Consider the following 57671-nt stretch of genomic DNA (forward strand, 5'->3'; position numbering starts at 1 on the left):
CAGGAGCGGAGGATCAGCTGGCGCGGTCCACCACGGCCAGTGCGAAGTTGCTCAGCGAGGTCTTCACGACACCCTCGGGCAGCGGCGCCAGCGCGGCGATGGCCTCGTTGGCCCAGGCCCGGGCCACCACCCACGATTCGGCGGTCACGGGGTGTTCCCGCAGGCCGGCGACGGCGGCGGCGAGGGCCTCGTCGGAGCTGAGGTCGCCGTCAATGAGCTTCAGGAGTTCAACGGCGGACTGGTCGCCGTCACGGGCGGCGTTGCGTAGCAGCAGCACCGGCAGTGTCGGCACCCCTTCGCGCAGGTCGGTGCCCGGGGACTTGCCGGACTTGACCTTGACGCCGGTGACGTCGATGACGTCGTCGGCGAGCTGGAAGGCCACGCCCACCTTTTCGCCGTACTCGACCAGCATCGGCTCGTAGCTTTCATCGGCGCCGGAGAAGATGGCGCCGAGCTGCCCGGAGGCCGCCACCAGCGAGCCGGTCTTGTCCGCGATGACCGAGAGGTAGTGCTCCACCGGGTCCTCGTCCGGGCGGGGGCCCACGGTCTCGTGCAGCTGGCCCAGGCAGAGCCGCTCAAAGGTCCGGGCCTGGATGCCGAGCGCGCGGGAACCGAGTTCCGAGACCAGGATGGAGGCCCGGGCAAAGATCAGGTCACCAGTCAGGACGGCGACGGAGTTGCCCCAGATCTCGTGTGCCGTGGGTGCGCCGCGGCGGAACGGCGCGGAGTCCATCACGTCGTCGTGGTACAGCGTCGCCAGGTGCGTCAGTTCAACGACGACGGCGGCCTGCACCACGGCGGGCCGGGAGGCGTCGCCAAGGTGGGCGCAGAGCAGCGTCAGCAGCGGCCGGATGCGCTTGCCGCCGGCCTCCACGAGGTGGCGCGACGTCGCGTCAGCCAGCGGATCCGAGTTGGCGATAGCCTCGCGCAGTTTCTTCTCCACGCGGGCCAGGTTGGTGGTGATCGCGGGACCCAGTTCGGGGTCCCCGGCGATCGCGGCGAAGCCGGCCGGCAGCTGCAATCCGGTGGCGATCGCGGTGGTGTTGAGGCTGGGCTCAGAGCTCGGCAGGCCGTGTCCGGCGTGCGTCCAGCTGTGGTCTGCAGAGTTGGTCACGGGTTAACCCTAACTTCTGATGCGGAAACCGCGGAGTTGGTGCCGGTTTGCGGAGAGCCGCCGGTGTTGGAGGTCGCCGGGACCAGCGATTCCAGCAGCCGGATGACGCGGTCCTCGAAGCCCCTGGCCGACGGATCGGTCAGGTTGGCCAGCAGCCGCACCACGAACCGCATCAGCACGGGAATGGGCATGCCCGTCCGGAGCGCAAGTTTCATCACGGCCGGCTTGCCGATCAGGGCGGCGAAGGCACGGCCCAGGGTGAAGTGCGACCCCCACTGGTCCCGCACGTAGTCCGCGTACCGCGAAAGGTGCGCATCGGCGTCGTCCGCGGTCCATCCGGCCGACGCCGAGCGGGCGGCGCCGTCGATGATGAACTCGGCCGCGAACCGGGCGGACTCCATCGCATAGGAGATGCCCTCGCCGTTGAACGGGGAGACCATGCCGCCGGCGTCGCCCAGCAGCAGCAGCCCCGGCGAGTAGTGCGGGGTGCGGTTGAAGCCCATCGGCAGCGCGGCGCCGCGGATCTCGCCGACCTGGTTTTCCGGGGTGAATCCCCACTCGGCGGGCATGCCCGCGGTCCATTCGCGCAGGACCTGCTTGTAGTCCAGCTTGCCGAATTCCTTGGACGAGTTCAGGATGCCGAGGCCCACGTTGGAGGTGCCGTCGCCGACGCCGAACACCCAGCCGTAGCCGGGCAGCAGCTTCCCGTCGCGGCCGGGGAGCTCCAGCCAGCCTTCCATCCAGTCGTCGTCGTGCCGCGGCGAGGTGAAATAGGTGCGGACGGCGACGCCGAGCGGACGGTCGTCGCGCTTCCGGATGCCCAGCGACACGGCGGTGCGGCTGGAGTTTCCGTCCGCGGCGAGCACGACGTCGGCGCTGAAGTCCCGGGTTTCGCCGGTCTTGCGGCCGGATTCGTCGAGCAGCGCGGCGCGGACCCCGGCGACCCGGCCGTCGTCGTCGCGCAGTGCCTCGGTGACGCTGTGGCGTTCCAGCACGACGGCGCCCGCGGACTGGGCGTGGCGGGCCAGTTCCTCGTCGAAGCCGAGCCGCGTGCGGATCAGCCCGTACTGCGGGAAGTCGGAGACCTCCGGCCAGGGAAGTTCGATGCTGCGGCCGCCGGCCAGCAGGCGCAGGCCCTTGTTGCGGCGCCAGCCGTCACTTTCGGGGTGCGGCAGGCCAAGCTTCTGGATCTCGCGGACGGCGCGGGGCGTGAGGCCGTCGCCGCAGACCTTTTCACGCGGGAAGCTGGTCTTTTCCAGCACCGTCACGTCGATGCCGGCCTGCGCCAGGTAGTACGCGGCAGTGGACCCGGCCGGACCGGCCCCGACGATCAGTACTTTCACGGTGGCTAACGCGCGGGCCGGGTGATGTTGCGGCGCAGCTTCGCCACCGGTCCGGTGTGGGCGGCCAGCGCCGCAGCGCCCGCGGCGGGGCCGGCGGCGCCGCCCGGCTTGACCGCGCGGTGCACGGCGACGATTCCGCCGCTGAGGTTGCGGTAGGACACGCCGTCCCAGCCGGCTTCCTGCAGCCAGGCCGCGAGGTGGTCCTGGTCCGGCCAGGCGCGGATGGACTCGGCGAGGTAGACGTAGGCGTCCGGGTTGGAGGAGACCTTGACGGCGATCGCGGGCAGCGCGCGCATCAGGTATTCGGTGTACATGGTGCGCCACAGCGGCACCACGGGCTGGGAGAACTCGGCGATGACGAGCTTGCCGCCGGGCTTGGTGACGCGCAGCATCTCGGCCAGGGCCTTCTTCGGCTCGTTGACGTTGCGCAGGCCGAAGGAGATGGTGCTGGCATCAAAGGTGTTGTCCGCGAACGGCAGGCGGGTGGCGTCACCGGCGATGAAGTCGATGTCGGGGCGGCGGCGTTTGCCGACCTTGAGCATGCCCAGCGAGAAGTCGCAGGCGATCACGTCGATGCCGGCGTCGGCATACGGCTCGCTGGACGTGCCGGTGCCGGCGGCGAGATCCAGGACCCGCTGGCCCGCCGTCACATCCATGGCTTCGACCACAACCTTGCGCCAGCGGCGGGTCTGCCCCATCGACAGGACATCGTTGACGACGTCGTATTTAGGGGCGACGTCGTCAAACATCGTGGCTACTTCGTCCGGACGCTTATCCAAGGATGCTCGGTTCACCCTGACATTGTCTCAAATGATCAGCACACACCCTAACCGCGCCCCAAACCCGCTCAAACACGCCTGAACAGGGCCTCAGCCGCGCCTGAGCAGGGCCTCCGGCGGCGCGGGAGTAGTGTTGTCTCACTATGACGAGCGCGTTCCGTACCCTGACAGTCCCCCTCGATGAAGAATCATTCCCCGGGGGGCTGCCGTCGTTTCTGGTGCGGGACGACCTGCTCTGCTGGACCCGCCGCGAGGCCGGCCTGGTCGGCTTCGGCGAGGTGGCCCGCTTCACCGCCACCGGGCCCGACCGTTTCCTCGAAGCGGACATCTGGTGGCGCCACCTCGTCCTCGAGGCCGAGATCGAGGACGCCGTGGACTGGCCGGGCACTGGCCCCGTCGCCTTCGGCTCCTTCGCCTTCTCCAAAGCCTCCACGCACGAGTCGCGGCTGATCGTGCCCGAAATCGTGGTGGGACTCCGCGACGGCAGGGGCTGGCTCACCCAGTTGACGTTCGACGACGGCGAACTCACCGAAGCGGGCGCCCGCGCCGCGCTGGACCGCTGGCTCGGGACACCCGGCGTCGTGCCCGCTGGAGAAGACCTTGCCGCAGACCCGGCCGTCGTTGAACAGCGCGGCGCGACGCTGCACACCGGTTCGCTGAGCGAGGCGGACTGGATGGCGGCCGTGGCCGCGGGGGTGGCGGAGATCCGCACCGGTGCGCTCGAGAAGCTCGTGCTGGCCCGCGACATCGTCGCCACCGTCCCGGCCGGGGTGAACGCCGCCGAGATCCTGCGCCAGCTCGCCCTCCGCTACCGCGAATGCTGGACCTACGGCGTCGACGGGCTGGTGGGCGCCACGCCCGAGATGCTGATCCAGGTGGAGGGCCGCACCGCGCAGGCCCGCGTCCTGGCCGGCACGCTGGACCGCCGCGACGCCGACGGCATGGCCGGCTCGCCGCTCGAGTTCGCCGAGCGTGTGCTGGCCGGATCCGAAAAGCAGCGGCACGAACACGACATCGCCATCCAGTCGCTCACCACGCAGCTGGCGCCGTTCTCGGAAGCGATGAACGCACACAGCGAACCCTTCATCCTGGAACTGCCCAACGTCTGGCACCTCGCGTCGGACGTGAAGGCCGAGCTGACCGAGGTGGAGGGACATGTCCCCACCTGCCTCGCCCTGATCAACGCCCTGCATCCCACGGCGGCGGTCTGCGGCACGCCCACCACCGTCGCGGGCGCCCTGATCCGCAAGCTGGAGCACCTGGACCGCGGCCCCTACGCCGGACCGGTCGGCTGGCTCGACGCTGCCGGCAACGGGGAATGGGGCATCGCGCTGCGCGGCGCCGTCATCGAGTCCCCCGAAACGGTGCGGCTCTACGCGGGCTGCGGCGTCGTCGAGGGCTCCGTGCCGGAAGCCGAGCTCGCGGAAACCTGGGCGAAGTTCCGGCCGATGCTGGAGTCCCTGGGCATCAGCAGCTAGAGTCCGGCATAGGAGACACCGCGTACGTGAAGGGGCTTGCGCTAATGTCGTCCATAGTTATCCAATGGTAAAACTTAGTTTCCTGTGATGCACATCTCGTTTTCGGCGTTACACTATAAGCCGATTAAGTCACGTCTCTCCTGCAACAAGAGGTAAAAAACCATGCAGCTCAAGTCCCTCGCCACGGCAAAGGTGGCCGCCAAGGCAGCCGCCCTCCTCGCCGTCGGCGCCCTCACCCTCACGGCCTGCGGCGGCAGCTCCACCCCCGCAGCTTCCTCCGAAGGCGGCGTGCAGCTCATCAACCCCGGCAAGCTGACCGTCTGCTCGGACGTGCCCTACGAGCCGTTCGAATTCCAGAAGGACGGCAAGATCGTCGGCTTCGACATGGACATCGCAGCGGAGGTGGCAAAGGACGCGAAGGCCGAGCTCAGCGTCGTGGACAGCTCCTTCGAGGCCATCGAGACCGGAACCGCCCTGACCCAGTGCGACGTCTCCATCTCCTCCGTCTCCATCACGGACACCCGCAAGGCGGTCATGGACTTCTCCGAGCCGTACCTGAACGACGACCTGACCCTCGTGGCCTCCGGCGCTTCCGGCATCACCAACCTCGACGGCGCCAAGGGCAAGAAGGTCGGCGTGCAGCAGGCCACCACCGGCGCCCAGTACGCGAAGGACCAGGGCCTCGACGCGCAGCAGTTCGAGGACACGGGACTCCTGGTCCAGGCGCTCAAGGCCGGCACCATCGACGCCGCCCTGGGCAACCAGTCCGTCCTCGGCTACGCCATCAAGGATGACGCCAACTTCAAGCGCGTGGAGAACTACGCCACCGGTGAAAAGCTGGGCATCGCCATCAAGAAGGGCAACACCGCGATGGCCACCCAGGTCAACGGCACGCTCAAGCGCCTGACCGACGATGGCACCCTGGCGAAGTTCGAGACCACCTGGTTCGGCGAACCTTCCAAGTAGCCAGCACCCGGCCTGAGACCTACGCAGTTGAGGCCCCGTACCGCTGTACAACAGTCCGTACGGGGCCTCAACTGCGCGAAACGAATGTGAGAGCACCATGGCAATGACCGCACGTCAACGAGCCAGAGTCAGCCTGTACGTCCAGGCGGGAATCTTTGTGGTGGCCGTGGTCGCCCTGATCCTCGCCACGGACTGGGAGACCATCAGCAACAGCGTCTTCAACTTCGCCAAGATTGGCCCGATGTTCCCGGACATCATCCTGGTGGGCCTCAAGAACACCCTGATCTACACGACCCTGGGCTTCATCGTGGGCCTGACCGGCGGTCTGCTGCTGGCCCTGATGAAGCTCTCCTCGTTCCCGCTGTACCGCTGGCTGGCCACGGGCTACATCGAGTTCTTCCGCGGCATCCCGGCCCTGCTGGTGTTCATCGCCTTCGGCTACGGCGTGCCGCTGGCCTTCGGTGTCTCCTGGAACGTGACCGTGGTGGCCATGGTCTCGCTCGGCATGGTGGCGGCGGCCTACATTGCCGAAACGCTGCGCGCCGGCCTGCAGGCCGTGCCCAAGGGCCAAATGGAAGCCGCCCGTTCACTCGGCATGCCGCAGTGGCGGTCCATGATCTCCATCGTCATTCCGCAGGCCTTCCGGATTGTGCTGCCGCCGCTGACCAACGAGGTCATCCTGCTGACCAAGGACTCCTCGCTCATCTATGTGCTGGGCCTGACCGCGTCGCAGTACGAGCTCACGAAGTTCGGCCGCGACGGCATCTCCAGCCTGGGTGCGGGCCTGACCCCGCTTCTCGTGGCCGGCGCCTTCTACCTGGTGATCACCATCCCGCTGAGCCTCTTGGCCCGGAAGTTTGAAAGCCGCTCCGCGCGGACGAAGCGATAGGCAGGACAGTCATGAACGACGTCGTACAGAACGCCCCCGGTGCCGTCCACGCCGCCGGGGTCTCCATCAAGGACCTGCGGAAGTCCTACGGCTCCAACGAGGTCCTCAAGGGGATCGACCTGGTGGTTGCCCCCGGCGAGGTGGTGTGCCTGATCGGGCCCTCGGGTTCGGGCAAGTCCACCCTGCTGCGCTGCGTGAACCTCCTGGAACAGCCGAACCAGGGCACCATCCACGTCGGCGGTTTCGAATCGACCGACCCGGATGTGGACATCGACAAGATGCGCCGCAAGGTGGGCATGGTCTTCCAGCAGTTCAATCTCTTCCCGCACCTCAGCGCACTGCAGAACTGCACGATCGCGCAGACCAAGGTGCTCAAGCGCAGCCAGGCCGATGCCTCGGCCGCGGCGATGAAAAACCTTGAGCGTGTCGGCCTGGGACACCTCGCGGACCGTTTCCCGGACCAGCTCTCCGGCGGGCAGCAGCAGCGCGTGGCCATTGCCCGGGCACTGAGCATGGACCCCGAGCTGATGCTCTTCGATGAGCCCACCTCGGCCCTTGACCCGGAAACCGTGGGCGATGTCCTGTCCGTCATGCGGAACCTGGCCCGCGAGGGTATGACCATGCTGGTGGTGACCCACGAGATGGGCTTCGCCCGCGAAGTCGCCGACCGCGTGGTCTTCATGGACGGCGGCGTCGTCGTGGAGGAAGGGGTGGCCGAACGCGTCATCAGCGCCCCCGCGCACGCCCGCACCAAGGAATTCCTCCGCCGGGTGCTCGACCCGACCCACATCGACATCGCGGAGTAGCTCCCCGCGCGCGGATGCGGGTGCTCGCCGCGTCGCGTCGGGGTTTCCGCGCCGATTTCAGACAGCCGCTACGTGGATCCGCGTGGCGGCTGTCCGTTTCCGCAGCGGATTCCCGGCGGACCCCTCCAGGCTCGCGGGCGGGGCGCACCCGCGGCCGGGGACTGCGCGCCGCTGTCACCGAGCCGAACGTGCACGACGGCGGGGCTCACCCGCGGCCTCAGCGCCCCGTACCAAGGAACTCCTGCGCCGGGTGCTCGACCCGTCCCGCATCGACATCGCGGAGTGGCTCCCCGCGCGCGGATTCCGCGCCGCATCGCGATTTCCGCGCCGATGTCAGACAGCCGCTACGTGGATCCGCGTGGCGGCTGTCCGTTTCCGCAGCGGATTCCCGGCGGACGCCTCCAGGCTCGCGGGCGGGCACGACGGCGGGGCTCACCCGCGGCCTCAGCGCCCCGTACCAAGGAACTCCTGCGCCGGGTGCTCGACCCGACCCGACCCGACCCGCATCGACATCGCGGAGTAGCTCCCCGCGCGCGGATTCCGCGCCGCATCGCGATTTCCGCGCCGATTTCAGACAGCCGCTACGTGGATCCGCGTGGCGGCTGTCCGTTTCCGCAGCGGATTCCCGGCTGACGCCTCCAGGTTCGTGGGCGGGCACGACGGCGGGGCTCACCCGCGGCCGGGACTGCGCGCCGCTGTCACCGAGCCGAACGTGCACAACGACCGCGAGACCAACCGGATCCTCGGCGCCGCCCTGCTGCTCGGCACCCAAGCTAGCGAAAGCATCGCGGTCATCCAGATGGCGATGCTCGCCGGGTTGGAGTACACCGCCGTCCGCGACGCCATCATCACGCACCCGACCATGGCCGAGGGCCTGACGCTGCTGTTCACACCCGCCTACCCCGAAGACTGAGCGGCGCCCGCGCCACGGCCCCGCGCACCCGCATGCCCGCCCGAAGGTTGACAAGTCAACCAATCGTTGTCAGACTTATATGCATATGCATGAACATTCCAGCTTGCTTACCTAGACCCAGGAGAAAAAACCCATGACGATCGAACTCACCCCCGGCACCTGGACCCTCGACCAGGCCCACACCGAAGTCGGTTTCTCGGTCCGGCACGCCGGCATCAGCAAGGTCCGCGGCCAGTTCACCGAGGCGTACGCCACCCTGGTGGTCGGCGAAACCCTGGAGACCTCCTCGGTCGAGGCCACCGTGCAGACCGCCTCCTTTGATTCCAATGACGACAACCGCGACGCTCACGTCAAGGGGGCGGACTTCTTCAACGTCGAGGAATACCCCCACATGAAGTTCAACGCCACCCAGGCCCAGGGCAACCCGGAAAACTTCAAGCTCACCGGTGACCTGACCATCAAGGACACCACCCTGCCGGTGGCCTTCGACGTCGAATTCGGCGGCATGGCCGTGGACCCCTTCGGCGCCACCCGCGCCGGGTTCTCCGCCACGGCGCAGATCTCCCGCAAGGCCTTCGGCATCACCTGGAACACCGCCCTCGAAGCCGGCGGCGTGCTGGTCGGCGACAAGGTCACCATCACCATCGACTCAGCCTTCGTGCTTCCCGCCAGCTAATCCAAACACCCCGGACCCCCGGCCCCGCGTCTCAGCCCGGGGTTCCAGTAGCGGTCCACAGCCTGCACCATCACCAGCCGCGGGTCACCCGCGGCGCGACACCCAGGAGTACCCATGTCCAAGAACACCGTCCTCGCCCTGGTCGGCAGCCTCCGCGCCGACTCCACCAACCAGAAGCTCGCCGAAGCCATCGCGCTGAACGCTCCCGAGCACGTTGACGTCCTCATCCACGAAACCCTCGGCAACATCCCGTTCTACAACGAGGACATCGACGTCGAGGGCCAGGTCCCCGCCGCTGCAGCCGCCCTGCGCGCCGCTGCCAACGACGCCGACACCCTCCTGCTGGTCACCCCGGAGCACAACGGCACCGTCCCGGCCTCGCTGAAGAACGCCATCGACTGGCTGTCCCGCCCCTACGGCGCCGGCGCCCTGACCGGCAAGCCGACCGCCGTCGTGGGCACCGCCTTCGGCCAGTTCGGCGGAGTCTGGGCCCAGGACGAGGCCCGCAAGGCTGTCGGCATCGCCGGCGCCACGGTCCTCGAGGACGTCAAGCTCGCCGTCCCCGGCTCCATGGTCCGCTTCGCCGAGGTCCACCCGAAGGACGACGCCGAGGTTGTCGAGCAGATCAAGGGCGTTTTCGTCGCACTGGAAGAATCCCGCACGGCCGCCGCGGCCTAATCCCCCCGGCACACCGCCCGCGCCGCGATTTCCGCGCCGAGTTCAGACAGCCGCTACGTGGATCCACGTAGCGGCTGTCCGTTTCCGTTGCGGATTCGCGGTACCCGCGAGCTCCGACCAGGCCCACCTGATGACCCTTCGCCCACTGGCCCGAATCCGGAACCGCGGACGCCGCCCCCGCACGCCGGCACCGCGCCCCGACGTCCCGCACGCCCGCACCGTGCACGCCGGCACCGCGCCCGTCCCGATGTCCCCTGCCGGCCCCGCGCGCATCGCGATTCCCGCGCCGCTTTCAGACAGCCGCTACGCGGATCCAAGTGGCGGCTGTCCGTTTCCGCCGCGGATTCCCGGCGCACGCCGCGGTACGCCTTTCGCATCGAGGAAAGCCGCGAATCTCTCCAGGCTGGCGAGCTCCGACCAGGTCCACCGGATGACCCGCCGCCCGGTGGCCCGGATCCGGTCCTCACGGCGTTTCTCCTCAATCACGACATCGGCGGCCGTCCGCCCGTTGAGATAGGACGAATCCCGGTATTTCGCCAGCCCATCGAATTCGCCGGACAGACCATCCTCCGGCCACTCAAAGTCCGTGAAGCCGACGAGTCCCCGGGCATCCCGAATCTCGTGCTGGAGCAGGGGCGCCTTGAATCCCAGCCGATGCATCATCGCCCGGCTCAAAGATTCCCCCGGAGAACCCGACGCCGGGTCGCCGAACTCAAGCGCTGTGAGGATCCTGCGGGTTGCGGCGGCCGTGTAGTTTCCGGTGATGCCAGCTTCGAGCAACTCAAGGTTCAGCACCGGCGGCCCATTCCGTGCGGGCCTTATTACGTGGTCGACGGCTGCCACGGCCTGCTCAAAGGATCCGAAGGCGGCCAAGTCCAGCACGGTCCGGGCCCGGGACGTGACCAGCAGACCCTGGCGTTCCTCGATCTGGAGGGATTCGGGATCGACGAAGTGCCGCCGCACCCCCGCCCTTGAGCGGCCCCCGCCGGCGTCGGACGTGCACGCGTGAACAGGGTGCCTCTTTCCGAGGACCGGGATGTCCGATAGCGCGGCCGCTGACTGCCGGCAGAATACTGTCCGGCTTCGCAGGGTGGATGCCGCGGCATGGATCAGCAGGGTATACCGTTCCCAGTGCTGCAGTGCATCCCATGCCTCGGCCCGGACATACACGCCCTGGCGGAGGCGTCTGAGTTCGCCGGCTTCGGCCTGCCGGGCAAGCCTGCGTGAGTCCCGGCCGAGACGCGCCAGGTCGCTGCTGAGAATCAGGGCAGGCAGGTCCATACACCGATACTGGCCCCCGCATCGGAGCCACAACAACAGCCCGGCGCCCGGATGTGGAAAACACTGGCAGCGCATTCGCGGCGCTTTCAGACAAGCGCTACGTTTTCGGACGAGGGCACCGCGGATCCGCGCCGCCGTCGTCCGAAACCGTAGCGGAAACACGCCGGCAAGCCCTACCCCGTGCCTATCCGCGCCGCCGTCGTCCGAAACCGCAGCGGAAACGCGCCGGCGGCCCTACTCTGCGGCGAGCACGCCGGCCACGGCGGCGCCGACGGCGGCCCTGATGCGCGTGTGCAGATCCCGCAGCCCGCGCCGGTCCGTGTGCACCTCGATGATGCTGCGGCCGTCCCATGGCTCCGCCAGCACCGCGGCGAGCTCCGCAGTCGTGCTGACCGAGCGGTGCGCGACGCCGTAGGCCGCCGCGAGTGCCGCAATGTCCACAGTGTGCGGGGTGCCGAAGAGGCGTTCGACGGCGGTTCCGTAGCGGCCCGCGGCTTCGACGGCGCCGTGTTCCAGCAGCCCGAAGATGGCCCCGCCGGCGTCGTTGAGGACCACGATCCGCAGGGCGGGCTCCTCTTCCCCGGCGCCGAGCAGCAGGCCGCCGGCGTCGTGCAGGAAGGTGACGTCGCCCAGCAGCACCGTGGTTTCCTGCCGGCCGCCCAGGGCGATGCCGGTGGCCGTGGCGAGGGTCCCGTCGATCCCGGAGAGGCCGCGGTTGGCGAAGACCGTGGTGGCCGGCTCAGGGGCGGGCGCACCGGCGAGGTCGACATCGCGGATGCCGTTGGAGGAACCGAGCACCAGCTGTCCGCGCGAATGCTCCCAGACCAGGGCGCCGACGGCGGGCCCGGTCAACGCTGCGGGCCCGGAGGCAGCGGTCCCCGTAGCAGCGGCACTCCCGGTTACAGCGGCGGGCCCGGACAGGGCGAGGTCGACGGCGTGCTGCGCGGCGGCCCCGGCCAGGAGCCAGGCATCCAGCCAGGCCGCCGAGCCCCGGCCGGCAAAGTCCGCGAGGTCCGCGAGGTTGTCGAGCGGGAGTTCGGTGCGGCGGCCCGGCTCGTACCAGGCCACGGGGACCGGCTGGTACAGGGCGGCGGGGACGTCGGCGCGGGCCAGCAGGTTGCTCACCGGCCGGGAGAGCGTGGGCCGGCCAAAGAGCACGACGCGCTCGATCGGCTGGGCGGAGTCCGGGCCGAAGGCGTCCAGGACAATCCGGTACGGTCCCACCGCGTTCGGCCCGAACCGCGCGTTGGAGGACGGTTCGGCCAGCAGCGGCAGGCCGTGGGCGCGGGCGAAGGCTTCGGCGACCGGGCCGGCGTCGTGTCCGGCCAGCACCACGGTGCGCCGTTCCGGCAGGCTCCCGGAGGCCGGCGGGAAATCGAGGGCCAGCGGGCCGCGGGGGGCGCGGTACACGCGGCGGCCGGACTCGGGCGGGAGCCTGTCGCCGGGGGCGGGAACGAGCGGGTCGCGGAAGGCCAGGTTGAGCTGCACCGGCCCGGGCGGGGTGTCCTCGAAGGCGCCGGTGGCGGCGCTGAGCGCGGTCTCGACGGCGCGCCGCGGGTCGCTGCCGGCGGGCACATCGGCGGCGAATCGGACATGCTCACCGAACAGGTCCAGCTGCAGCGTGGTCTGGTTTGCGCCGGTCCCGCGGAGTTCCTCCGGGCGGTCGGCCGAGATCACCACGAGCGGGACGGCGGCGTGGTTGGCCTCCATCACCGCCGGCAGGAGATTGCCGACGGCGGTCCCGGAGGTGGTGAGGACGGCCGCGGGGGCGCCGGTGGCGAGGGCCAGGCCGAGGGCGGTGAAGCCGGCGTCGCGCTCATCGATCCGGACCAGCAGTTCGACCCGTCCCATGGCGTCGGCCTCGGCCAGGGCGTAGGCCATCGGGGCGGAGCGCGAGCCGGGGGCCACCACGACGTAGCGCACCCCTTCCAGCAGCAGTGCGGTGACGGCGATCCGTGCGGCGTCGACCGCGGTCAGTTCCTCCGGGCTCACATGTTCTCCGGCGTCTCGATGCCGAGCAGGTCCAGGCCCTCGGACAGCCGGCGCAGCACGAGCGAGCACAGGGCGAGTCGCGACTCCCGGACCGAATCCTCGGACTTCAGCACCGGGCACTGGTCGTAGAAGGACGTGAAGAGCTGGGCCAGTTCGAACAGGTAGGTGCACAGCCGGTGCGGCTCCAGCACCTCGCGCACCTTGTGCAGCGTCGCGCCGTACTCGAGCAGGTGCAGGGCCAGCGCGCGTTCGGCGGGTTCGACGACGGCGATCAGCGTCGCCGGCGTGCCGCCGTCGATGCCGGTCCCAGCAGTTTCGGTCCCCCCTGTCGTCGCTGGCGTGCCGCCGTCGATCCTGGTCCCGTCGGTTGTCCCCGGCGTGCCGCCGTCGACCCCGGTCCCGGTCGCTTCAACGGCCGTGTGCCGCTCCAGCACGCCGGCCTTCCGCAGGATCGAGCGGATCCGCGCGGCGGCGTACTGCACGTAGGGCCCGGTGTTGCCGCTCAGGGCCAGCATCCGGTCGAAGTCAAAGACGTATTCGGTGTCGTGCCCCACGGAGAGGTCGGCGTACTTGACCGCGCCGATGCCCACCTGCCGGGCGGTCACGGCGCGTTCCGCCTCGGTCAGCTCGGGCCGGCTGGCGTCGATGACGGCGCGGGCGCGGTCCACGGCCTCCTCCAGCAGGGCCATCAGCTTGACCGGGGCGCCGGAGCGGGACTTCAGGATCTTCCCGTCCTCCCCCAGCACGTTGCCGATCTGTACGTGCACGGCCTCCACCGTGTCCGGCAGCCACCCGGCGTCGCGGGCTGTGGCCATGACCATCCGCAGGTGCATGTTCTGCGGCGCGCCCACAACATACAGGACGCGGTTCGCCTCGAGCTCGCGGACCCGGTACCGGATCGTGGCGAGGTCCGTGGTGCCGTAACCGTAGCCGCCGTCGGACTTGCGGATGATCAACGGCATGGGCTGGCCGTCGCGGCCGCTGAAGCCGGCCGGGAAGGTGCACAGGGCGCCGTCGCTGATCCGGGCGAGGCCGCGCTCCTCGAGTTCCTGGCACAGCTGTGCCAAATGCGCGTCGTAGGAGCTTTCGCCGGCGATGTGGTCGTCGGTGAGGCTGATGCCCAGCGTCGAGTAGATGGCGTTGAAGTAGCGTTTGGACTGGGCCACGAGCCGCTGCCAGACTGCGAACGTTTCCTCGTCGCCGCCCTGCAGCGCCACGACCCGGAGCCGCGCGCGGGTCGCGAAGCCGTCCTCGTCGGTGGCGGAGGCGTCGAACTTCGCGCGGGCCGCCTGGTAGAAGGCGCTGGGGTCATCGACCAGCAGCGCCGCCTCCGGGGAGTCCTCGCCGATCTCCAGCCAGTGCTCGATCAGCATGCCGAACGGCGTGCCCCAGTCGCCGATGTGGTTCTGCCGGATGACGGTGTCGCCGAGGGCCTCGAAGACCTTCACGAGGCTGTCGCCCACCACCGTGGTCCGCAGGTGGCCGACGTGCATTTCCTTGGCGACGTTTGGGGAGGAATAGTCGACGACGACGCGCTGGGCTTCCGCCGCCGGCACACCGGGGGCGCCGGGAGACTCGGCGTTGAGCAGTTCCTCGATCCAGGTCCCGTCGAAGGTGAGGTTGATGAAGCCGGGCCCGGAGATCTCCGCCGCGGTGCAGATCCCGTCCAGGTCCAGGGCCTCGACGATCCGGGCGGCGGCGTCCCGCGGCGGCATGCCGACCTTCTTCGCCAGCGCCATGGCGGCGTTGATCTGGATGTCCGCGAACTGCGAGGGCCGGACCACGGGATCCGTGCCGCGGTACTCTTCGCCGAACGCGCTGGCAATTGCTGCCTGGACTCTGGGGACAACCATTTCGGCGGGATTATTCACACTGTTCAAATTATCAGTTCCGCCACACCCCGGCGCTCCCCCCACCCCCAGGGGAGCATCAGCCAACGCTCCCGCGCATCGGCTCGGCAGCGGGCAGGGAGCCCCGCGGCCCTCAGATCTTCGTGGCGCGCAGCCGCAGCGCGTTGGTGATCACGCTGACGGAGGACAGCGCCATCGCGGCGGCGGCGACGATCGGGGACAGCAGCAGGCCGAACGCGGGGTAGAGAATGCCGGCGGCGAGCGGGATCCCGGCCGCGTTGTAGATGAACGCGAACACGAGGTTCTGGCGGATGTTGGCCATGGTGGCCTCGGAGAGTTTCCTGGCCCGCACGATTCCGGTCAGGTCCCCCTTCGGCAGCGTGATGCCGGCGCTTTCGATCGCCACGTCGGTTCCGGAACCCATGGCGATGCCGACGTCGGCCGCGGCCAGGGCGGGCGCGTCGTTGACGCCGTCGCCGGCCATGGCCACGACCCGGCCTTCGGCGCGCAGCCGCTCGACGACGTCGCTCTTGTGATCGGGCAGCACCTCCGCCTCGACCTCCGTGATCCCCAGCCGCCGGGCGACTGCTTCGGCCGTGGTGCGGTTGTCGCCGGTGAGCATAACGACGCGGATGCCTTCCTGCCGCAGCGCGTCCAGCGCGGCGGGTGTGCTTTCCTTGATCGGGTCCGCGATGGCGAACACCGCGGCGGGCAGTCCGTCGATCGCGGCGAAGATGGCGGTCGCGCCGTCGGCCCGCAGCTCTTCGGCACGGGCAGCCAGGGCATCGGTCTGCACGCCCTCGGAGGCCAGGAACTTTGCACTGCCCAGCAGCACGCGCCGTCCCTCCACCGTTCCGGAGACACCCTTGCCCAGCGGCGAGTCGAAGTCCTCCACCGGCGGAATGGTGATGCCGGCGCGCTGGGCGGCTTCGATGATGGCCAGGCCCAGCGGGTGCTCGGAGGCCTGCTCGACGGCGGCGGCCAGCCGCAGCACGTCGTGTTCCGCGATGCCGTCGGCCGGAACGATCCCGGTGACCGAGGGACGCCCCTCGGTCAGGGTTCCGGTCTTGTCGACGACGAGCGTGTCGACCTTTTCCATCCGTTCGAGGGCTTCGGCGTTCTTGATGAGCACGCCCATTCCCGCACCGCGCCCGACGCCGACCATGATCGACATCGGCGTGGCCAGGCCGAGGGCACACGGGCAGGCGATGATCAGCACGGACACGGCCACGATCAGGCCGTGCGCCATCCGCGGTTCCGGGCCAACCAGTGACCAGATGATGAAGGACGCCACGGCGATGGCGATGACAATGGGAACGAACCAGGCGGCAACCTTGTCGGCCAGGCCCTGGATCGGCGCCCGGGACCGCTGGGCGGCGGCTACCATGGCCACGATGCGTGCCAACATGGAGTCGCTGCCCAGTTTCTGTGCGCTGATGACGAGCGCGCCCGTCTGGTTGAGCGTGCCGCCAACGACGTGGTCCCCGGTTTGTTTGGTCACGGGCATCGATTCGCCGGTGACAAGGGATTCATCGAGCGTGGATCGCCCGTCCACAACCTCGCCGTCGACCGGGACCTTCTCCCCGGGACGGACCCGGACCCGGTCGCCGACCTGGAGCTCGCCGAGCGGGACTTCCAGCTCGACGCCGTCGGCCCCGATCCGCCGCGCGGTCTTGGGCGTCAGGTCCAGCAGGGCCTTGATGGCGCCGGAGGTCTGCTCCCGGGCGCGCAGCTCGAGCACCTGGCCGAGCAGGACCAGGACCACAATGACCGCGGCGGCCTCGAAGTAGACATCGACGCTGCCGTCCATGGCCCGGAACGCCTCGGGAAAGGCGGAGGGCACGAAGACGGCGGCCACACTGTAGAGCCAGGCGACCCCGGTGCCGATGGCGATCAGCGTGAACATGTTCAGTTGCATGGTCCGGAGCGAGGCCCAGCCGCGGACGAAGAATGGCCAGCCGGCCCACAGGACGACCGGCGTGGCCAGGAAGAACTGGATCCAGGCGGAGAGCGTGGGCGGCACGATGTGGTGCAGCTCGGGGAACAGGTGCCCGCCCATTTCGAGGATGACAACCGGGATGGTCAGGGCCAGGCCCACCCAGAAGCGCCGGCTCATGTAGGCCAGCTCGGGGTTCGGTCCGCTGTCGGCCGTGATGACCACCGGCTCCAGGGCCATGCCGCAGATCGGGCAGGAACCGGGCCCCGCCTGCCGGATTTCAGGGTGCATCGGGCAGGTGTACTCGAGCTCCTCATCCATTGCCGGCGCGACGGCGGCGGGTGCGACGGCGGCTGACTCACCGGTGCCGGGCAGATACCGGGCCGGATCCGCCACGAACTTGGCCAGGCATCCGGCCGAACAGAAGTAGTACTGCTGGCCCTGGTGTTCGGTGTGGTGTCCGGTGGCGTGCGGGTCGACGGTCATCCCGCAGACGGGGTCCTTGACCTGTTCGGCCGTTCCGGCGCCATGGTGGTGGTGTGCATGCTCGGTCATGATTAAGCGGGTCTCCTCAACACGGATATGGGAATTCCGTGGAGTCCGGAAGCGTCAGGTCACCCGAGATGGCGCTCCGCTGAACCGCGGAGGAAGACCTTCAACGCGTTCGGGCCTTCCCTGGGCGGGGGCCGTGACGACTCTTTCCGGTACTCATGAAAATATACCCCTAGGGGGTATCAGTCAAGTCCGGGCAGACTTGTGCGGTCACAGTGCCCGGCAGACGCTCCTCCCATCCCGGCCCCTAAACGCAGACGCTCCCCCACGTCCCGCCGTCGAACGGCGGAACGTGAGGGAGCGTCTGTCCTCACCCCGACAAAGCGGAGGACCTAGTCGTCGGTGCGGAAGACCTGGATGACGGACGGGCGGGGGGCGCGGGCCTGGCCCCGGGCCGGGGCGGTGCCGGCCGGGACGTAGTCCGGGAAGAAGGACAGCGGCGCGTCGAACGTGCCGTCCTCGCCCGGGTGCTGCACGGCGACGAACACGGTGCGTTCCTCGTCGTGGATGATCGGCCCGCAGGTTTCGCCGTCGCGCGGGACGGCGAGGAACTGCTCCACCCGGCCGCGCTCGGCGCCCTCGAGGGTGACCTTGAACAGCCCGTCGGCCTTCTTGATGCCGGAGGGGGCGCCGTCGGTGGAGATCCAGAGGTTGCCGACCGAGTCGAACGCCAGGTTGTCCGGGCAGGAGATCGGCGAGACTTTGTCCACCGGGTAGCCGGAGAAGTAGGTGACGTCGCCCTGCGCGGGATCGCCGCAGACCATCAGCAGGTTCCAGGTGAACTTCGTGGAGGTCTGGTCGCCGGTCTCGATGATTTCCACGATGTGGCCGTCGCGGTTTTCGTTGCGCGGGTTGATCTCGGTGGCGCCTTCCTTGCCGGCCTTGCCGCGGTCCGAGTTGTTGGTGCAGGCGACGTAGACCTTGCCGGTGTGCAGGCTGGGCTCGACATCCTCGCAGCGGTCCATCTTGGTCGGGCCGACCTTGTCCGCGGCGACGCGGGTGTAGACGAGAACCTCCTCCACCGACATGTCACGCACCTGTGAGACTCCACCGACCACCAGCGGCAGCCATTCGCCGGTGCCGTCGAAGCCGCCGTCGGACGGTACGGCACCGGTGCCGGTGATCTCGGCGGCCGGGGCGCTGCCGGTGAACCGGGCCACGTAGAGGTCGCCCGCGGAGAGCAGGGTCATGTTGTGCTTGCGGTCGCCCTCAATGTACTTGTCCTTCGAGACGAACTTGTAGAGGTAATCGAAGCGCTCGTCGTCGCCCGAGTAAGCCACCACGTGCCCGGACTCGGCCACGATCACGTTGGCGCCCTCGTGCTTGAAGCGGCCCAGCGCGGAGTGCTTCTTCGGGGTGGAGGTGGGGTCGAAGGGGTCGACTTCCACAATCCAGCCGAAGCGGTTGGCCTCGTTGGCGGAGTCGGCGTTGCGGGTGTCAAAGCGGGGATCGTCGAGTTCCCACTGCCGCGCCGTCGGCTTGCTGGTCAGCCCGTAGCGCTTGTCCTTATCCGACGTGCCGGGCGCGACGAAGTACCCGTTGAAGTTTTCCTCGCCCGAGAGGATGGTGCCCCAGGGGGTGGTGCCGCCGGCGCAGTTGCCCAGCGTGCCGAGAATGGTGCGGCCGGCCGGGTCCGCCTTCGTCTGGACCAGCGGCGAGCCGGCCACCGGACCGGTGAGCTCGTACGGAGTGTCGTTCAGGAAGCGGCGGTTCAGCCCGGCACCCTTGACGTAGGACCACGGCGTGTTCTTGTTGCGGCGCTCCAGCTCGACGACGGTGAGCCCGTGCGCGGCGGCGCCGATCTTCCGGACGTCGGCGGCGGGCATCGCCGTCGGGAACATGATGCCCTCGTTGGTGTATTCGTGGTTGGCGAAGAGCACCGCGCGGCGGCCCTTGCTGCCGGGGATCTCGAGGATGTCCGTGTAGTCGTTGTTGTAGCCGAACTGGCGCTCCTGCGCGGCCGCGGTCTGCTTGCCCAGGTCAAACTCCGGCGCGTCGTTGAAGATCGGGTCACCCCAGCGGATCACGGGCTGCCAGGTGAAGCCTTCCGGCACGGTGAAAGCGTCGACGGCGGCGTCCACCGGAGCGATGGCCGTGAACTTGAGCTTGGAGGTGCCGTAGCCGTTCTTGGCTGCCGCGGACAGCCCGGGGCCGCCGGCCACTGCGGACTCCGGCGAGGTCAGGGCACTGCCGAACGCGACGGCGAGGGCACCGGCGGCGCCGAAGCCCAGGGCGGCGCGGCGGGACATCGTGGCGGAGGCGATGTCGCGGAAGTAGCTGTTCGAGCTGGTGTTGCAGACCTCGCCCGTGCAGGCGTTGTCGCACTTGAGCGCGCAGGTGACGGGGCTCCGCTTGCCTTTGGTGTGGCCAAGCATGGGGAGCAGGGAGAATTTGCGTCCGGAGGAGACAGACATGAAGAGACCTTCCACGGGGTGGGTTGGGGGCCTCCCCACCGTTCCAGCCGCGGACAACGCGAAGTCGACTCTCAGATGAAGTCCGGGTGAACTCCCGGCGCCGGCCCGGCTTAGCTGTCCGCGTCCTCCGGGGCATTGGCGGCGGCCATCAGCCGCTGGCCGATGCCTTCGAGGAATTCGGCGATGTCCGTGAGGCTTTCCTCGGAGGAATCCTTGAGCAGCGCGACGGCCGCGGCGGCGAAGTGGTCGTTGGCCCACTGCATCGCGTCGGTCCCCTCCGGGCTCAGGTGCAGCAGCACGCTGCGGCGGTCCGTGGGGTTGGGCTTCCGGACCATAAAGCCCTTGGTTTCCAGCCGGTCCACCATGGCCGTGACCGAACCAGTGGTGATGTTGAGCGCCTTGCCGAGATCCTTCGGGGTGAGGCCGTCCACCTCGCCCACGAACGCCATCGCGTTGATGTCGATGGTGCCGATCCCCAGCTTCTCGGCCAGCCGGATGCGGAGCGCGTAGGTCCCGGTATCGACCCGCCGCAGGCCCTGCACAATGCGGAGCAGCCCGTCCTTGTGGGTCATATCCATGCCCTTCTCCAGCTCTGCAAGAGCCGCGTCGTCAACTTCCCGGGACTTCTGGATGTACATGTAGTAATTTTCCGATCCGAAACTATTTTCCACGGCCACGTCGCCGCGCAACGATTCACATTACTCGCAACCCGTATCACCGGCCTGCAGAGAGCACGGCGTGGACCCGGCGCAGGCGCTCCAGCCACCAGTCGCGGCGCTCCGGCGCGGCCGCGTATTCCCCCAGCAGGCCGGGATCGGCGGCGACATCGCGGACCCGGATGGCGCCGTCGTCGGGCACCAAAGAGTCCCGGGTAACATCGGCGGCAAGCAGCGACACAGTCCCCAGCCCGCAGGCGTACGGCAGTTCGGGCAGCGCGGCGGCGAGCGCCAGCCCGGCGCGGATCCCCACCGACGTATCCAGCGCGGAGCTGACGACGGCGGGGAGCCCGGCCTGCGCGACGATGTCCAGGGCGCGCCGCACTCCCCCGAGCGGCGCCACCTTCACCACGATCAGGTCAGCGGCGCCGGCGCGGGCGACCTTGAGCGGGTCGTCCTCCTTGCGCACGCTTTCGTCCGCGGCGATCAGCACCGGGACGCCGGCGGCGCGCAGCCGGCGTCGGACCTCGGCGAGCCCGGCGATGTCCGGCACCGGCTGTTCGGCGTATTCGAGCCCGACGCCGGACAGCCGGGTCAGTGCCTCGACGGCGGCGGGGACGTTCCAGCCGCCGTTCGCGTCGACCCGCACCGCGGCGTCCGGGAGCGCCGCGCGGACCGCGGCGACCCGGGCGGCGTCGTCGTCGAGCGTCTGCCCGGGCTCGGCCACCTTGATCTTGACGGCGTCCACCCGGCCGAAGCGGGCCAGGATCTCCGGGACCCGGTCCGCGGCGATCGCGGGAACCGTGGCGTTGACCGGGATCAGCGAACGGAGCGGCGCCGGGAATCCGTGCCAGCCGGCCTCGACGGCGGCGGCGAGCCAGCGGGAGGCTTCCGGGTCGCCGTACTCCGGGAAGGGGCAGAATTCGCCCCAGCCCAGCGGGCCCTCCAGCAGCAGGGCTTCGCGCTGCAGGATGCCGCGGAACTTAACCCGCATCGGCAGGCTCACCACGTGCGCGACGGCGAGAAGCTCCTCCAGCGGCGGCAGGCGCGGGCTTGTGGGCACCGGTCAGCCCACCGTCGCGTCGGTCAGATTGGTGACGTCGGCAAGCCACGGAAACACCACGTCGGCCAGCAGGAACAGTACGCCCGCGAGGATCACCGCCGAGAGCAGGATCCTGAGCCAGAGCGGTCCGGGAAGCTGACGAAAAAGCCAAAGGTACATGGTCTAGTCCTTCCCCTGCAGCGCGGCGAGCTGCTGCGCGATCGGTGCCGGGGGCCCGGCGCTGAGCGGCTGCCAGGACTCGAACACCGAGTAGGCGATGATGCGCTCCTCGGACCCGAACCGCGGATTGCAGCTGGTCATGGTCAGGAGCCGCTGGTCCGGCGCAACACCGGGCTGGGCCGGCACCGGCAGGATGACGTCCGTCCGGTCCGGCAGGACGATCTCCTGGTTCCGGAAGACGTAGGTGTAGAAGCCGTCGGCGGTCTGGACGTAGATTTTGTCGCCCGGCACGAGCGTGTGGATGTTGTCCAGCACCGCGCCGTGGGTCTGGCGGTGGCCGGCGACCACAAAGTTCCCGACGGCGCCCGGCATCGCCGTGCCCGCGTAGCGGCCGAGGCCGAGCGTGTCGATGACGTCGCTGCTGGTGCCCTCGATGAGCGGCCTGCTGTAATTGGCGCCGAAGCGGGGAATGTAGATGACGCCGATCGCCTCGCCGTGGGCCGGCGCGGTGCCGACCGGTGTGGCCGCGGGGTCCGCTGGGACCGCCGGCGCGGGCGCTGTGCCGGACGGGTCGTTCGGAATGGGCGCCTGGTGCTCCTGGACGAACTGCTTCACGGCAGCCCCCTGGGCCGCGTCCGCTTCGACGTTTGTCCACCACAACTGCCAGGCGACGAAGAGGCCGGCAATCACGCCGAGGGTGATGAGCAGCTCGCCGACCACCTGGACAGCCATCAGCGAGCGCCCCCGGCGGGCGCGGTGGTTTTCCCGCGCAACGACGGCGCGGCGGTTCAGTACGTTCGACATGCCACTCCTGTTGCCTACCGCTGGACGCTGCCGACGAAGCATCGACCGTTCGGAAGAACCGGCAAGACCGACGTTGCCACGGTTCCGGACCGGAGCTGCGCCATCACACACTCGTTGTCGTCCAGCACGCCTACCTCGACGGCGTCGGCGGCCAGTCCAGTGGGGGTGCGCGACGCCGAAACCTCGACGGCGGCCGGGGCGAACCCCGCCGCGGCAAGGCTCTCGCGGACTTGCGCCGTGCTGGGCTGCGGCGAGGACACCACCAGCGCCTGCAGGGCAGCGGTTACGGACTGGGAAACGGCGGACGGAGCGGCCGTGACGGCCGCGGGGGCGGCGGGAATTGCCTGTCCCTCCGGCGCCGGCGTTTCGCTGGCCGCGCCGGCTGAACCGGCTGCGCTGGGGGAAACCCTGGGGGCAGGGGTCGAACACGCCGCCATCCCGAGCACGAGGGGCAGGACCAGAGCGGCCAGCCCCGCGCGTCGTCGGCCGCTTGGGCGGCGGAGCGGGGCGGGGGCAGGGGCAGTCACCGGAACATCCTCCCATACCGGGACCGGCTCCCCGGCGCGGATGACGTGCTTCGGCTCCGCTCACGGACGTGCCCCGCAGTAGAATACAAGCGGCTGTACTGCGGGTCTGAGCGCCAACGGCCTGGCCCTCAGGATGGGACGCATTATGCTCACGACGCTGCTTTGCAAGGTGAACCTGGGGCATCACTGGTTGGCCGAGGCGGATCCGGACGGTAGTTTCCGCCGGCACTGCATGAGATGCGGAAAGTATGATGGCCGCGGCCCCAACCGGTTTCGACGCCTGGCCAAGAGCGACCGTCCGACCGACGGCGGCATTGACGGTGTTCCACGTCAATCCGTTTCCGTAGATGAAGGCCTTTGGGCTCGAGGCCGGTCTGTTACGGAGTCCGATGGCAGGCGATCGGTTCATCCCGTTCGGGTGATGTCTTCCTGGGCCGTATCGGGTTACCTTGCAGGCGGGTGGGGTTCCCCGCTCGCGCCGCCCCGCTCGGCACACAACCCCGCAACCAGATGGAGACATGACCATGGCCGAAGAAGAAACTCCCGTCCTCGACGCCCTCGCCGACATCACCGCCGTGTCGCTCGAACGCTCCACCCTCGAGCCCCGCGAACTGATGCTGGCCCGGATCGCGGCCCTCGCAGCCGTCGACGCCCCGGCCGGCTCCTACCTGCTCAACGCCGGTACGGCAATGGACGTCGGCATCACCCTGGAGGACGTCCAGGGCATCCTCATCGCCGTTGCTCCGGTCGTCGGGACTCCCCGGATCGTGGCGGCAGCCGGCAACCTCGCCAGCGCACTAGGTTTCGCCATCGCAGTGGCCGAGGCAGAGCTTGAAGCAGAGGCCGAGGGCTGAGCCCGACCTCGCCGAAAAAGGAAGCGCCGGGCTGGTCCTCGACCGCAGCGCATCTACTCAAGTTGGGGGCCGGACCATTAGACGATGCTTCGGGGTCGCCACGAGTCGTGGCTTCCGGCCTTACACCGCATGGATGGCACCTATCAGATCCTTTTCGCGTGGTTTTGGCTAGAAGTCTCTGTCGATTGTGCCGGTTTCGGTTGCGGGGGCGAGGGAGCTCGCGGCGCCGGCTGTGCCGGTGACGGACGACGTCGGCGTCCACACCATCGCGGCAGCCGTGCTGGAGGTGCGGATACTGCCGCTGCCGCTCGCCACGCTGCCCAGCGTCACGGTGACCACAGTGCTGGGCACACCAGCCACGGTCACCGTGGCGGCTGTCATGGTGGCGTTGTAAGTGACGGTCTTCCGGTTCTTGGCGAAGTTGGCTTTGGTGTTGACCGCCCCCAGATTCACGGTGCTGCCCGGCCGCTGGACATCCAAGGCGTCTCCGTTGTTGCCCGTGCCCAGAATGTTGCCGTCGCGCAGCCGAAGGGTCACGGGCAGCGCGGCTCCGGTCCACCCCGGAGTGACGGAGGCAAGGTTGACCTGCTGGCTGTAGGTGAAGCTCAGGGTGTCGGCGGCGTCGAGCCTGCCCTGGATGCCGGTGCCGTTGGCGGCCTGAACGTCTGCCCCGCGCAGGGGGCTGTTGTCCACCCGCCGCCCGGCGACGATGGCGGAGATGGTTTCCTTGCCAGCGCCGTCGATCAGGATGGCACGGAGATCATACTGCCAGTCGGCCACGGTCCGCGTGTCCCACGCACAGGAGTAAGGCGACGCGGCCAGGGTGCAGCGCGTGGTCCAGCTGCCGGTTCCGGCCAGTGCCGTCTGGATCCGCACATTGCCCACGCCCGCCGTTGAGTTCGCAACTGCGCTGAGCGTGGTGTTACCGGTCAGGTAGGCGCCGGGATCCTCTAGGGACACTGAGGACACTGTGTTGTCCACCACCCTGTTGGTGACCGCGGACGACGTCGTGCTGTTACCTGCCTCATCGGTGGCGAGGGCGCGGAAACTGTAGGAGACGTTGGCGAGGGCGGTGGTGTCGAACCGGCAGGAATACGGCTCCTCGGTCACGGTGCAAAGCGGCAACCACGTGGTGGTGCCGGAGCGGGTGTACTGGATCTGCACCTGGGCCACGCCGGAATGCGCGTCCGAAGCGGCGGCCGCAAAGGTGGCGACGCCCTGCAGCGGGGTGCCGGGGTCGCTCATGGTCACCGTGGGCGCGCGGTTGTCCACCAGCACGTCGGTGATGGTTTCCGAGTAGGTGGGCGTCCCGGAGGTGGCCACGGCACGGAGGTCGTAGTATCCGTCGGCGAACGTGCCCGTGGACCAGGTGCAGTTGTACGGGGCCGCCAGGTTCTGGCACAGCGTGTTCCACTTGTTGGTTCCGGCCAGGGAGTATTCCACCCGTACGGTGTATTGGGTGCTGCCCGGGCTGTAGAGCGTGGCGCTGAGGTTGACGGTGCCGCGCTGAAATTCGCCGGGATCGTTGAGGACCACCGCGAAGCTGTTGGCCACTGTGGTCTGTACCGCGGCGGAGGTGCTGGTGAGGCCCGAGTTGTCTGTGGCCGCGGCCCGGAGGCTGTACGCACCGTCCGGCATTCCCTGGGTGTTCCACACGCACGAATAGGGCGCGACCACTACCGTGCACAGCGTGGTCCAGGCACCGTTGGGCGCCTGGTACTGGATGGCGACGTTGCGGATGCCCGTTTCGGCGTCGCTCGCTTCCGCAATCAGCGTCACGTTGGCCCGTACCGTGGTCCCGGGACTGGCCAAGGTGACCGACGGCGGCGCCCAGTCCGCTGCCGTACTGAACGTGTTGGCGGCGTTCGCTGTAGCGGCCGTGAACGCGGCTGAGGAGAACGCGGTGGACGTCGCAATGACCAGGACCGCCAGGGCTGCCACGATGCCGACGGCGGCGCTGGCCTGCAGGCGCCGAGAGCCCGTGCCGGGGGGAACCGGGGGCGGGCCGCCGTCGTCCTCTTCTTTGTCCTCTTCTTCGGTGGGTTTGGCGCCGAACACGGCCACGACGACGGTGAGCAGCGTCAGCACGCTCCACCAGGCCAGCGCGGGGAGGTTACCGCTGTTCAGCCAGAGGCCGGGGAGCCCGACCGTGGGGACCAGGAGCCTGGCCTGGCCGGTGATCTGCCCGCGCTCCAGCGGGGTGCTGTCCACCTCGGCGTTGGCGTCCCCGGCTGTCACGAAGGTGCCGTCCGGGTTTTCGCCAACGATCCGGTGAAGCCGGGTCTTTTCCACCCCGCCCGGCTCTGCTTCGGCCGGGCTGGTGAACTCCACGACGCCGCCCACCGGGACCTTCTGGGCGGCGTCGAAACCGGCGGCGAGCACCACGTCGCCGGCGCTGATGTGCGGCTCCATGGATCCGCTCTGCACCACGGTGCCGTGCCAGCCCAGCAGCGCGGGCAGCACCGCAATCAGGGCAAGGCTCAACAGCACGCCCAGATACAGCCGCGACGCGAGCGATGCCAGAAACAGCGCCCAGCCGTCGGCGGAAAACAGCGGGCCTAGCCGGGAGGACACCCGGGCGGACCAGGGTTCCTCCCGGTTCACGGTTGTGCTTTTGCCGAATCCTCCGGGCTACGGGATTACGGGGGATTCGTCCGACTGGAGCTCCCACACCAGGTCGATGCCCACGCGGGCTCCCTGCAGGGCATTGACCTCGTCCTGGCTCAGACCCGTCGTGTCGAAGCGCCAGATACCGCGGTAGCTCTGCGTTTCGCCCGGTGTGCCCGCGGTGTGCCAGGAGGCGCCGCCGGTGGCGAAATCTCGGTTGGCCGCGGACAGTGCGGCGATGGTCATTTCCGGGACTGTGTTGGCGGTGGGCTCGAATCCGTCGCAGTTATTGAAGGAGCCGCCCGTGCCCTGCTCCAGGTCGAAGTAGATCCGGTTCTCCAGGCCCTTGGCAGAGATCAGGTTCTGCGTGTAGGCCCGCACTTCCCCCGGAACATTGGACCCGGAGGTGACGACGATGCACTTCTCGCTGGTCTGGCCCGGGACGATGTTCTCCACGGTGAACGCGGCTGCACCCAGGTCGTCGTCGGTGAGGACCACGTTTCCGGTGCTCCATGAGCTGCCGGCGTTGCGGGTGGATGCCGTGAAGGCGGCTTGGGAGCCCTGCCAGACCATGCCCCCGGCGATCAGGACAGCCAGTGGGGCAGCGGCAAAGGTGGCGATCTTACGGGTACGCGCAGAAGGAGTTTTCATTACTGAGACCTTGTCTTAGAACCGATGAAGTGGAATTACTTGCCCGGTTCACCCAGCGGACCCTCCCAGGTATCCGCAAGCCCCCCAAGCGCTGACACTCCCCAACTTACGGGACTGTCGTCTTAGTTGACAGTTGGAGTCACGCTCTCGACACACCAGTGAACGGCAGGCCACAAGCCATGTCGGCTGCCGTTCGTTTTCCGTCGGAGGACGATGGATCGCGCTCAGCCTGGCCAATGCTAACTAGTGGACTATTCTCATCTCGTGCGAGGTCTGATTGAGTCGCCGTCCGCCGTCGGGAACCACCGTCACGATGTCCTCGATCCGTACGCCGAACCTGCCCGGCAGGTAGATTCCGGGTTCGATCGAGAAACACATGCCGGGGTGGAGGATCTGGGTTTCGCCCTCGACCATGTACGGCGGCTCATGAGTCGTCAGTCCGATTCCGTGCCCGACGCGGTGAATGAAGTAGTCGCCGTAGCCGGCTTCAGTGATCACCGCCCGGGACACGCGATCGATCTCCTGGCACTCGACGCCTGGCCGCACGGCCTCGAACCCGGCCTGCTGTGCGTGTCTGACGACGTCGTGAACCTCGCGCTCCTCGGCGGTGGGTTCGCCGACGTGCACGGTCCGCGTTGTGTCCGATCCGTAGCCGTGTTTGAGGCCGCCGAAGTCGAGCACCACCATGTCTCCGTCCTCGATGATCCGCGGGCCGATCTCGTGGTGAGGGTTGGCTCCATTCGGACCCGAACCGACGACGGTGAAGTCCACCTGCGAATGACCGAATTGGCGAAGCAGGTCGGCGAGATCAGCGCCGACGTCGGTCTCGCTGCGCCCGGCGAAGCGCACGGTGACGATCTCCTCGTACACCTGGTCGGCGGCCGCGCCGGCCGCCGCCAGCCGCTCGATCTCGTCGTCATCCTTGATCGCCCGAAGCATCGGCAGGGCGGTCGTCATCGAGACGTAGGACGACTTGGGCAGTCGATCCTGCAGGCCGAGGAGGTGCATGGCCCAGGCCGAGTCAGAAACGGCATAACGTCCGGTGCCGGCCATCAGCGTCGCAGACTCCGTGTAGGGGTCGCTCCCGTCGGTCCAGTCGGTGATCCGCAGAATCGAGGCGCCGGCGGCCGCTTCCGCGTCGGGCCTCTCGAGCCTCGGAACGATCATGGCGGGCTCCGCGTCGACGGGGATCACGAGCATGGTGATGCGTTCAGTGATGGCCACGGGTGCATACCCGGTGAGGTACAGCAGGTCCGGTCCGGGAGTGACCAGGATGCCGTCGAGCCCGGCGTCCTGGGCGGCGTGGGCTGCTCGCCGCAACCGCTCGGCGAAGTCATCGGCGGTGAACGGAGCCGGCTCGGAAAGGCTGCGATGATCACTCATGGTTCGCATTCTCGTGCGCGGGGCATCACGGGTCAACCCATCGCCAATCAAAGTCACGAGGACGTAGTTGGCGGTCTTCTGGATCGAAGTCGATAATCCTGAAGTCCCCCGCCCTAGGGTCCACTTCGCCATCCACGAGCCGCATTCCGGACCACACGCCCATCATGCAGAGTCCCGGATGCTGGCGGGCGTGACCGACTTCATTGCGCGTGACGATGACCGAGTCCCCTTTGCTCTGGGTGCCTTTCGCTTCAAGGTAGATCCGCTCGGTATCCCTGACCGCGACGGCGTCGTAGGGACGATTTTGCCGGGTGTCTGTAACGGTCCAGCCACGGTCTCGGTAGTGGCGCATCAAACGATCCTGTGCAGCGTTCTCAATCGCTCTGCGGACGTCGGCGTCCATTTGCAGCCCTTGGCCCCCTGCACCGGCTAGATCCCGCGCCTCAGCTGGGCCGGCGTTTGCCGCGACGGCAGTCTCAGGGTCCGGGCGATACAGGATTGAGTTCCTGCTGCCGGGCGGGTATTCGACCTGCGTTCCCATCAGGACTTGGTGAATGGAATGTCCGTCTGCCAGGACGCGGCCGATGAGAGCCTTCTTTGGTCTCCCTGTGTCAGTACCTGTCACGATCTCGTGAGCCGGGTCGTTGAGTTCAGCGACCAGCACGATCTCGCCTAGGTAGTTGAGTGCTGCCCAACGCTCACTCGCGATGCGCTTCTTGTCCAGGAACCAGTCTCCGCGATTGTTAGCCCAGAGCTGCTCCGGTGTTGCCCCAGGGTCATAGCCGTACCAATCACGTCCAAGCGGATCATCGCTGGTGGCAGTCGTTCGGTCGCTGAGCCTGATGTTGATAACCATGAATCGAGTATCGCCGAACGATGTCAGCGAACCGCGCACGACGGCGGGTGGGACCTGGTGAAGACCTTGTCTACAGGTTTGTTTCCGACCAATCCGGGTGCCGGAGTTCCCAGACGTCGGCCGCAGCGCCGTGCGGCAGTTCGAGCTGCCACTCCTCGCCGGGTCCGGGGTAGGCGCGCAGGGTGGTGGGCACGGAGCCGTGGCGGTAGACCTCCACGATGGAGGCGTCGATGAAGATCCGCAGCTCATCGCCGCCGGCCACGGTGTCGGCGAACACGGTCCGGCGCTGCCCCGCCGCGACGAGGACCAGCCGGAGGGTGCCCTCCCCCCGGGCGACCCGGACCTCCGCCTCCGGCGGCAGCGTCAGGGTGCCGGCGGCGCCGTGGTGCAGCCGGTCGCCGCGGTAGGCACCGAGTTCGGGGGCGGGCTCGACGGCGAGGACCCCGCCGTGCACGGACAGCTGGCGCGGGAAGGTCAGGATCCCGGCCCAGCCCGCGTCGTCGATCTCGTCCTGGCTGCGGCCGGGGCGGCCCTCAGCGTCCTCCGCTTCACCGGACCAGCCCCAGAGCAGCGCCCGGTCCGGCAGCGCGAGGAGCTGCGGGGCGTAGAACTCCCGTCCCAGGTCGGCCTTCCCGCCCGACGCCGGCGTGAACACCGGCAGCCCGAAAGCGTTCGGCACCAGCGTGCCCAGGACGTAGCCGACGCCGTTGGGGTGGTCGTGCTGGTCCGCCGCGAGCCACAGCGAGGCCATCAGCACCCAGGTGTCCGCGCCGGAGGAATCCGGGACCCGGACCAGCTGCGGGCACTCCCAGATCTCGGCGGGCAGGTGCCGGGCGGCGTGCGGGTCCTCCGTGCTGAACCAGATCCCCTCGTACCGCCACGTCCGCAGCTCCTCCACGCTGTAGAGCAGCACGGCGGCGTGGCCCGAGGCGAGCCCGGCACCCTGGAGGGCGAAGCGGCGGCCCTGGAAGTGAAAGAGGAACGGGTCGCGGACGGCGGTGACCTGCGGATCCGGGGGCACCTCGGCCGCAACGTGCCCCTCCTGGGCCCAGCTGCGCAGCGCCTTATCCGCCCGGGCCAGGACCACCCGGGAGTGGCCGCCCACGGTGTCGACGCCGGAGTACGCGGCGGTGGGGACGCCGCCGTCGTCGGTCACGACGCCAGACCAGCAGCCGAGCGCGTCCGGCCCGCCGGGCTGGGGCCGGAGCGCCACCGGTTCCTCGTCCCAGTGCACCAGGTCCGGGGAACTCAGGTGCCCCCAGCAGATGCCCCGGTGCCGGGCCGACTCCGGGTTGAACTGGAAGAACACGTGGTAGCGGCCGCCGGCGTAGCTCAGGCCGTTGGGATCGTTGATCCAGCCGTTCGCGGGCCGCGGGTGGAAGCGGGGAAAGGCTCGGTCCGGATGTCGCGCCGCGGTGTCCATGGCCAAAACACTACCCGCGCGGCGGCGGGACGCCCTCAGAAACTTCGCAGGGTTCTGTGGGAACCTGAGATCGATGATTTTTCGGCAGGAGCACCCCACCATGCAGCCGGCTTCGGAGTACCCGCAGCCGCCGTCCCGCGCGCCTGAAGCCCGCCAGGGCCGCGGCACCGGGATCCTGTTCCTGCTGGCCACCCTCGTCAGCATGGCGGCGCTGGCCGGAACCTACTTCTTCTTCGTCCGCACCACCACAGGCCAGTTCATTGACGAATCCGCCCTCGTGGAGGCGGTTGAAATCCACGGCGCCGCCGGCAAGGCCGCCAACAAGCTGCTCGACTGGCTGCCCGCGGTGTCCCTGCTGATCGCCACCGTGGTGGTCCTCTTCGTCACCGTGCTGAAGCGGCGCTGGGCCGCGGCGGGGATCGCCGTGGCGGCCTGCGTGGGCGCCAACGTGGCCACCCAGATCCTCAAGGACATCGTCCCGGTCCGGCCCTACCGCGGGATCGAGACCCTCGAGCTGAACTCGCTCCCCTCCGGCCACACCACCCTCGCGGCCTCGGCCGCGGCGGCGGTGTTCCTGATGGTCTCCCCGCGCTGGCGTCCGCTCGCCGGGTTCCTGGGCGGCAGCTTCGCCGTCGCCACCGGGGTGTCCACGCTGATCAACCAGTGGCACCGGCCCGCCGACGTCGTCGCGGCGTTCCTGGTCGTGGCGGTGTTTATGCTCCCCGCGGGCTGGCTGATCAACCGCAAGGGGGCGCGCTGGAACGTCTGGGACGGCTACGGGGCCCACTGGGCCTCCGCCCGGCTGTGGCTGGCGCTGCCGCTGCTGGCAGCACTCGCCGCCGCGGCGGTGGCCGCGTTTTCGCTGCTGGGTGCCGCCGCCGGCATGGGCCAGGCGGGCAACACCACCTACTACTTCTGGGCCGGGACCTCGCTGATCGTCATCGCCGGCTACCTCGCCACGGCCGCCGGAGTGTGGCTGTTCGGGCATGCGGCACGACGGCGGAGCGCGCCCCGCCGCTGACCGGCACTGCCCAAGCCCGTTTACATCCGGCCCGCCGAGGGCCAGAATTAGTCCCGCCCAGCCACTGGCTCAGCAGCGCGTTGGCCCCATCCGTCCATACGGTCAAGCTGCCACCTGTCGAGGGACTGTCATGAGAGCTGATTTTTCTCCGGTTTCACGGCGCGCCACCACACTCGCGTCGGTCCCGTCGCAACAGCGGATCAACACCTTCCTCCGCGATTCCGTCTACGCCCGGCGCCAGCACGAGCCGGGGATCTGCGACCTGGCCCTCGGCAACCCGCACCAGATGCCGACGGCCGCCTACGTCGAGGCCCTGGCGGATGCGCTGACGCCCCGGAACGAGCTCTGGTTTGCGTACAAAACCAACGAACCGGAGGCGCAGGCCGCTGCGGCCGCATCGCTGCAGCGCCTGATCGGGCTGCCCTTCGAACCGGCGGACATCCACCTCACCACGGGCGGCTTCACGGCGATCCCGCTGGCGCTGAAGGCGGTCGCCGACCCGGGCGACGAGGTCATTTTCACCCTGCCGCCCTGGTTCTTCTATGAGCCGCTGGTGATCGAGGCCGGGCTGGTGCCGGTGAAGATCCGCTGCGACGCAGAGACGTTCGACGTCGACCTGGCGGCGCTGGGCGCGGCCATCACGCCGCGCACCCGGGTGGTGATCGTGAACACGCCCAACAACCCGACCGGCCGGATCTACCCGCCCAAGCTGCTGAAGGACCTGGCCGATATGCTCGAAGGGGCCTCGCGCAGCAACGGCCGGCGCGTGTACCTGCTCTCCGACGAGGCCTACAACCGGATCGTCTACGACGGCGCCCGGTTCCACAGCCCGGCCGAATACTATCCGTACACGCTGCTGGCATACTCGTACGGCAAGACCCATCTGGCGCCCGGGCAGCGGATCGGCTACCTCGCGCTGCCGCCCGGCATGCCGGACCGTGTTCCACTGCGGGAGGCGATCACCGCGCTGCAGATGGCGCTGGGCTGGATCTACCCCAATGCCCTGCTGCAACATGCGCTGCCGCGGCTGGAGGAGTTCTCGGTCGACGTCGGGGAGCTGCAGCGCAAACGCGACCTGATGGTGGCGGCGCTGACCGGGATGGGCTACCGGCTGACGCGGCCGGAGGGGTCGTTCTACCTGTTTGTCCGCACCCCGGCCGGCGACGACGAGCAGTTCACCGCCGCCCTCGCGGACCAGGGCGTCTTTGTGCTGCCGGGCACCCTGTTCGAGACGCCGGGCTATTTCCGGATCTCCCTCACGGCGTCCGAGGAGATGATCCAGCGCGCCCTGCCGGTCCTCGCCGCCGCGATCCAGCCCACGGGCGGCGGCGTGCCGCGGCACTGACACGCCGCGCCGGCCCGCCACCCGGCGCCGGGTGGGGAGTGAGTCCGGTTGTGTGATACTCGGCCCATGGGTACTTGGGGACCGGCGATTTTCAGCAACGACACTGCTCCGGACGGGCGCGAGGACTTCCGCGATCTGGTGGCCAAGGGGGCTACACCAGCTGAAGCCACGGAGAAGATCCTGGCCGAATACGGCGTCGGAATACTCGGGGACCCGGACAACAATGACTTGTGGCTGGGTCTGGCGGCAACACAGCACAAGACCGGCCACATCGTGCCGGAGGTGATTGATCGGGCCCTGGCCATCGCCGAATCGCCCCAGGAGCTTGAACGGTGGGCGCCCGGGGACAGAAAGGGCCGGCTCAGGGCCCTGACCAGGCTGAGGGAGACGTTGCGGACGGCGCCTCCCCCACCCCGCAAGCTTCGACCCCGACCGGTCGCGACGACTGCTCTTGAGATCGGCCAGCATCAGCTCTTCAGCCATATCGAATCAGGGTCGCAGTTTCTCCTGCGCGTTGTCGGCTTCCATGAGGACCAGGGTGGCCGGTCTGCCGTTTACACCTTGCTCGCTTGGGATGGCAGCGACGATGGCCTGCGTCACCCGCAAGACCTGCTTCCGCTACGACGGAGACCCGCCGCGCACCGCTACGCACCCCAGGTGCACTGCTTCGGGCTGATGCTGTGCGCGCCCAGGCCCCGCAAGGAGCATCTGCGCGATCTCGAACCAAGGTTCAGCGGCGAAGGATTGCCAATCCGCGAAAGAGGACTGCTCGTCACAGCCTGGGCTTCCCTGCCGAAGGTGGTGATCGACTGCGCCGTTTCAGTCCCTCGTACCGTTCATGAAACGAATACCTAGCCGTTTCCTCCACGGCGGGGGCAGTGATCGTCGGGATGCGACCCCGGCGCACGCCCTTGCGGACGGAATTGTTAGGCGAGCGCCGCGGCCAAGGCCCCGGCGATCCACTCCCGGTAAGCCGCCACGGACCAGCCGGCGTCCTGCACCAGGGCCCGGTAGACCTGGGGATGGCCCAGCGACCAGATGGCGGCGGCCCCCTCCGCGTCGGACATCCCGGAGCTGAGGCCGCCGCGGGCCCGGGCTGCGGCGGCGGCCTCCTCGTAGCGCCGGAGCCGCTGCTGCCCGCGGTCCCGTTCCAGCTGGGAGGCGGTGTCGTCCACGGCCGCGGCCCGGGCGATGACGGCGTTGATCCCGGCGGTGCGCGGATGCACTTCGACAAACCAGTCCGCCAGCACGGTGATCAGGGCGTCGAAGTCGGCGGCCTGCCGGGTGCGTTCCCGCATGAAGTCCAGCACCCCGGCATGCGCGCCGGGTCCGGCGGCGGCACGGTCCAGCACAGCCGAGAGCAGTGCGGCCTTGTTCCCCACCGAGTTATAGACCGTCTGGACGGCCACCCCGCTCTCCGCGGCGATCTGGTCGATGGTGGTGCGGACGTACCCGTCGGCGGCGAACAGCCGGCCGGCCGCCTCGACGATGACGTCGCGGGTGCCGGCCGCCTGGATCTCGCGCCTCGTCAGTCTGGACATGAATTTAGACTACCGCTCCAGTCACTAGAACGATATTCTAATTATGAAACAGGGAACGCTCTAACTAAGGAGCCCGCCATGAATCAGAACAGTCAGCTTGACGTCGTCGTGATTGGCGCGGGGCAGGCCGGCCTGGCCTCCGGCTACCACCTCGCCCGGACGAACCTGCGGTTCGAGATCCTGGAGGGCGCCCCGCGGGTGGGCGATTGCTGGCGCGGCCGCTGGGACTCGCTGCAGCTGTTCACCCCCGCCCAGCACGACGGCCTCCCCGGCCTGCCCTTCCCCGCGGCACGGAACACCTTCCCGGGCAAGGAGGAATTCGCCGCCTACCTCGAGCGTTACGCGGCGCGTTTCCGCCTGCCGGTGCGGACGGGCGTCCGTGTCGAGGGCGTCCGCCCGGCCGGCGGGGGCTTCGCCGTCGACACCCCCGCCGGCGCCGTGCGGACGCGCAACGTCATCGTGGCCACCGGGGCAAACGCCCTCCCCCGCATCCCGGACGCCGCCGCCGGGCTGGACGCCGGCATCCAGCAGCTGCACAGCTCCCGGTACCGCAGCCCGGCGGACATCCCCGACGGCGACGTCCTCGTGGTGGGCGCCGGAACGTCCGGCGCCGAAATTGCCCTGGAACTCTCCGCCGGCCACCGGGTGCTCCTGTCCGGCCGGCCCACCCCGCACATTCCCGACCCCGTGCTCCGCTACGCCGGCGGGGCCTACTGGCGGTTCGTTCACTCGGTCCTGACGCTGCGCACCCCGGTCGGGCGCAAGGTCGCGGCGGGCTTCCACGAGCGCGGCGCACCCCTGATCCGGATCTCCATGCAGGACCTCGACCGCGCCGGCGTCGCCCGGGTGCCCCGGCTGACCGGCACCACGGACGGCCAGCCGGCCTTCGACGGCGGCAGCTCCGCCACCGTGGGGACCGTCATCTGGGCCACCGGCTACCGCCCGGACCTGGACTGGATCGATGGGCTGACACCGGCACCGTCGGGCTGGCCGGAAACCCGGCGCGGCGCCGTCCCCGGCACGCCGGGACTGTACTTCGTCGGTATGCCGTTCCAGTACGCCCTCACCTCGGGCCTGATCGGCGGCGTGGGCCGGGACGCGGCGTACGTCGTCCAACAAATAGCAAAGCGCGTGCCGGGACCCTCAGTAGTTGCGCCGGTGCTTCAGCCTGGGAATGGTGACGGCGAAGACCGCGGCGGCCGCGAAGCCGAGCACTCCGGTGGCGGCCACCCCGGCCCCGAGCGAGGCCGCGGCGGTCACGGCTGAGAGCAATACCGGCCCGCCGGTGGCCCCTGCGTCGGCCAGGAACCGCCAGAGCCCTAAGAACTGGCTGCGGCCGTTGTCGGGTGAGAAGTCGGCGCCCAGGGTCATGTTCAGGCCGGAGCTGATGCCGTTGCCGAAGCCGATCAGCAGCGCCCCGAGCAGCAGACCCACAAATCCGGCGCTGAGCGGGATCAGCAGCATGGCCGTGCCCATGATGAGGGTCGACGGGATGGCCACCCACTGCCGGCCTTTGCGGTCCATCAGCTTGCCGGCCGGGTAGAAGACCAGCATGTCGATGGCGCCGGAGAGCCCGTAGATCAGCGAGGCCTGCGTCGCGTCCATCCCGAGGTGCTCGGCCCAGAGCGGGATCACCACCTGCCGGGACGCGCGCAGCGCGCTGAGCAGCAGCACCCCCATGCCCACACTCAGGAAGACCCCGGCGTGGGAGGCGGCGACGCTGCGCAGGGTCGCCTGCCGGACCGGGGCGCCGTCGTCCGCCGCGGGCTTCGCCATGAGGTCCGGGATGGTCACGGACAGGGCCGCGGCGGCCACCATGGCGGCCACGCCCACCCAGTAGGCGCCGGTGATGCCGGCGGACTGCATCACGGCGGCGCCGATGAAGGGGCCGATGAAGATGCCGATCCGGGTGACGCCGCCGAGTGTGGACAGCGCCCGGGCCCGGAGGATCACCGGCACGGCCTCGGTCAGGTACTTCTGCCGGGCCAGGCTGAAGACGCTCGCGGCCATCCCGACGACGAGCATCGCCGCGGCGAGCAGCCAGAGTCCCCCGGGCAGCAGCGGTGCCAGGGCCACGGCGGCGAGGGCGAGGGCACTGGCCGCCGCGGCGCCGACCATGGCCCAGCGTTCGCCGAACTTCAGGGTGATGAGCGAGGCGGGCAGGTTGAAGAACCAGGAGCCGAGGCCGATCACGGTGACCACCAGGGCGGCGACGGCGACCGAGGCGCCGAGGTCGCGGGCGGTAAGGGCCACCACGGGCAGGATGGCGCCCTCGCCGATGCTGAACAGCAGGGCCGGGCCGAAGGCGGGGACGGCGATGCTGCGGAGGCTGAAGGGGGCTTGGTGTGTGGTGGTCATCCCCTTCATCCTAGGACGGGCGAGGCGACGGGCCTCTCAGGGCACTCGTGGTCAGCGAAAAACTCGGGTCATCCAGGAGCTGGATAACCCGAGTTGTCGGACCTAGAACTGACGGGTTAGAGCGAGGTAAACAACCGTGAACGTTACGGCAGCGAGGACAGCCAGCCCAGAAAGCTGCGCCAATCTCCGAGCACGTCGCTTCGAGGAGCCCAGTTCCTCACGTGCATACAAGTCGTTGCTAGTGCTCATTTGGTCTCCCCAGACTCAGCGTCACAGCCGTCTTCGGCTGCGCAGGCTTCTCACCCACGCGACTAAGCCTGCGAGATTGGGAAGGGGCTGAGACAGAGTGGAGAGTACTTGTCTTCGCACCGCCGACTACTTGTTGCTTCGTTCAGTGGACCAGCCGAGCGGACTGCCCGCATCCGAGTCCGACCGTTGCATCGATACTCCGACGCGGGTCTCGGGCCTTACATATCGCGCGGAGCCCAGGTTCTCGATCGCGTCGCGCTCAAGCCTCGAAGTGCGTCCGGACGGCCCCGTCGCTGAGATTCCGCAGGACGTCGGCGGCGACGTCGCGGAGCTTCTGGTTCCGGTTGCTGGACACGCGGGTGAGGATGCGCATGGCCTCCTCCTGGGAGCAGCGGTTCTGCGCCATCACAATGCCGCAGGCCAAGTCGATCGAAGTGCGGTGCTCCATGGCGGCCTGGAGGTCCTCGGCCCGGGACTGTTCCGTGCCGATCCGGACGGCCAGACGGAGGGAGCGGCCTGCCAGGTCGGCGAAGCCGGCGGCCTCGGCGATGATGTCCTGGGTGAAGATCCCGGTGCCGGGGGCGAAGAAGTTCAGGGCGGCGGCCGCGTTCTCGCCGATTTCCAGGGGCACGCCGAGGGTGCTGCGGACCCCCTGCGCCGCGAGCTGCTGCTGGTACGCCGGCCAGCGCGGATCGGTGCCGACGTCAGCCAGCAGGATGACGGACTTGGTCCGCAGCGCCTCGATGCACGGGCCTTCGCCGAGGCTTTGCTCGATGCGGTCCAGGATGACGGCCCGCGGGCTGCTCCCCGCCACGGTCATGGTCTTCCTCCGGCGCTGCAGCGTCACGCCGCATTCGATCTCGCCGCCGGCGGCGTGGCTGAGCGTGGCCGCCGAGAATTCCGAGAGCTGGCCGAGGAAGTCCTCGACGTTCTCGGTTCCCATCAGGAGGTCCTGCAGTTGCAGGGCGGCTTCGTCCCCGGCGTTGTTGGTCATGCCTAAATCTAAGTCGGTCCCCGGCGCGAAACAACTTGCCGGCCGCGCGGTAGCATAAGCCTTGCGAAGGCCCCGCACGATGCTGTACGGCCTCTCTAGTATCGGTGGAGGTCTTATGACGGAACGGGTGTGGCGCGTCAGTGCCGACGTCGCCTGTGTCCGGAGTCCCGACGGCGGCCGTGTCGCCGCGCTGCACCTTGAGCAGGACGTGCCGTTCATCCTTGTGGGAACAGCAGCGTCCGTCTGGAATTCGTTGGACGGAACCAGGACCGAGACCGAGCTCATCGAAGAGCTTGCCCGCGACTACGGCACTGATGCCAGCGCCATCAACGCGGACGTAAAGGGCCTGATCCACTCTCTGAGCACCAGCGGACTGATTACTTCGTCTCCCCATGACAGGGTTGCCAGCTGATGGACGCCATAGAGCCCCTGCACCAAAATGAAGCCGTCCTCCTGGCCACTGCCCTCGTGGACTACGTGGCAGCGTCAGCCGGTCTCCCGGCGCTGTTCATCAAAGGTCCCGCGGCCACCATGATGGGGCTGCGTGAAAACCATGTTTCCGCCGATGTGGATGTCCTGATCCGCCCGGAACAGCTGGACAAAATGGTCGACCTCCTAGTCGGAAGAGGCTGGATCGAACGGCCGTCCGGCGTTTCGATCGTTCGCCGTTACTCGCACTCCCGGACGCTGTACCACCCGCGATGGAACTGCGATATCGATGTCCATGACAGGTTTCCCGGGATGGAGGCCTCCCCCGGCAGTGCCTTCGAAACCCTCTGGCGTGACAGGCAGTACCTGGTCATGGCGAGTAGAAGTGTGCCCGTTCCTTCCGTACCTGCGGCGGTATTATTCCAGGCACTGCACAGCCTTCGGGCCATGGATGAACCGCGGCATCAGCGGGAGTACTCAGGCCTGCTGCAGCGGGTCGATAACAGCATGCACCAGGACATCGTGAATCTCAGCGTGGAGCTAGAAGCGACGGCGGCACTGAAGCCGCTCTTGGAGGACCTGGGCCTCTCAGATCTGGCGGCCCCGCAGGGAACCGTCAGCGAGGAGTGGCTCCACCGTACTTCTGTACAGGGCACGGGGACGGCCTATCTGGTCGAGTTCATGGAAAGTCCGTGGCGAGCCAAGCCTAGGGTGCTCGCTCGCGCGATCTTTCCGTCGCGGAGCACGCTGCGGGAGCGCGATCTCCATCTGGACGACTCGGCGAGGGGGCTTCTCAGGGCGCACCTTGCGCGCTGGCGCCGCGGAGCGGCTGGCATTCCAACAGCAGCCCGGAAGATCCGGGCTAGACGCTGCCGATAGATATCCGCACGTAAGGCATGTCTCCTAACTTCAGAGCGTGATGGCTGGACTGCTTGTGTGGTGCCTCGTACATCTTGGCTGAGTAATGATCAGTGCCGGATCGAGACTTGGCTACCAAGTTAGGGTGGGCGGCGAGGCGTCCGCTCCGCGGCTCCGCCAAGGTGATGGGGGAATCATTTGCCGGTACCGGTGCCGGTCCGCGATTAGCTGGCGTGACTCGCCGGGGGAAAACGTACTAGTCGACGGTCGTCGCGGTGTCCAGAGAAGCATGGCAAGGTTGTTTGAACACCTGCGCGTGTCCATGGCTTGGCCTCCTTGTGGGAGCTGGGTCAGGACTGAAACAGTCACACGTCTCGCCGTAGAGGGCGAGTGCCGCCACCAAAATCGGACGCAACAGGGCCCCGCCCTCCGAGATGAGCACGGGGCTGTCTCGGTAGGGTTACTATCCGGTCACATGGGCCGTAAGTATTAGAGATGGCGACACCAAAATAAATCAGGTAGTCACTACTGTTCCATACCTTCTGGCGACAGGAGGAGCATGTCGTCATGGCCACGTATATTACTGAAGCTAAAGCACTCGAACACCGATGCCAATGCTGCGGGGAACTCGCGGAGTCCGTGTTTTGCGACGACTGCACCACGGACTCGCACAACGAATGCCTCTAGGGCATCCCCTAAAAGGACACAAGTCGTCGGTGTCGGCTAGGCCGATATCGGAGATGATGTGTGGATCGTCCGCGGTCCTTGCTGGCGTGACTTCCGACGCTGGCATTTGCACCCGCGCCCAACGCCGTGGCTAAGCTGGACGTACCGGCACGATCCGTAGTTACGGGCGTCGCGGCAAGGGCCGTTCGTTACAGGGCTGCGGTTTCCAACCCGAATTTCAGGGCCTTCATCCCCGCACCCTTGGACCAGATAGGGCACCGCAATCGCCGTGGTTTACGCGGTGGACGCGCCGTGAACTCCGACGCCGATGCTTACAAGAAGGCGTTACAGTGTCGAAAATCCTTCAATTTTCTGCAGACTCTGGAAAGCCATGGACACCGGTACGAAAAACTCGCCCTGGCGTATCACGCCGGAGTTCTTCACCCGCAGTCATTATCGGGCTACATCAGCGGAGACACGCCATCCACATACCCGTCCACGATCGCCGCGGCAATCTCCTTGTAGGCGCGCCGGGTTTCCGGGCGAAGTACATCAAGGGTGACCTGGTCGGCGTCGGCCACACCGCGGTCGTGCGGGACGACGATCAACTGGCGGCAGATGCCGGACAGGTGGTCCTCGATCGCGTCCTTGTCCACTCGCGAGGAGACCTCGTCCTTGTCCTTGATGACCACGACCGCTTTGCGGGCCAGTTCCTCATAGCCGTGGCTGGCCAGCCAGTGGAGGGTGCTGCGGGCCCGTTTGGCGCCGCTGACGGCGTAGCCAGCGGCGATGATGAGGTTGTCCGCGGACTGCAGGATGCCGCTCATGGCATTGTGCGTGACCCCGGTTCCGCAGTCGGTGAGGGCCACCGAATAATGGCCGGAGATGAGCTTGCGGATGCGCAGGTACTCCTCGGCCGTCAGGGAGTCCGAGACCTCGGGATCCTGTTCACCGGCGATCAGGTGAAGTCGGCCCGAGTGGTGCATGTACCGCGCCAGGGCGGTAAGCGAATCGATGGATTCAATGTTCTTGAGCAGGTCCGAGATGGTGCGGGGGCTCTGCTGCTGGTAGATACTCTCGCCAAGAGCGCGCTCCATGAGGTCGCCGGAGTCCGGATTCGCGTCGATCGCGCAGGGCGGGTCGCCTCGGTATTCGGCCAGTGTCAGCCCGACGCCGACCGTCGTGGAGGTCTTGCCGATGCCGACCTTGAGGCCCAGCACAGCGGTGTTATAGCTGCCATGGAGCTGGCGGGAGATGCGCCGGCCCAGTTCGTCTTCCTCGCGCTGCCGGGCGTTCGGGCCCAAGTTCAGCCCGCCGCCGGTCATCTTGTAGAGCGCAGCGCGGAAACCGCCGACGGGGCGGGGCTTCTGCTCGCGGACAAAGAGCCCGGGTGAGCTCATGAAGCCGGGCCGGGGGCGGCGAGAGCCGCTGCACGGCTTTCAGACAGGCTGGACCGGACCGGCATCGGCGGGACGGAGGGCGCGTCTCGGGGGCGGCGGGCACGGCCGCTCGCGTGGGAGGCGGTCGGGACCGCGGCGGAAGTGAGTTCATCAGCTGGGGCCGAGGTTATGGGAGCGCTGTCCAGCGGAGCCCGGCTCGGCACCGATGGGGCATCGGCCGCGGTGGCCGCTTCGGCCTAGGAGCCGCTGCGGACTGTCCGCGCCGGTGGGCTGTCGACGTCGTCGGGCGGCATGGTAGGCATTATTCCTGTTCGGGGGTGCCTTCAGGCCCCGGACCCCTGCGTATCCGTAGCCGGAGCCCTGCTTGGCGTATCCGTGGACCTCGATGATCGTGTCATCGACATCCACGAATACGAAGTCACTGGCGGAGGGTGCGCCCAGCAAAGGTGCCCGGCCGGCCAGGTTTCCCAGGAAGCGGGACGCGACCGCGTCCAGCTGGCGGCATGCCCGAACGTGAAGGACCGCAGGAACGAGCCCAGCGTCGATGGCGCGTAACAAGCTGTGAAGAGCCGCTTCACTCCCCTGTGGCGCAACATGGACATGTCTTCGATCGAGTCCGCGCCAGCGACCATCCCGGCCGCCAGGGATGCGAGCTTTAGCCCGGCATTCGCGCCCTTGTCCGTCGGCACCGTGAGCCGTTCGTCGGCCAGTTCGTGCAGCCCGGGGGCCCGGGCCAACGTCATCACCGGCAACAGCCCGGCCGAGGACACAAGATTCGCCTCGTCGAAGGAATGCTGACACCGCGGCCGGATTATGGAAAACTTGCATCTGCTGGATGCTCCTCTTCTTCAGCAAAATTGTTCTGTCGCAAGTCCAATTTGCCCCGAAAAGACGGCCACTCGTGTTTATTACGCCGGAGACCACCAAGCCTCATCGGTGGATCAAGGCTAAGGCACCTGTCGTTGAAAGTCGGACGCTTGCCGTCTGCAATTGAGGCGAAGGACCGGTTAGGAAACGGCGGAGAGAAGCACGAGGCTTCCCAACAGAAGCACAGGGCGAGAATGTAGCCAGGCAGAGTCACAGGTGAAACCTTCTGAGAGCAGCGACATCAGTGACGCCCGCCTAGGGATCCCCATCTCCGGGCGAGCTGAGCGCCCGCGGGATCGAACCCTGGGTTGAGGGTCCTCCACGAGGCGACTCACGGACCGTCGGCGTTGTCTACGTGACGCGCCGCGGCGTTCCCTGCGAATCAGTGGTGGGCGCGGGTCTCCTGCAGGCGCTTGATGAACCAGCGGGACTGCTCCGGTCCATAGGGCAGGATCGGGATGGCCTTGGTGGCGTCGTCCGGGGTCTCCCGCGTCGCCTGGGTGGCCTGCCGCACCGCCGTGGTCATGGTGTTGGCCATGGTCTTTACGAACTGGTCGCTGCAGGGTTCGCCGTGCCCGGGAATCAGGAATTCGTACCGGTGGCGGAGTGCCGAGACATGCCGAAGGACGTCTGCCCATTCTTCGGGGTAGGAATCCTCGAAGGACGGGTGCGAGCCCTGCTCCACCAGGTCGCCAGCGTAGAGGGTGGTGGCCGTGCCCACCAGGAGATCGCCGTCGGTATGTCCGTGGCCGAGGTAAAAGAGCGTGACAGTTTGCCCGCCGAGATCCAACAGCACGGGCTGGTCCTTCACAATGGCGTTCGGCACCACGAGTTCGGTGTCGCCGCCTTCGCCTGCTGCCATTTCTGGCTCATCGTCCCCAACTGAGCGGCGCTGAGTGTCGCCGTTCTGGTCGATCTCCGCGGCGCAGTTCTCGTGCGCCCAGAACTCGGTGACGCCCGCGTCGGCAAACACCGCGTTGCCGAAGAAGTGGTCGTAGTGGGCATGGGTGTTGACGACAACGAGCGGCAACGGAGTCTTTTCCCGCACGGCGTCAAGGATCTCGCGTCCCTGCCGGGGCCCGCCGCCGGTGTCGATCACCAGGGCGCGTTCGGCACCTACAACCAGGCCGGTGTTGAGGAGGGAACCTTGGGTGGTCAGGACGTAGTTGTCCGGGCCGACCTCGAGCCATCGTGACATTAAATCTCCGTATTCCGGCGTTGTTGTGGCGATGTTGTGACCTCGATTCTACCCACCAGAGCTGACAGGGTGGTGGGGAATGCCCGCACCGGCAGCAGCCTAAAGACCGATTTCGGCAGCATGGCTTCGAACGGACCGCGGTCTAACCTGGGCGCACACCGTTTGAACCGCCCATGAAGTCGGGGGATTCCGTTGACATTCGGCACCTCCGTTTGAGGGAGTAACCACGATGGTTCGGCGGACTTCGCTAGGGAGCCGCCGGTCGCCATTGGTGCCTTGCATAAGTGCCTACCTCAGCAATGTCTTCCGTCGCCCTTGTTCGACATCGCGTGTTCGACATCGCGCGAACGAGGACCCTCAGCGGTACAAAGCCGCGATCTTTCCAGCATCGCCTTGGAGGGCTTCCGCATCCGTCACCGGATCATAGCTGGCATTCCTCATTGAAAATCCTCGCATCGACGAAGATAGGCATAATCGGAGGCAAGCCGGTTGCCTTACTGGCAAGAAAAAATTCTCCCTCGACTTCCCGAAGTCGGGTGAGGTTGGCGGTCAAAGATTGCCAAAGCTGTTCTCATCGCATGAACGCTTGGCCAAGCAATCAACCAAGTAGATATTTCCGCTAAAACGGGTACCTCCTACTCGTGTTCGTTCTCCCTTGCGGCGCTTAGTTTGTGGGGAATGAAGTCTTACGCTTCGGGGGACAAAATGATGTATTTTTTAGCTGCGGGGGATCATTCCGCCGGCCAAGAGGATTGGCGTAATCCGAGTGGGTGCGCTTTGGCAAAGGCCGATCTTGTCCGTCTGAAATCACATAACATTTTCGAAATACGCGGGAATAAACGGGCATGTATTTCTTGGATCGTGCCATGACCACGGAGATGAGCGCAGTAGGGAGCTCCAAGAATCTTGAAGATGACGGCATCAAACGTCGAACGGCTCTAAGATGCGGAGCTGTCGCAGCGGCAATAACTGGTGCATCCACATTATCGGTTCTCGCCGCTAGCCGGACACATGCGTCTGTGCAACCGCTCCCGAATGGCCTGGAAAGCCTTGTGTCGACAGCCACATCGGATATCTCCGCCCAAATCTTGGCAGAAACAACGCAGAAGACGGATCTTAATTGGTACATACCAAAGGCCGTACGCGCTCCAACTATGACCGTGGTTCGCCAATTTCCGAATGCACGAACAGATCACAGAATTCTCTGGGCGCAAGGAGACGTGGTCTATGCGCAGGGTAGAGATGGCACGGTTCGAAAATCTTCAGACGGCGGGGCAACTTGGGTAGTGAGGACGTCCAATTTTAGCAGCGAACTTGGATTTCGTGGTTGCTTTCTCAAGCTTGCCTCCGGTGTCTTATTAACAGTCCGAAACAATGATCCACTCGATATATTTCGATCTTTAGACGATGGCGCGACATGGGCAAACACTGGCTTTACATTTCGGAACTTGGCAATCATGTTAACTTCACAATCATGGTGTCAGGACCCGACATCCGGCTACGTCTATTTTGGTGAATACCACACTAATGACAGCAGTTTTTCGGTGGTCAATGTGTACCGATCAGTCGACGACGGTATTTCGTTTCAATTGTTCTATTCCTTTCCTGGGCCATCGTCGTCCTCCCCTCAGTCCATACGGCATATCCACGGGGTTCAATACGACGCGATAAGTGGGCGCGTTTATGTCATGGTAGGGGATGAAGATTCCGCAGCCGGTATCTATAGGATCACGGCAGATGGCGGCGGGCTGGAGGTCGTCTTGGACAGGCGAATGCTGGCTGCCCAAGGTCTCTCCAATTGGGGATCGGTTATTAACATCATGTGGTTTCCGAACTACATTGCATGGGGTGAAGACCAAGCCGGGGGCAGCTATCTTATGAGAATGGCCCGTTCCGAGATCGGTAAATCCATCCCAAAAGTTGAGGCAATTTATCGGCTTTCATCGGGTGGCTGGGGCACTGTCAAGGCATCTCTGGACGGGACGACGTGGCTCCTGTGCGGTTCAGCCGAACAGGAAGGGGCCCCGCTAGACCGCGCCATGCACCTCTACGCCGTCACCGATGAAGGCGCCACCGTCTGGGAGGTGGGGACAATACCGGCGGCAGGACAGCCCTATAGTGCTCCGGTAGCCATTGGGCAAGCGGAGCTCCACGACGATGTGCTGTGGTTCGGTACTCGTGGTCTTGACCAGAACGGGGCACGCGACCGGCAATTCAAGGCGCAAATGTCGCGTGGCGCAGCTCCAATACCCCCGCCCGATACGGCACCCATGACCTACGGATGGGAGACGATCTCAGGGCGCGGCGCATACGGCGCGGCGGGTTCCTACGTCCTCGGATATACCAAGGCGCCGCTGCGCGGGCGACAACTATTCATCTTCGGCGCCGGTGTTAGGTCGCTTTCTGGCAAGTCCCGTCTCCGGGTGATTCGCAAAGACACACTGGCAGTGATCATGACTACTACCTTGGTCAATGTTCGAGGGGGAACAGACCGAAGGGAATCATCCGAGTACCTCCTTTCGACGGTGCTTCCTGCTGATACCGAAGTCGAAATTTCGATTCAGGATAGCTCGGGCACTACGCCTGGAGAAGCCACGGCCTACGTGACGTTCGGTTGGGGAATGTAGGAATGAAAAATGATACCGCGATACCCAAACCGTCAAGCGAGCCAAGCAGACTCAATTTTCTCAGGTGGGGAACCGCCGCCGCTAGCGTTGGTTTTGTGGCTGCGTCGATTCAGCCGGCCGCAGCCGCCGATCCTATCGAAGCATTCGTCTGCGCTACCAGAGATGCTGGGGACACATTTCAAAATGTTGGGCGTCGGCTCAACTTCAATGATAATCAGTCCGCGAAGGGTTCAATACTCAATATCGATCACCGAGGAGATGGAACGGGTAATCAGGTGTCGCCCGGCCAGACATACGGGTTGGACATCCATAACTACCCCGGAGCTAAGTCCGCCTTAGTAATTCACCAATATTCCTCTGTCGAGCGGGCAGTAATTATCGATAACACCGGCGCGAAGCCAGCTATAGAGATCAACAACACGCGGAATGATGTGCTCAATCCTGGATCAGACGGTATTGGAGACTACCTTCTACTGCGTGACCACAATAACGCCATATTTAGGCTGGACAAGGACCTTGTCGTGCGCCTTGCTGGACCCAAGACGCTCACAGTCATTCACACGGCAGCCAAGGCATTTTCGGTACAAACAGCGGGAACATACAACGGTGACACTATGGACATCGTGAAGTCGGGATCGGGTTTGGGCGCCGCACTCAAAATTGTGAATTTCGGAACAGGCCCTTGTCTCCAGATTCGGCAGGATGGTCTCGGCAATGCGCTGGAAATACGCAATACTATCAACCCCATCTTCACAGTTTCAGCAGCAGGAGCAATCACGTCGATCCAAGGAAAAACCGTGAGCATACTGGCCGGCACCGGCAACCCCGAAGGGACCGTCGCCGCGCCCCAAGGCTCGCTGTTTCTTCGAACGGATAGTGGACAAGGGCCATCGCTGTTCGTAAAAGAATCAGGCAACATCACACCAACGGGATGGAAACCAAAATAATGGAAGTCAGCCTGGAAGAAGCATATGCCGAGGCCTGCCGTGCACTAGGCGAATCCATCGTCCGCGAGCGACTCATCACTAAGCGAATCGATCTCCAACAGGCCGCTGTCCAGAATGGCGACTTGGGGTAATCTCAGCTCGCGCAGTCCATTCCAGACAGGAATCGCAAAATAGAACGGCCTTGCCGAACTAGAAACGCAGTTTAAGTTTTCCGGGTCCCATCCGTTGCGCTGTCAGGGCTCAACAACGACGGGCTTGGGAATTCTGCCCCAGGCTGACGCCGCGCATGGGTCATTGACAAATGGCTTCCCCCTAAACTGCGAATTAGGGGCATTGCCTTAACTCACATATCAGCCATCACCGACCCCGGATTCTCGATAGCGTCGGCCACGTAGCGCAGGAAGCCGCCAGCGGTTCCGCCGTCGCAGACGCGGTGGTCGAAAGTGAGGGTCAGTTCGGTGACCTTGCGGACGGCCAGTTCGCCGTTGACCACCCAGGGCTTGTCGATGATGCGCCCGACGCCGAGGATTCCGACTTCGGGGTGGTTGATGATGGCGGCGGAGCCGTCCACCCCGAACACGCCGTAGTTGTTCAGCGTGAAGGTGCCGCTGCCCAGTTCCGCGGGGCTGGCCTTGCCGTCGCGGACCACGGCGGTGAGCCGGCGGATTTCGGCATCCAGTTCGCGGGCGCTGAGTTTGTCCGCGTTGCGTACTGAGGGCACCATCAGGCCGCGGTCGGTTTGGGCCGCGAAGCCGAGGTTGACACCGTCGAAGGCGACAATCTCCTGGGATGACCCGCCGCTGGTGTCCTCGGTGGTGACGATCCGGGTGTTCAGTTCCGGGAACTTCTTCAGCCCGGCGGTGACGAAGCGTGCGATGAACGCCAGCAGGCCCGGGGTGTGGTGCGGGTCGGCCTTCTTCAGCGCAGCACGCATCTCCACGAGAGCGGTGGCGTCCACATCCACCCACACGGTGGCTTCCGGGATCTCCGACCGGCTGCGCGTCATGTTCGCCGCGACGGCCTTCCGGACGCCGCGGACGGCGGTGCGCCCGGTGATGCCCAGTCCGGTGCGGGTGTCGGTGTCACCGGCGCCGGCGCCGGTGATCGGTGGTACCGGCGTGGTTTCGACCGGCGCAGCTACCGGGCGTTCAAGCACCGAGGGCTTGATGACCGCCTCGACATCGCGCCGCATGATGAGCCCGCTGGCCCCGGACCCCTGGAGTTCGCCCAGATCAACGCCATGGTCGCGGGCCATCCTTCGGACCAGCGGGGAAATCACAGCCCCCAGCTTCCCGGGCACCCGGGTCCGCATCAGCACCAGGTCATCCGCGGCCTTCTCAGCCGCAGACACCGGGGCCGTCGGCTCGGCCACCGCGGTCCCGGCCGCAGACTTCCGGGGCCGGGTCCGCCTGGCCACGCCGTGCCCGCCCGGAGTCCCGTACCCGATCAGGACATTGCCGGACCCGGCTTTCTCTTCCTCGCGGTACACTTCGGCCGCAACTTCAGCAGTTTCGGCAGGCTCAACCGCCGGGGCGGCGGCCGGCGCAACCGCTGTGGCACCGGCCGGCGTAACGGAGATCAGCGGTTTGCCGACGTCGAGGGTCTGGCCCGGTTCGCCGTGCAGCACGGCGACGGTGCCGGCGTACGGGGAGGGCACCTCCACCATGGACTTGGCCGTCTCGACCTCGGCGATCGGCTGGTCGACGCGGATTTCGTCGCCCACGGCCACGAGCCAGTTCACGAGTTCGGCTTCGGTGAGGCCCTCGCCCAGGTCCGGGAGGAGGAATACTTTCGGTTCGCTCATGGTCAGTCTTCCCACTGGAGGTCGTCTACGGCGTCGAGGATGCGGTCCACGCCGGGCAGGTAGTAGTGCTCGAGTTTCGGCGCCGGGTACGGGACGTCGAATCCGGTGACGCGGCGGATCGGCGCGGCCAGGTGGTGGAAACAGCGTTCCTGGACCCGGGCGACGATCTCGGAGGACACGGAGGCGAAGCCGTGGGCCTCGGCGATGACCACGGCGCGGCCGGTCTTGCGGACCGAGGCACAGACGGTCTCGTCGTCGAACGGCACGATCGAGCGGACGTCGATTACTTCGAGCGAGCGGCCCTCCTCGGCGGCCGCCGCTGCCGCTGCCAGTGCGGTGGGGACGGACGGCCCGTACGCGATCAGTGTCGCGTCGGTGCCGGGGCGGGCCACGGCGGCGCGGCCCTCGGAGGACGTGCCGCGTTCGGTGTTCTCCGAATGTTCGGCGCGCAGGGCGGCCAGGTCCACCTGGTCCTTGGACCAGTAGAGCTTCTTGGGCTCCATGAACATCACGGGATCGTCGGAGTCGATGGCCTCGCGGAGCATCCGGTAGCCGTCCGCGACGGTGGCCGGGGTGAAGACCTTCAGGCCGGCGGTGTGGGCGTAGTAGGCCTCGGAGGAGTCGCAGTGGTGCTCCACTCCCCCGATCCCGCCGGCGTACGGGACCCGGATGACCATCGGCAGCTTCACGGCGCCCTTAGTGCGGTTGTGCATCTTGGCGACGTGGCTGACGATCTGTTCAAAGGCCGGGTAGGCGAAGGCGTCGAACTGCATCTCGATGACCGGGCGCATGCCGTTCATGGCCATGCCGACGGCCATGCCGACGATGCCGGACTCGGCGAGCGGGGTGTCGAAGCAGCGGCTCTGGCCGAAGGTCTTGGTGAGCCCGTCAGTGATCCGGAAGACGCCGCCGAGCATGCCGACGTCCTCGCCGAAGACCAGGACCGAGGGGTCCGCGTGCATGGCGTCGGCCATGGCGGTGTTCAGGGCCTTGGCGAGGGTGATAATCTGCGGGCCGGTCTGCGCTGCCTTTTGCTCGGACGCGGCGGCTGCGCTGGCGGCCGCGCGGGCGGTGGCGGCGCTGACGTTGCCGTTCGCCTCGGACGAGGTGGTGATGGTGGGGCTCATTTCACGGCCTCCGTATTGGTTGCGGCGTCGCGGGCGAGTTCGTCGGCGAGCAGGGCGGACTGTTCCTGGAGCTGGGGCGTGGGGGTGGAGAAGACGTATTTGAAGAGGTCCTGCGGTTCCACGGGGACGTCCTCGCCCAGGCCTTCGCGGAGCTGGGTGGCCACGGCTTCGGCCTTTTCGGCGATCCCGGCGGCGCGGTTCTCGTCAAGCAGTCCGCGCTCCGTGAGGTAGGTCTTCATCCGGCTCAGCGGGTCCTTGGCCACCCATTCGGCGACTTCGCTGTCCTGGCGGTAGCGGGTGGCGTCGTCGGCGTTGGTGTGGGCCTGCATCCGGTAGGTGTGGGCCTCCACCAGCAGCGGTCCGGAGCCTTCGCGGGCGAGCCGGACGGCGCGACCCAGCACGGCGAGGAGGGCGACGATGTCGTTGCCGTCCACGCGTTCGCCGGCCATGCCGTAGCCCACGGCCTTGTGGGCGAGCGACGGCGCGACGGACTGGTGCGCCAGCGGCACGGAGATCGCGTACTGGTTGTTCTGGACGAAGAACACGACCGGCAGGTGGAACACCGCGGCGAAGTTCAGGGCCTCGTGGAAGTCGCCCTCACTCGTGGCGCCGTCGCCGCACATGGCCAGGACGACGGTGTCCTCGCCGCGCAGTTTGGCGGCGTGGGCCACGCCGACGCCGTGCAGCAGCTGGGTGGTCAGCGGCGTGCACTGGATGCCGACCTTGTGCTTGGCGGGGTCGTAGCCGCCGTGCCAGTCGCCGCGGAAGAGCGTCATGGTCTGGACGGGATCCACGCCGCGGGCCATCACGGCCACGGAGTCGCGGTAGGTGGGGAACATCCAGTCGCTGTCGGCCAGGCAGAGTGCGGCGGCGACCTGGCAGGCCTCCTGGCCGTGGCTGGAGGGGTAGACGGCCATGCGGCCCTGCCGGACCAGGGCGGAGTTCTGGTCATTGACGCGGCGTCCGACGACCAGCTGCTCGTAGGCGGCCAGCAGTTCCTCATCGCCGGGGAGAGTGTATTCGTGACCGGGCTGGGCGCCCTGCTCGGTGCGCGGGTTCAGGGTGCCGTCCGGGCCCACCATCTGGATCTGGTGCCGGGCCGGCAGCATGTAGTCCTCGACCGTGATGCCGAATTTGCGGACCGCCTCGCTGGCGGCGTCTTCCGGCGCATTGCCCGGTGCCGCAGCGCCGGGTGTCTGGTTCCCGGCCGCCGGGTGCTGCGCAGTGTGGTCTGCGGAGATCGTCATGGGTCCGTCCTTCTGTAGCCACTATTCCTTTCAAGTATGGCGCTGGACGATGTTTCGTATCCAGCTCCGTTGAGAATCATGGAGAAGACCAAATAAATGTCCTAGTCTGGAAGACGAATCGTAAGTGTGAGCTGGATTACCGGCGGGGGTTGTGGACAAATGGCAGAAGCCGACGCGGACCAGACGGCGGTGCCGCTGGATGATGTGGACCGGAACATCATTGCCGAGCTGACCCGGGACGGCCGGATGTCCGTCACGCAGGTCGCGGAGAATGTCCACATCTCACGCGCCCACGCCTACACACGGATTGCCCGGCTGACTGGCGAGGGTGTGCTGACCAAGTTCACGGCACTGGTGGATCCGATCAAGGCCGGCCTGAAGTCGTCTGCCTATGTGACCTTAAAGGTGCGGCAGCATTCCTGGCGGGAGCTCCGCGAGTTGCTGCGTGCCATCCCGGAGGTGCACCACGTCGCCCTGGTGGGCGGGGACTTCGATGTCATCCTGCTCGTACGTGCCGTGGACAATATCGATCTGCGCCGGGTGATCTTCGACCAACTGCAGTCCATGCCCGGTGTGCTGGACACGCAGACGTTTTTGGTGTTTGAGGATCTGGATACCCGCTAGCCGGCCGCCTCGGATTATGTTCAGAAGGCCCTCGAGTCGCCTTCCAGCGCGAAAGAATCTCAGGCACGACTTGTGCCACATACCGCATACCGCATACCGCATACCGCATACCGCATACCGCATACCGCATACCGCATACCGCATACCGCATACCGCATACCGCAAGATTATTGAGCCCCAGATCGGCGGGGACACGCTCGCTGGACCGGACAGGAAGTTCTCGCCCTGTTATTTACGATAGGAGGCGTTGCTGCCGGTTCGGAGGCACATGTTGACTGGTGACAAAGGCACAACAAAGTCTCGGCCGGACTGAGGATAGGAGATGAACACCGGACTCGGTGTCGGCAACGCCCGGCCTCACCCCGTCGCGTTGAGTGCCACCGGCGGCCGGGTCTTGGATAATCGTCGCCTCGGGACCAGGCACCGCTGCCAGATAATCCCCGGGCTGCAGCCGTGAACGCAGCGATGGTGATCGCCAACCAGCCACAAACCGTCGGCGCGCACTGTCACTAGCCGTGGCGGAGACTGCGGCTCTGCTGTCGAACTTGCTGCCCTCCGCATTGCGACGAAAATTAGGCACCTCAACGACAACCGAACCACCGTGCCCGACGAAGTCGAAAACTCCTCGATTGCGACCCGAAGCTACGGTCTTGATGTCCATGCCGAGACAGTCGGCATCAAGACCGCAGAAAAGAGGCCCAGATCCAACTTTCGCCGGGCATCTTGCCGCCAATGCCTGCGTTTTCCCGGTGACTTAGTGATCCGAGACCCCGGCCAAGGCCGAACTTCCCGCGCGCGTGAGTAAGCAGGAGTTCAAGAACGTGATGTTAAGGTCCGCCTGGATCGTCAGCGGACACTATTCAGCATCGAAGACTCGATACCAAAGGAAATGGGCACGGGCAGCATCTCGATGCCATCGGTATCCGTCGACCCTTCACGCGCGGCGACGCCTTCTACTCCAGGCCACACATGCCACTTTCTGCCAGCGAACCCCGGTCTCCCGCTCGATCAAGAGCATAGCGCTACCTCCGACGGGTCGGGCCACGTGCCGCAGAACGTGGAGATAATCAACACATTTTAACAATGTCCGACATTCAGAGAGGGATTGGTAGGGTTGTCGCTGACGAGCCACGAGCGGTCCAGGGGGATCAATGCTAACAATCATGCCCATATATGGCACTCGGCCTGAAGCCATTAAGATGGTGCCGATTGTCAGCGCTTTGCGCTCATCTGCTCACTTCGAGTGCCTTGTGGCAGTAACCGGACAGCATCGCATGATGCTAGACCAAGTCAACGAACTCTTCGGAGTAATTCCTGATTTTGATCTCAATATTCACAAAGCAAAGCAGTCCCTCAACGGCATCATGGCGCGCACGCTTGATGGCATTGACAACATCCTTTCGATCCACAGGCCTGACGCCGTCGTGGTTCAGGGGGACACCACAACCTCAACGGCCGGCGCCATCGCGGCTTTCAATCACGGTATTCCCGTAATTCATGTGGAGGCAGGTCTGCGGAGCGGCGACATTGCTTCCCCTTTCCCTGAAGAGGGAAATAGGAAAGTCACCTCTCAGATTACGAAGTTGCACCTAGCGCCGACAGCGCTGAGCAAAGATAATCTCATCCGCGAAGGGATCAGCCCCTTCGATGTCGTTGTAACGGGAAACACCGTGATCGACGCATTGCTTGCCACCTTGGATAAAAAGGTCCTCTTCGAAGACCTACGCCTCGAACAACTCTCGGCCCCGGATAGCAAGATCCTTCTCGTAACGACTCATCGACGCGAGAACCAAGGTGACGCGATGAGAGGGGTCGGCCAGGCCATCGCGGAAATCGCCCGTAGAGAGCCCGCCGTCACGATTGTCTTGCCGGTCCACAAGAACCCAATCGTTCGCGAAGCCGTTCTACCGCCGCTGGAAGGGCTGACTAACGTGATCGTGACGGAGCCGCTCAGCTATGGCGAATTTACCCGATTGATGGCAATGTCCACTATTGTTCTCACTGACTCGGGGGGGGTGCAAGAGGAAGCCCCTAGCCTGGGTAAGCCAGTTCTCGTCATGCGAGAAAACACAGAACGTCCCGAAGCTGTTCACGCCGGTACAGTGAAACTGATCGGCACGGACCCCCAGAATATTGTCCGTGAAGTCGCCACTCTCTTTAACAACTCTCAAGCCTTCTCGCAAATGGCGAATGCGGTCAATCCCTATGGAGACGGGCGCGCAGCGGAACGAACAGTGGCAGCGATCGCTGAATTGTTCGGCGTTGGCAAGCGTATGGCAGACTTCGAGTCAGATAGATTGCGCGCGGTTTCGAATCCGGAGCACCCCGTGGATGTTGTTTCAGTGAAGGACAATAATTAATATGACTGCAATTCAGTCAGTAGTAGTCGTGGGCCTAGGATACATAGGTTTGCCCACCGCAGCGATACTTGCCACTCACGGTCTTGACGTCACCGGCGTCGACGTGAACTCAAACACCGTCGAAGCCGTCAACCGCGGGGCAGTCCCCTTTGTAGAGCCGGATCTCGAGGTACATGTGGCCGGGGCGGTCCAGCAGGGGCGGCTCCAGGCCACGACATTGACGCCTTCCGCCGACGCCTTCATCGTTGCGGTTCCGACGCCGTTCGGCGATCACCACGAGGCAGATTTGAGTTATATCCGGGCTGCTGCAGAGTCAATTGCCCCCGTCCTGAAGGGCGGTGAACTCATTGTTCTTGAGTCCACATCGCCCCCGGGAGCAACGCGGATGATGAGTGACCTGATCCTTCGCCTACGACCAGATCTCACGCTGGAGCCCAATCGGGCCGAGTCGATATACGTGGCGCACTGCCCCGAACGCGTGCTCCCCGGCCGCGTAATGATTGAACTGGTGACAAATGACAGAATCATCGGCGGGCTCAATGGAGAGTCGTCGCAAAGGGCTAAGGAACTGTATAGCCGGTTCTGCAAAGGTGCCATCCATCTCACGGATTCCTTGACGGCCGAAATGGCAAAGTTGGTCGAAAATTCATATCGTGATGTGAACATTGCATTTGCTAACGAATTGTCAATGATTTCAGATGACTTGAACATAGATGTCTGGAGGTTAATTGAACTGGCCAACCACCATCCGCGCGTGAATATCCTCCAGCCCGGCCCTGGCGTTGGAGGCCATTGCATTGCAGTGGACCCGTGGTTCATTGTCGCGGCAGCACCTGAACGGGCCAACTTGATACGTGCGGCGCGACAAGTCAATGATTCAAAACCGGCATATGTAACCAAACGAGTCATGGACAAAGCACAAAGGTTCCTGGAACCCCGAATTGCCGTTCTGGGGCTGGCTTTCAAACCAGACATCGACGATCTCCGGGAGTCCCCGGCACGAGAAATCGTAAACGACTTAGCACTGAAGCTGCCGACTGCATCCATCTTTGCAGTCGAACCCCATGTGCAGAAGCTGCCGCCGGAACTAGAGGCGCTACCCAACGTGTCGCTCCGCGACCTGCATTCTGCTGTTGATGATGCGGACATCGTCGTACTGTTGGTGGACCACACCCAAAACAAAGATTTCGCGAGGAACCTGTTAAACGAGAAGATCGTCATAGACACAAAAGGTGTCTGGCGATGACTGGTTGCACGCGGCCAGTCACTCTGGCTGTCTGCCCCTAAACACCGCTGCAGCTGATAAGTAGGGGTTCTTGCCAAGAGGGCAAGGGTTAGCGGTCCGGGACTGATTGGTCCTGGACCGCTCTTTTAGTATCCGTTCTTCGGCGTCGTCCCAGTTGGCTGGCGCGTCACGTTCGAAGGCCCTTCAAGGTTTATGAGGAACGGGATTCCCGGATGAGTTTCATGCCGCCATCCGGACGGCACTTCTCCTGATGAGTATTTGAAGGTTTGGAGGCCACCCGATATTGCCTTTCGGGGCCATTGATATTGCCGGTGGGGGCCAGTGGCCGAGGTTGTGGGGGCCACCGGCCCCCACCGACGTTTTCTTACTGCTTCATGGTGGCGTGTTCGCGCATGTTGTGGTTGCCGGTATCGACCCAGATGGTGTTGTGCACGATGCGGTCCATGATCGCATCGGCGTGGACCCCGGAGCCGAGCCGCTGGTGCCAGTCCTTCTTGGCGTACTGGGTGCAGAACACGGTCGATGCTGTGTCGTACCGGCGCTCCAGCAGTTCCAGCAGCATGCTGCGCATGCCCTCGTCGGGGTGGTCGAGAAGCCATTCGTCGATCACGAGGAGGGTGAAGGCCGCGTACTTGTTCAGGAATTTGGTTTGTCCCTGTGGCTTGTCCTTCGCCAGCGCCCAGGCTTCCTCAAGGTCGGGCATGCGGACGTAGTGGGCCCGGATCCGGTGCTGGCAGGCTTGCTTGGCCAGCGCGCACCCCAGGTACGACTTCCCGGATCCGGTGAATCCCTGGAACACGACGTTCTGCTGCCGTTCGATGAACGAGCACGTGCCGAGCTGGGCGATCACGTTCCGGTCCAGACCACGCTCGTCCACGAGGTCGAGTCGGCGCAGATCCGCGCCCGGGTAGCGTAGCCCGGCGCGCCGGATCAGTCCCTCAACCTTGTCGTGGTTGAACCCGGAGTGGGCCTCGTCAACGATCAGTCGCAGTCGTTCCTCGAAGGCCATGCCGAGCACGAGCGTCTCGTCCTGAGCCTCGAGCGCCTCCAGCATCGGGGCGGCACCCATTTTCACGGAGCTTGCGTTTGGTTTCGATATCGATCCCGCTCACTTGGCACCACCTGCGTAGTATTCGGCGCCGCGCACGTATCCGCCGTGTTCGGCCGGTTCATCCCGTGGTGGCCTGAGTCCGGCGGCTTTGTCGGCTCTTCGTGGTTCGTGGGGAATTGATTTCGTGTCATAGCAAAAAGGGGCCCGTGGCCCTGCTGGGATGAGTGTGTCTAGCATTCAACCAGGAACAGGACCACGAGCCTTGATTGAGCCTACCGGTGCGGCGGCCGACGCTGCCACCAGCATCTTCAACCTGCCCGACTACCGCGTTATCGCCGCCACCATCCTGGACGATGGTCGGCGCCAGGTCATTGTCGAAACCGATCAGCCACCGCGCTGTCCCAGCTGCGGTGTCGTGGCGACGCGGCGGAAGGAACGCCGCTTCCAGCGGATCCGCGACATTCCCGTCGCCGGCGCCGTGGAGGTCCTCTGGTCCAAGTACCGCTGGCACTGCGAGGAGCCGGCCTGCCCGCGGCTCTCGTTCTTTGAATCCACCGCCCAGGTCCCGCGCCGTGCCCGCTCCACCGGCCGGCTCCGGGACCACGTCGTTGACGCAGTCATCAACTCCGGCCGCGCCGTGTCCGAGACCGCCGCCGCGTTCGCGGTTTCCTGGTGGCTGGTCCGTGCCGCGCTGACCGAAGCCTGCTTCCTCACCCTGCCCGAGGTGGACGAGCTCAGACCCCGGATGCTGGGCATCGATGACCACCGATTCCGATCCGTGCGATTCTTCCGAGACCCTGAATCCACGTCCTGGATCCGGCACGAGCCGTGGATGACGACCATCGTGGACCTGGACACCGGGCAGGTTCTGGGCGTGGTCGACGGTCGGGACCACAAGGGCGTCGGGGACTGGCTCTTCGCCCGGCCGCTCGAGTGGCGTCTGGGCGTGCAGGTCGTCGCGATCGACCCGTCAGCTGCGTTCCGGAAAGCGTTGAGGATGTGGCTCCCACGCACCGCTGTCGCGGTCGATCATTTCCATCTGGTCTCCCTCGGCAACCAGGC

45 protein-coding genes and 3 pseudogenes (1 of these 48 only partly in view) are annotated in these 57671 nt (G+C 66.5%); 20 read left to right on the forward strand and 28 right to left on the reverse strand.

The genetic code is table 11. From position 1 onward, the window contains the following. Positions 1 to 13 precede the first annotated feature (13 nt). From J2X01_RS12000 to J2X01_RS12010, 3 genes are read right to left on the reverse strand one after another with little or no spacing between them, the layout of a single operon-like run. On the reverse strand, positions 14 to 1114 hold the full coding sequence (locus J2X01_RS12000; RefSeq protein WP_310057357.1) for a polyprenyl synthetase family protein: 1101 nt from the start codon (positions 1112 to 1114) through the stop codon (positions 14 to 16). Further along, a complete protein-coding gene (locus J2X01_RS12005; RefSeq protein WP_310057360.1) occupies positions 1111 to 2457 on the reverse strand; it encodes a geranylgeranyl reductase family protein in 1347 nt (448 codons plus the stop codon). The genes J2X01_RS12000 and J2X01_RS12005 overlap by 4 nt, the downstream gene beginning before the upstream one ends. Positions 2458 to 2462: 5 nt before the next feature. Beyond that, positions 2463 to 3251, reverse strand: a complete 789-nt coding sequence (locus tag J2X01_RS12010; protein WP_310057363.1) for a demethylmenaquinone methyltransferase — start codon at positions 3249 to 3251, stop codon at positions 2463 to 2465. A gap of 128 nt (positions 3252 to 3379) precedes the next feature. On the opposite strand from J2X01_RS12010, the gene J2X01_RS12015 reads away from it, so the two are divergent. The 7 genes from J2X01_RS12015 (at position 3380) to J2X01_RS12045 (ending at position 9642) form a co-directional block, all read left to right on the forward strand. Then, positions 3380 to 4714, forward strand: coding sequence for an isochorismate synthase (locus J2X01_RS12015; RefSeq protein WP_310057366.1), 1335 nt, complete (start codon positions 3380 to 3382; stop codon positions 4712 to 4714). A gap of 162 nt (positions 4715 to 4876) precedes the next feature. After that, positions 4877 to 5680 carry an ABC transporter substrate-binding protein gene (locus J2X01_RS12020; RefSeq protein WP_310057369.1) on the forward strand — a complete coding sequence of 268 codons (804 nt, stop codon included), beginning with the start codon at positions 4877 to 4879 and terminating at the stop codon, positions 5678 to 5680. A 97-nt stretch (positions 5681 to 5777) separates the two neighbouring features. Next, positions 5778 to 6569, forward strand: coding sequence for an amino acid ABC transporter permease (locus tag J2X01_RS12025; protein WP_310057372.1), 792 nt, complete (start codon positions 5778 to 5780; stop codon positions 6567 to 6569). An 11-nt stretch (positions 6570 to 6580) separates the two neighbouring features. After that, on the forward strand, positions 6581 to 7375 hold the full coding sequence (locus J2X01_RS12030) for an amino acid ABC transporter ATP-binding protein (RefSeq protein ID WP_310057375.1): 795 nt from the start codon (positions 6581 to 6583) through the stop codon (positions 7373 to 7375). Between the two features lie 595 nt (positions 7376 to 7970). Then, positions 7971 to 8288: an oxidoreductase dimerization domain-containing protein gene (locus tag J2X01_RS12035; protein ID WP_310057377.1), complete on the forward strand. Its 318-nt coding sequence runs from the start codon at positions 7971 to 7973 to the stop codon at positions 8286 to 8288. Positions 8289 to 8421: 133 nt separating this feature from the next. Beyond that, positions 8422 to 8964: a YceI family protein gene (locus tag J2X01_RS12040; RefSeq protein ID WP_310057380.1), complete on the forward strand. Its 543-nt coding sequence runs from the start codon at positions 8422 to 8424 to the stop codon at positions 8962 to 8964. Positions 8965 to 9078: 114 nt separating this feature from the next. Beyond that, positions 9079 to 9642, forward strand: a complete 564-nt coding sequence (locus J2X01_RS12045; RefSeq protein WP_310057382.1) for an NAD(P)H-dependent oxidoreductase — start codon at positions 9079 to 9081, stop codon at positions 9640 to 9642. Positions 9643 to 9945: 303 nt separating this feature from the next. On the opposite strand, the gene J2X01_RS12050 is transcribed toward J2X01_RS12045, so the two are convergent. The 10 genes from J2X01_RS12050 to J2X01_RS12095 all read right to left on the reverse strand — a co-directional run bounded on the left by J2X01_RS12050 (position 9946) and on the right by J2X01_RS12095 (position 22876). Beyond that, on the reverse strand, positions 9946 to 10923 hold the full coding sequence (locus J2X01_RS12050) for a type IV toxin-antitoxin system AbiEi family antitoxin domain-containing protein (protein ID WP_310057384.1): 978 nt from the start codon (positions 10921 to 10923) through the stop codon (positions 9946 to 9948). 234 nt (positions 10924 to 11157) lie between these two features. Continuing rightward, entirely contained in the window at positions 11158 to 12915 is a 1758-nt protein-coding gene (gene menD / locus J2X01_RS12055) for a 2-succinyl-5-enolpyruvyl-6-hydroxy-3-cyclohexene-1-carboxylic-acid synthase (RefSeq protein ID WP_310057387.1), read from the reverse strand. Further along, positions 12912 to 14768, reverse strand: coding sequence for an arginine--tRNA ligase (gene argS, locus J2X01_RS12060; protein ID WP_310057389.1), 1857 nt, complete (start codon positions 14766 to 14768; stop codon positions 12912 to 12914). The genes menD and argS overlap by 4 nt, the downstream gene beginning before the upstream one ends. Positions 14769 to 14898: 130 nt before the next feature. Then, positions 14899 to 17256, reverse strand: a complete 2358-nt coding sequence (locus J2X01_RS12065) for a heavy metal translocating P-type ATPase (RefSeq protein WP_310057391.1) — start codon at positions 17254 to 17256, stop codon at positions 14899 to 14901. Positions 17257 to 17585: 329 nt separating this feature from the next. Then, on the reverse strand, positions 17586 to 19667 hold the full coding sequence (locus J2X01_RS12070) for a PhoX family protein (RefSeq protein ID WP_310057394.1): 2082 nt from the start codon (positions 19665 to 19667) through the stop codon (positions 17586 to 17588). Between the two features lie 110 nt (positions 19668 to 19777). Next, positions 19778 to 20305, reverse strand: a complete 528-nt coding sequence (locus J2X01_RS12075; protein ID WP_310057397.1) for a MarR family winged helix-turn-helix transcriptional regulator — start codon at positions 20303 to 20305, stop codon at positions 19778 to 19780. A 76-nt stretch (positions 20306 to 20381) separates the two neighbouring features. Beyond that, a complete protein-coding gene (locus J2X01_RS12080; RefSeq protein WP_310057400.1) occupies positions 20382 to 21386 on the reverse strand; it encodes an o-succinylbenzoate synthase in 1005 nt (334 codons plus the stop codon). Positions 21387 to 21389: 3 nt separating this feature from the next. Then, positions 21390 to 21545, reverse strand: a complete 156-nt coding sequence (locus J2X01_RS12085; RefSeq protein WP_310057403.1) for a hypothetical protein — start codon at positions 21543 to 21545, stop codon at positions 21390 to 21392. Between the two features lie 3 nt (positions 21546 to 21548). Continuing rightward, the gene (locus tag J2X01_RS12090; protein WP_310057637.1) at positions 21549 to 22277 is read right to left on the reverse strand and encodes a class E sortase; all 729 of its coding nucleotides are present in this window, start codon (positions 22275 to 22277) and stop codon (positions 21549 to 21551) included. A gap of 86 nt (positions 22278 to 22363) precedes the next feature. Further along, on the reverse strand, positions 22364 to 22876 hold the full coding sequence (locus J2X01_RS12095; protein WP_310057405.1) for a DUF6993 domain-containing protein: 513 nt from the start codon (positions 22874 to 22876) through the stop codon (positions 22364 to 22366). Between the two features lie 524 nt (positions 22877 to 23400). Between J2X01_RS12095 and J2X01_RS12100 the strand changes: the two genes are divergently transcribed. Next, positions 23401 to 23730, forward strand: a complete 330-nt coding sequence (locus J2X01_RS12100; RefSeq protein ID WP_310057408.1) for a carboxymuconolactone decarboxylase family protein — start codon at positions 23401 to 23403, stop codon at positions 23728 to 23730. Between the two features lie 168 nt (positions 23731 to 23898). On the opposite strand, the gene J2X01_RS12105 is transcribed toward J2X01_RS12100, so the two are convergent. From J2X01_RS12105 to J2X01_RS12125, 5 genes are all read right to left on the reverse strand, one after another. Beyond that, positions 23899 to 26334: an Ig-like domain-containing protein gene (locus J2X01_RS12105; RefSeq protein WP_310057410.1), complete on the reverse strand. Its 2436-nt coding sequence runs from the start codon at positions 26332 to 26334 to the stop codon at positions 23899 to 23901. A 27-nt stretch (positions 26335 to 26361) separates the two neighbouring features. Continuing rightward, entirely contained in the window at positions 26362 to 26988 is a 627-nt protein-coding gene (locus J2X01_RS12110; RefSeq protein WP_310057412.1) for a hypothetical protein, read from the reverse strand. A 243-nt stretch (positions 26989 to 27231) separates the two neighbouring features. Then, entirely contained in the window at positions 27232 to 28371 is a 1140-nt protein-coding gene (locus tag J2X01_RS12115) for an aminopeptidase P family protein (RefSeq protein ID WP_310057415.1), read from the reverse strand. 25 nt (positions 28372 to 28396) lie between these two features. Beyond that, positions 28397 to 29227, reverse strand: coding sequence for a protein NO VEIN domain-containing protein (locus J2X01_RS12120; RefSeq protein WP_310057417.1), 831 nt, complete (start codon positions 29225 to 29227; stop codon positions 28397 to 28399). A gap of 70 nt (positions 29228 to 29297) precedes the next feature. Then, positions 29298 to 30650: a glycoside hydrolase family 32 protein gene (locus J2X01_RS12125; RefSeq protein WP_310057420.1), complete on the reverse strand. Its 1353-nt coding sequence runs from the start codon at positions 30648 to 30650 to the stop codon at positions 29298 to 29300. A gap of 73 nt (positions 30651 to 30723) precedes the next feature. Here J2X01_RS12125 and J2X01_RS12130 point away from each other — a divergent pair, with 73 nt between their 5' ends. From J2X01_RS12130 to J2X01_RS12140, 3 genes are all read left to right on the forward strand, one after another. Further along, positions 30724 to 31671 (forward strand): phosphatase PAP2 family protein, encoded by a 948-nt coding sequence (locus J2X01_RS12130; protein ID WP_374724968.1) that lies wholly within the window; start codon positions 30724 to 30726, stop codon positions 31669 to 31671. A gap of 130 nt (positions 31672 to 31801) precedes the next feature. Beyond that, positions 31802 to 33016, forward strand: coding sequence for an aminotransferase class I/II-fold pyridoxal phosphate-dependent enzyme (locus J2X01_RS12135; protein ID WP_310057421.1), 1215 nt, complete (start codon positions 31802 to 31804; stop codon positions 33014 to 33016). 66 nt (positions 33017 to 33082) lie between these two features. Next, the gene (locus tag J2X01_RS12140) at positions 33083 to 33871 is read left to right on the forward strand and encodes a hypothetical protein (RefSeq protein WP_310057423.1); all 789 of its coding nucleotides are present in this window, start codon (positions 33083 to 33085) and stop codon (positions 33869 to 33871) included. Between the two features lie 71 nt (positions 33872 to 33942). Here the strand turns inward: J2X01_RS12140 and J2X01_RS12145 are convergent, their stop codons facing one another. Then, a complete protein-coding gene (locus J2X01_RS12145) occupies positions 33943 to 34557 on the reverse strand; it encodes a TetR/AcrR family transcriptional regulator (RefSeq protein ID WP_310057425.1) in 615 nt (204 codons plus the stop codon). 78 nt (positions 34558 to 34635) lie between these two features. Here J2X01_RS12145 and J2X01_RS22025 point away from each other — a divergent pair. Continuing rightward, positions 34636 to 35211: pseudogene (locus J2X01_RS22025) on the forward strand (flavin-containing monooxygenase); the annotation flags it as partial. Between the two features lie 489 nt (positions 35212 to 35700). Here J2X01_RS22025 and J2X01_RS12155 read toward each other — a convergent pair. Continuing rightward, positions 35701 to 36915: an MFS transporter gene (locus J2X01_RS12155; RefSeq protein WP_310057426.1), complete on the reverse strand. Its 1215-nt coding sequence runs from the start codon at positions 36913 to 36915 to the stop codon at positions 35701 to 35703. 508 nt (positions 36916 to 37423) lie between these two features. Next, a complete protein-coding gene (locus J2X01_RS12160; protein ID WP_310057427.1) occupies positions 37424 to 38158 on the reverse strand; it encodes a GAF and ANTAR domain-containing protein in 735 nt (244 codons plus the stop codon). Between the two features lie 115 nt (positions 38159 to 38273). Here J2X01_RS12160 and J2X01_RS12165 point away from each other — a divergent pair, with 115 nt between their 5' ends. Together J2X01_RS12165 and J2X01_RS12170 are read left to right on the forward strand one after the other, a co-directional pair. Beyond that, positions 38274 to 38570, forward strand: coding sequence for a PqqD family protein (locus J2X01_RS12165; protein ID WP_310057430.1), 297 nt, complete (start codon positions 38274 to 38276; stop codon positions 38568 to 38570). Further along, on the forward strand, positions 38570 to 39466 hold the full coding sequence (locus J2X01_RS12170; RefSeq protein WP_310057431.1) for a nucleotidyltransferase family protein: 897 nt from the start codon (positions 38570 to 38572) through the stop codon (positions 39464 to 39466). The genes J2X01_RS12165 and J2X01_RS12170 overlap by 1 nt, the downstream gene beginning before the upstream one ends. A gap of 1106 nt (positions 39467 to 40572) precedes the next feature. Here J2X01_RS12170 and J2X01_RS12175 read toward each other — a convergent pair. The 3 genes and pseudogenes from J2X01_RS12175 to J2X01_RS12185 all read right to left on the reverse strand — a co-directional run bounded on the left by J2X01_RS12175 (position 40573) and on the right by J2X01_RS12185 (position 43576). After that, entirely contained in the window at positions 40573 to 41511 is a 939-nt protein-coding gene (locus tag J2X01_RS12175; protein ID WP_310057434.1) for a MinD/ParA family ATP-binding protein, read from the reverse strand. 318 nt (positions 41512 to 41829) lie between these two features. Continuing rightward, positions 41830 to 42339: pseudogene (locus tag J2X01_RS12180) on the reverse strand (transposase family protein); the annotation flags it as partial. Between the two features lie 421 nt (positions 42340 to 42760). Then, a complete protein-coding gene (locus J2X01_RS12185) occupies positions 42761 to 43576 on the reverse strand; it encodes an MBL fold metallo-hydrolase (RefSeq protein WP_310057436.1) in 816 nt (271 codons plus the stop codon). A 1220-nt stretch (positions 43577 to 44796) separates the two neighbouring features. Between J2X01_RS12185 and J2X01_RS12190 the strand changes: the two genes are divergently transcribed. Together J2X01_RS12190 and J2X01_RS12195 are read left to right on the forward strand one after the other, a co-directional pair. Beyond that, the gene (locus J2X01_RS12190) at positions 44797 to 46203 is read left to right on the forward strand and encodes a beta propeller repeat protein (RefSeq protein WP_310057438.1); all 1407 of its coding nucleotides are present in this window, start codon (positions 44797 to 44799) and stop codon (positions 46201 to 46203) included. Positions 46204 to 46205: 2 nt separating this feature from the next. After that, positions 46206 to 47150, forward strand: coding sequence for a hypothetical protein (locus tag J2X01_RS12195; protein WP_310057439.1), 945 nt, complete (start codon positions 46206 to 46208; stop codon positions 47148 to 47150). A gap of 343 nt (positions 47151 to 47493) precedes the next feature. Here the strand turns inward: J2X01_RS12195 and J2X01_RS12200 are convergent, their stop codons facing one another. The 3 genes from J2X01_RS12200 to pdhA are packed head-to-tail and all read right to left on the reverse strand — an operon-like array spanning position 47494 to position 51328. Further along, a complete protein-coding gene (locus J2X01_RS12200; protein WP_310057441.1) occupies positions 47494 to 48954 on the reverse strand; it encodes a dihydrolipoamide acetyltransferase family protein in 1461 nt (486 codons plus the stop codon). Between the two features lie 2 nt (positions 48955 to 48956). Next, positions 48957 to 50081: an alpha-ketoacid dehydrogenase subunit beta gene (locus J2X01_RS12205; RefSeq protein WP_310057443.1), complete on the reverse strand. Its 1125-nt coding sequence runs from the start codon at positions 50079 to 50081 to the stop codon at positions 48957 to 48959. Next, positions 50078 to 51328, reverse strand: coding sequence for a pyruvate dehydrogenase (acetyl-transferring) E1 component subunit alpha (pdhA, locus tag J2X01_RS12210; RefSeq protein WP_310057444.1), 1251 nt, complete (start codon positions 51326 to 51328; stop codon positions 50078 to 50080). The genes J2X01_RS12205 and pdhA overlap by 4 nt, the downstream gene beginning before the upstream one ends. Before the next feature lie 159 nt (positions 51329 to 51487). On the opposite strand from pdhA, the gene J2X01_RS12215 reads away from it, so the two are divergent. The 3 genes from J2X01_RS12215 (at position 51488) to wecC (ending at position 55558) form a co-directional block, all read left to right on the forward strand. Further along, a complete protein-coding gene (locus J2X01_RS12215) occupies positions 51488 to 51952 on the forward strand; it encodes an Lrp/AsnC family transcriptional regulator (protein WP_310057446.1) in 465 nt (154 codons plus the stop codon). Positions 51953 to 53103: 1151 nt separating this feature from the next. Next, positions 53104 to 54312, forward strand: coding sequence for a non-hydrolyzing UDP-N-acetylglucosamine 2-epimerase (wecB, locus tag J2X01_RS12220; RefSeq protein ID WP_310057450.1), 1209 nt, complete (start codon positions 53104 to 53106; stop codon positions 54310 to 54312). A gap of 1 nt (position 54313) precedes the next feature. After that, on the forward strand, positions 54314 to 55558 hold the full coding sequence (gene wecC / locus J2X01_RS12225; protein ID WP_310057452.1) for a UDP-N-acetyl-D-mannosamine dehydrogenase: 1245 nt from the start codon (positions 54314 to 54316) through the stop codon (positions 55556 to 55558). Positions 55559 to 55922: 364 nt separating this feature from the next. Here wecC and J2X01_RS12230 read toward each other — a convergent pair. Then, positions 55923 to 56670 (reverse strand): annotated as a pseudogene (locus J2X01_RS12230) (ATP-binding protein). Between the two features lie 201 nt (positions 56671 to 56871). Between J2X01_RS12230 and J2X01_RS12235 the strand changes: the two are divergent. Next, a protein-coding gene (locus J2X01_RS12235; RefSeq protein ID WP_310057455.1) for an ISL3 family transposase crosses the window boundary here: on the forward strand, positions 56872 to 57671 show its 5' portion. Its footprint extends 493 nt past the window's final position; the window shows 800 of its 1293 coding nt (coding positions 1-800); its start codon is at positions 56872 to 56874; its stop codon lies off the right edge, out of view.

The organism is Arthrobacter ginsengisoli, from assembly GCF_031456935.1.
GTDB classification, from domain to species: Bacteria; Actinomycetota; Actinomycetes; order Actinomycetales; family Micrococcaceae; genus Arthrobacter; species Arthrobacter ginsengisoli.

Excerpts from the sequence above, each read along its gene's own strand:
- J2X01_RS12015 (WP_310057366.1), top strand. The coding sequence starts at position 3,380 with ATGACGAGCGCGTTCCGTACCCTGACAGTCCCCCTCGATGAAGAATCA.
- J2X01_RS12020 (WP_310057369.1), top strand. The coding sequence starts at position 4,877 with ATGCAGCTCAAGTCCCTCGCCACGGCAAAGGTGGCCGCCAAGGCAGCC.
- J2X01_RS12025 (WP_310057372.1), top strand. The coding sequence starts at position 5,778 with ATGGCAATGACCGCACGTCAACGAGCCAGAGTCAGCCTGTACGTCCAG.
- J2X01_RS12030 (WP_310057375.1), top strand. The coding sequence starts at position 6,581 with ATGAACGACGTCGTACAGAACGCCCCCGGTGCCGTCCACGCCGCCGGG.
- J2X01_RS12040 (WP_310057380.1), top strand. The coding sequence starts at position 8,422 with ATGACGATCGAACTCACCCCCGGCACCTGGACCCTCGACCAGGCCCAC.
- J2X01_RS12045 (WP_310057382.1), top strand. The coding sequence starts at position 9,079 with ATGTCCAAGAACACCGTCCTCGCCCTGGTCGGCAGCCTCCGCGCCGAC.
- J2X01_RS12050 (WP_310057384.1), bottom strand. The coding sequence starts at position 10,923 with ATGGACCTGCCTGCCCTGATTCTCAGCAGCGACCTGGCGCGTCTCGGC.
- argS (WP_310057389.1), bottom strand. The coding sequence starts at position 14,768 with ATGGTTGTCCCCAGAGTCCAGGCAGCAATTGCCAGCGCGTTCGGCGAA.
- J2X01_RS12065 (WP_310057391.1), bottom strand. The coding sequence starts at position 17,256 with ATGACCGAGCATGCACACCACCACCATGGCGCCGGAACGGCCGAACAG.
- J2X01_RS12070 (WP_310057394.1), bottom strand. The coding sequence starts at position 19,667 with ATGTCTGTCTCCTCCGGACGCAAATTCTCCCTGCTCCCCATGCTTGGC.
- J2X01_RS12075 (WP_310057397.1), bottom strand. The coding sequence starts at position 20,305 with ATGTACATCCAGAAGTCCCGGGAAGTTGACGACGCGGCTCTTGCAGAG.
- J2X01_RS12085 (WP_310057403.1), bottom strand. The coding sequence starts at position 21,545 with ATGTACCTTTGGCTTTTTCGTCAGCTTCCCGGACCGCTCTGGCTCAGG.
- J2X01_RS12090 (WP_310057637.1), bottom strand. The coding sequence starts at position 22,277 with ATGGCTGTCCAGGTGGTCGGCGAGCTGCTCATCACCCTCGGCGTGATT.
- J2X01_RS12100 (WP_310057408.1), top strand. The coding sequence starts at position 23,401 with ATGGCCGAAGAAGAAACTCCCGTCCTCGACGCCCTCGCCGACATCACC.
- J2X01_RS12110 (WP_310057412.1), bottom strand. The coding sequence starts at position 26,988 with ATGAAAACTCCTTCTGCGCGTACCCGTAAGATCGCCACCTTTGCCGCT.
- J2X01_RS12115 (WP_310057415.1), bottom strand. The coding sequence starts at position 28,371 with ATGAGTGATCATCGCAGCCTTTCCGAGCCGGCTCCGTTCACCGCCGAT.
- J2X01_RS12120 (WP_310057417.1), bottom strand. The coding sequence starts at position 29,227 with ATGGTTATCAACATCAGGCTCAGCGACCGAACGACTGCCACCAGCGAT.
- J2X01_RS12125 (WP_310057420.1), bottom strand. The coding sequence starts at position 30,650 with ATGGACACCGCGGCGCGACATCCGGACCGAGCCTTTCCCCGCTTCCAC.
- J2X01_RS12130 (WP_374724968.1), top strand. The coding sequence starts at position 30,724 with ATGATTTTTCGGCAGGAGCACCCCACCATGCAGCCGGCTTCGGAGTAC.
- J2X01_RS12135 (WP_310057421.1), top strand. The coding sequence starts at position 31,802 with ATGAGAGCTGATTTTTCTCCGGTTTCACGGCGCGCCACCACACTCGCG.
- J2X01_RS12140 (WP_310057423.1), top strand. The coding sequence starts at position 33,083 with ATGGGTACTTGGGGACCGGCGATTTTCAGCAACGACACTGCTCCGGAC.
- J2X01_RS12145 (WP_310057425.1), bottom strand. The coding sequence starts at position 34,557 with ATGTCCAGACTGACGAGGCGCGAGATCCAGGCGGCCGGCACCCGCGAC.
- J2X01_RS12155 (WP_310057426.1), bottom strand. The coding sequence starts at position 36,915 with ATGACCACCACACACCAAGCCCCCTTCAGCCTCCGCAGCATCGCCGTC.
- J2X01_RS12160 (WP_310057427.1), bottom strand. The coding sequence starts at position 38,158 with ATGACCAACAACGCCGGGGACGAAGCCGCCCTGCAACTGCAGGACCTC.
- J2X01_RS12165 (WP_310057430.1), top strand. The coding sequence starts at position 38,274 with ATGACGGAACGGGTGTGGCGCGTCAGTGCCGACGTCGCCTGTGTCCGG.
- J2X01_RS12170 (WP_310057431.1), top strand. The coding sequence starts at position 38,570 with ATGGACGCCATAGAGCCCCTGCACCAAAATGAAGCCGTCCTCCTGGCC.
- J2X01_RS12175 (WP_310057434.1), bottom strand. The coding sequence starts at position 41,511 with ATGAGCTCACCCGGGCTCTTTGTCCGCGAGCAGAAGCCCCGCCCCGTC.
- J2X01_RS12185 (WP_310057436.1), bottom strand. The coding sequence starts at position 43,576 with ATGTCACGATGGCTCGAGGTCGGCCCGGACAACTACGTCCTGACCACC.
- J2X01_RS12195 (WP_310057439.1), top strand. The coding sequence starts at position 46,206 with ATGAAAAATGATACCGCGATACCCAAACCGTCAAGCGAGCCAAGCAGA.
- J2X01_RS12200 (WP_310057441.1), bottom strand. The coding sequence starts at position 48,954 with ATGAGCGAACCGAAAGTATTCCTCCTCCCGGACCTGGGCGAGGGCCTC.
- J2X01_RS12205 (WP_310057443.1), bottom strand. The coding sequence starts at position 50,081 with ATGAGCCCCACCATCACCACCTCGTCCGAGGCGAACGGCAACGTCAGC.
- pdhA (WP_310057444.1), bottom strand. The coding sequence starts at position 51,328 with ATGACGATCTCCGCAGACCACACTGCGCAGCACCCGGCGGCCGGGAAC.
- J2X01_RS12215 (WP_310057446.1), top strand. The coding sequence starts at position 51,488 with ATGGCAGAAGCCGACGCGGACCAGACGGCGGTGCCGCTGGATGATGTG.
- wecB (WP_310057450.1), top strand. The coding sequence starts at position 53,104 with ATGCTAACAATCATGCCCATATATGGCACTCGGCCTGAAGCCATTAAG.
- wecC (WP_310057452.1), top strand. The coding sequence starts at position 54,314 with ATGACTGCAATTCAGTCAGTAGTAGTCGTGGGCCTAGGATACATAGGT.